Source organism: Rickettsia slovaca 13-B, from assembly GCF_000237845.1.
GTDB classification, from domain to species: domain Bacteria; phylum Pseudomonadota; class Alphaproteobacteria; order Rickettsiales; family Rickettsiaceae; genus Rickettsia; species Rickettsia rickettsii.
Window position 1 is genome coordinate 952045 of the sequence record NC_016639.1, and the last position, 57671, is coordinate 1009715.

A 57671-nucleotide genomic window follows, 5' to 3' on the forward strand; every position below is an offset into this window, starting at 1 on the left:
TTGCAAGCAACAAAAAATGCAATGCAAGATTGTAATCGTGTTTGGTTTGGTGGTAAGCTGGAAACAAAAACTTTAGAAGGATGGGGATATAATTATTATATAATCGATCAAGTTAACGATCACCCTGCTAGTACAATGATGGCATGCCCAAACGTAAAAGCAACCATACAAACGGTTAGTGTATTTTTAGGCGATGAAACATTTTTAAGATATAATAGCAAACTACCTATCGTAGTATATGCTCCAAAAGATGTTGAACTACATTACGTTATTTGGCATCAAAATGATACAATCAATTCTGCAAAGGAAGAACCAGAAAAAATAATCAAAAATTCTGTAAATCAGAAATTTTTACTAGATTGCTTCGTCGAAACTTGCAGTTTCTTCTTGCAATGACGAAGACTAACACAGTTAGCATACTAAATTACTCAAAATCTTCCTCTACAGCTTCAACTTCTTGCACTTCCGGTACAAAATGTTTAAGCATGGACTCAATGCCGTTTTTTAAGGTGATGGTGGAACTAGGACATCCAAGGCATGCACCACGAAGTGCTAATTTAACTACACCGTTTTCAAAGCCTTTATATATTATGTCGCCGCCGTCTTGTGCAACAGATGGACGCACCCTAGTTTCAATAATCTCTACGATTTGCTTCTCTATTTCCGAAAGCCCATCAAGGTTATGATTTACATTATCTGCTTTGGTGTTTTCTTCAAATACAGGAAAGCCTGAAACAAAATGATCCATAATAACCATTAAAATTTCAGGCTTTATAACTTGCCAATCACCTTCAGCTTGTTTAGTTACTGTTATAAAATCACTACCGAAAAACACCGATTTTACATTATTAATATAAAATAATGATTCTGCAAGTTTGCTTCTTCCTTTTACTTCAGCAAGCTCACTAAAAAATACCGGCTGATCACTACTTATTTCCTGCCCTGGGAAAAATGTTATTGCATCCGGATTTGGAGTATCTTCAGTTTGAATAAACATAATTAAAGCACACTAATAAATTTGTTGATTATTATAAATTGATAGTACTACTTTTACAATATATTTGTATTTAGGCATTTTTACATGGCGCTCAAAAGTATGTCATTCCTGCGGCAGCAGGAATCCAATACTACCTATCCACGTCATTGCGAGAAGGCATTTATGCCGACGAAACAATCTCATGCAATTTAAGAGAGATTGCCACGTCGCTACGCTCCTCGCAAGGCATTGTTGCAGGGACCGGTAAAGCACTCGGTGTCAAGCCACGGGATGACAGAGGTGAAATTGATCCACACAACAACGCCTCCTCGCAATGACAATTATAAATATTTTGCTAGATTCCCGCTTTAGCTAGAAATAACATAAGGCGGCAAATATCTAATTAATATATAAGCCGGTATAAAACAAAATCCTGCTACAATAAAGAAATAAGTCCAGCCTAAATAAGTAGCTGCATAGCCTGAAATACTACCAAACAATATAGTACTAATATAAGCAATAGAAGTAATTAAAGCAATTTGGGTTATACAATATTTAGCACTACAGCATCTTAATTGGTAAGAAAAAAACGGCGACATAGTTAAGCCCTTGGTAAATTCTTGAAAGAAGACCGCTATATACAAACTTGTAATATCTCGATTATAAAAATAGAGAAATAAAAAAGATAGGCTAGATAAAGCATGATATATTAATGCTCTTTTAAGCAAATAAGAATATTCATATTTTCGGCACAAAAACCCACCTATAAAACCTCCAAGGATTGTAGCACACATACCGAAAGCTTTATATCCAAGAGCTAAATCTTTCTTCGTATACCCAATATCGAGATAAAACATATTCGGCATAATTGACAGAAAATTATCTTGAAGACGATATAGAAGCATAAAACTAACAATTATTAGCCATTTAGGTTTCTTAACAAAATCATAAAAAGCATGCCAAAATCTATCAAAATCATTAATAATTATCTTATCTTTAAATTTAAGCGGATAGATTATAATTAATAGTAATGACGGTATACATAAAATTGCCATAACACGATAAACATCTTGCCAGGATATGATAGTAGATAAATATAACGCTCCTGAACCTGCTATAAGTATACCTATTCTAAAGCCTGTAGTACAAGCTGCCTCACTTATGCCCCAATTTTTATTTGTAATCAGTAACATCTGTGATGATTGAAGTAACATATCATAAATGGACGAAAAAAATGCCACAGCTACTAAGCATAAAGCAAATGGTATAAAATGAGTGTTAGGGTTAAAATTTGTTAGAACATATACACAAAAAATACAACTAACCAAAGCAATAATTAAACAACATTTATATCCCCGCTTACTTAAAGGAGCAAAACTTACTTTTTCAAGCAAAGGACCCCATAAAAATTTAAATATATGAATAAAATTCACTAAACTAAAAAGCCCGATAGTGATTTTATCAAAACCGGATTCTCGAAGCCAAAAAGAAAGAGTTGAACCGGTAAGTAAATAAATTAAACCTCCAGGAAAAGAAATTATTAATATAAAGAAAATATTAGATATATATTGAAATCGTGAAAAATTTAAACTTATGAATTTATCCTCCTTTAAAATATACGGTTGTCATTCCTGCAAAGGCATCATCGCCCGCATGGATATCTAATCGTCATTGCGAGCAGCCATAAGGTTACGTGACAATCTCATGAAATAATAATAAACTCTTGAGATTGCTTCGTCAATTACTTACGTAATTTCCTCGCAATGATATAAATGACGTAAATCTAAACTACGATACTTTCTTTCTTTTATTACCGTAGCTGTTACCATCAAAGGTTCTTTTACGGCTACTATCAAAAGCATTAAACTTTTTACCGTCACCGCCGGCTCTTTTACCGAATAATCTTTTACGATTATTTTTATCACTTCTAAACTCACTACGTGGCGTAGATTCTCCTTTATTTACTAAACGATCGATTGCACGCCATCTAATAACATCATCAGGAGAAATAAAAGACAACGCATGTCCGGTAGCCCCTGCTCTACCCGTTCTACCTATCCTATGTAAATAATCTTCAGGACACATAGGTAAATCATAATTAATAACATGCTGTGTATGAGGAATATCAAGCCCACGAGCCGCTACATCAGTTGCTACCATTATTCTATGGTTTGACTTACGAAATGATAAAATTACTCTTTCACGTTGACGCTGACTTAAATCACCGTGTATAGCTTCTGCTGTATGATTTTCATATTTCAACATTTTAGCTAATTGATCGGCAGAGCGTTTAGTCTTCACAAAAATAATGACTGATCCTTCCCTATTACCAAGTTGTTTAGTTAATGCACTAAATTTTTCTTTATCAGAAACATGCATTGATTCCTGTTTTATTTCTGCAGCTGCTTTATTAGTAGCACCTACCATAATACGTACCGGATTGTTTAGATATTTTTGAGAAACAGCAATAATATGTTTTGGCATAGTAGCGGAAAACATTAAAACTTGTCTTTTTTCCGGTAAAAATTTATTGATTTCTTCTAATTGTTCTTTCATCCCCATATCAAGCATTCTATCCATTTCGTCAAGTACGGTTATGCCTATACGATCAATTTTTAGACTTCCCCTATTTAAGTGATCGATAATACGCCCCGGCGTACCGATAATCACTTTTGGATTCTTTTTTAATTGCATAAATTGTTTAGGCATCGGTTCACCGCCTATCAAAACTGCACTATTAATTTTATAGGATGTAGTTACTTTATTTAAAGTACTGTGTATTTGCGTTGCTAATTCTCTAGTCGGAACAAGAATTAAAGCAGTAGTTTTATTTTTAATAAATGAATCAATTAACGGCAATAAATAAGCAAGAGTTTTGCCTGAACCTGTTTGGCTAGAAGCGAGTATGTCCGATCCCGCCATTGCAACCGGAATCGATTGCTTTTGTATTTCAGTCGGCTCAGTTATATTCATTGTCTCGAGAGCAATAATTAATTCTTCAGATAAATTAAAATTTTTCATTATATAATCCAATATAGTTTTAAATCAAAATATGCACATTATTGATTAGACCTCTTAACATAACTCATTTCTTAAAGATATATGAGACATCGACGCTGCTCTCTCATCCTTACATACTTAACTATGTACGCTGCGTAGAGTAGCAGTTCTTATTCCCTGTATAAGATAAGTTATGCAAGAGGTCTATTGTATAAAAAATAAGTTATAGTAAATTAAAATAACGACTTATATAATTATCCTGAATCAAAAAATATGCTTAAGCTAGATTACAAAACACCCACTAAATATATAAAACGATAATGAATAATGAAACTATTTTAGAATCTTATTCAAGCCAGAATAATATTATTAGATTTAGGGCATTTTCATGCCCTTTAGTAAAAATAATTTATTACACTTAAAATTATATAGGTTATTATAAGACAAAAACAAAATATTTACTATTTTGATAAAGATGACTAGGCTACCCTAAATTATAAACAATTTTGGATAGCTGCTTTTGGTATTATAAATTTATTTAATTCTGAGGTTAACAGCATAGGCTTTTCCTTGCTTTTCTTCAAGATCAAAAATTACATCTTGTCCTTCTTCAAGGCTATGTAAACCTGCTGCGTCTACGGCTGATTTGTGTACAAACACATCTTTGCCGCCATTGTCCTGTTCAATAAATCCAAAATTCTTGGTAGAATTATACCACTTAACTTTACCTACTATATTTGTAGCCATAAAAACCTTTATTAGATAGAAATTACTTATTTGAACTTAACACACGCTTATAATAACTAAAACTTAAATTTTACCTTAAGCCTTACTTAAATATAAGAGCCGATAAAAATTCATTATGCAAAACTACCTTACCTTGCGGCATTTGTCAATAAACATGTCAATAACATGCAAGAGAAAGTATTACTTCCTGAAACTAATCTATCATATTATTACTATTTTGTCACTATTTAAGTTAATTATCTAATAAATTAATGAGTAAACTAACGATTTTAAATGTGTTTAATAACTTTTTCATATCAGACTAATATATTAACGATAAAAGTACTTGCTTTTTCGTATTTTTTTTATTAATCTGTCCACTTAGCAAATGCAACCTTAATATCCACAGCTGCCCGCGTGATGGAATGGTAGACATAACGGACTTAAAATCCGTGGAGCGTAAGCTCTTGCCGGTTCAAGTCCGGCCGCGGGTACCATTCGCCATTTTTAGACAAATTCACCAATGTATCAAACAGCGAACGTAGCATAAAATCAAGCTTTTCAGGTTTCAATATTAAGTTCCCAAATATTAAATTTACTAAACGTCTTTTTTCGCTCACGCTGGAACTTTTAAATATCTTATAGGCACTTGAGGCTGTTGATATCAAGGAAACCTGTAGCGATAACCGAAATTAATGCGTAGCTGTGACCCTAATGTATTAATTCACATCGCAACTAGATATTATGAGTGAAACTGATTTAGAGATTGCCACAAAACACTAACCACCAAGCCAATGCTATTTAATATGTTTACTTTAGCTGAACATTTGTATAAGACAATTGTCGAAATCAAGCAAATTACAATAGACGAATAGCATCACTGCTTCGCTTATTTTAGACTAAAGAAATCTAGCAAACAGAATAGATTGAAAAGGCAATAAGTAAAAGCTTTGCAGCGTTTTTTACTTAATAATACATACGCTTTAATAAATGTTGTTTATTATATTGTGCTTTAGAATTTGTAGGATCAAGTTCAATTGCTTTATTATAAGACTCAAGAACTAAATTGTATTTACCTAGTAAATAGAAAAAGCCGTATTTTTGAGTAAAATAGATTTATTAAATATATAATTATTGACTTATTCCCCCCTATAAATTACTTCTCTCACATGATAATTAAACTCTATCATTAATATATAAGCTAATTTTAAAGAGTTAACATATAAAGAAGAAATTTTAACCTCTGAGTCTTATATTGATGAAGAGGAAGAAAAGAAATTAAAAGTTCAAAATGCATAGTTTTGACTAGTTTTTTAACTTTCTGTTATTTCTTTTTTAACTATATAGACGAAAAAGCAGCAGAATATAAACTACAGCAAGAAGCAGAAGCAAAAAAGTTAGATAAAGCTGAATGATGCAAGCTATAATATTTCAGCAATTCTCAAATAATCTTGAGGGGCAAGATTTTCAGCGCGATAATTATCATTGATTTTCAACTGAGTTAATACTTCATGCATATTAGGTACAAGATTTTTCAGTGATGATTTGATCATTTTCCGTCGTCCTGCAAAAGCAAGCTTTGTTATTTGCTCAACTTTATTTATCAGAGCAATAGACGGCGGATTTTCTAAAGGTATTAGTTTAACTATCGCAGAATATACTTTAGGAGGTGGATAGAAAGCAGTTGGCGCTACGTCAAAGCACTTTTCCACTTTAGCTATTAACTGACATATTACCGATAACCTGCCATATGCTTTAGTTGAGGGTATAGCACAAATACGTTCTACTACTTCCTTTTGTAACATTAGCGTCATACTAGTAATTAGCCGTGCTTCTTTCAGCCATCTAATCACTAACTCAGTACCTATATGGTACGGTAAATTAGAGATTATAGTTACTTTATAGTCAATTGATTTAGACTCGCCTATATCGTTCGCTCTCCTATTAGTTATAGGCTTCGCTTCTCGCTTCTTGTATGCAAATCCAACTGAATTGACTATATCACAGCTTAAATCGGTTAAATTTATTTTAAGAGCATCTTGTTTAATAATATTTAGATTAGGATAATATTCTTTAATCTCATTAAGGAGCGGGAGGCATCTCTCATCTGTTTCTATAACAGTTAAGGATTCAGGATTTTTCTGCAATATTGACCTAGTTAACCCTCCTGTGCCGGGCCCTATTTCTAATACTCGGCTATTTTCTGCCAGGTTACTTGCACGTACGATTTTATCACATAGACTACTGTCAAAAATAAAATTTTGTCCGTGCTTTTTAAGAGGATTAACTTGATGTAAAGCTGCGTGTTTTGCAATTGAAGGGAGCATAGGGTATGTCATTCCCGTGAAAGCGGGAATCCAGTAAAACATATAAAAACTTGTTTTTATATGTTTGTTTTTATCAAATATAATTCTGTATTAATAATCAAGGTTATTTTTCTGGATTCCCGCCTACGCGGGAATGACATAGAATAACACACACTAAGACGGCAGCATTATTTTTATAGCTGCTTTCTTACGCATATTTTCAAACATTTTTTGTGCTTTTTGCGAAATCTTTTTATTGGTTAGGAAATTTACTACATAATTATTTTCATCTTCATTAACATTTAAGATTTTTTTGCTGCACACTAATGTTATTTCAAATTTGTTATTTACTTCAAAAACATTACTTGCTTTATCAGGAGTTAAGTCCTTTACAATAGTTTGTTTTACGCCTTCTATCTTGCTAAGCTTATCGGTAATAATTTGCATAGTAGCAAAATTATCATAAAGCGATTTTTTAACATCCGCACATTTTTTTAGTCGATTTTTCAAATTATTCATCTGCGTAAACGCTTTATTGCCACCATCTTTAGATGTAAATACTTGCATTGAAATTTCTACGTCTTTTTGATCGCTAGATAAAATTGCAACATCTATTTCTTTATTACTTACTTGTACCGATCTTGATAGACTTGATAAAATATTCATTTTAATCAACTCGGATTTAATTTGGGAAATAAAACTATCAGGATTAACCGATCTGCTTTTTAGATACTGAAGAAGAGAACCGTGAGGCATTTTATTACGATCTTCAATAGACTTAATAGCGTTCTCTATCTCTTCTTGCGGAATTTCTCTATCTCCTGCATATTGAAAAAGCAAAGATTCGTCAATTAAGCTCTTAAGTGCTAAGTCACTTAGCTGCTTATCTTGAGCAGGCGTTAGACTTTCAACATTATTTAGTGCCATAATCATTTTTTTTCTAGCACGGAACTCATTAAGAGTAATAGGTTCATCATTTACGGATGCTACTATATTCGGTAATGATGCTTGTGCTACATTAAAAGTAAAAAAAACGGTAATGATTAATAATAATTTTCTCATGTGATACTCTGAATAAGTGACCAGTAAGTAGACGAAGTTTTATTTGGAAAAGAGCAAGGAGTCTATAAGTCAAGGAGCGGAGCGTACATTTAGTACGTGAGCACCGCAGAACTTATAAGACGACATAGCCAATTTTTCAAATAAAACGAGTATACTCACATGTTTAAAACTTTTAAACCGATAGAAATAGTCGGCGAAGAGGTAGTCTTTTTGATTCCTCTACTTCCATCGGCTAGATAATCGGAATAAATCTTTGCAGTAATTCTAACACAATCTTTAGCATATGTCATCCTAATAGTTCGCGTAAGTAAATTTGGAGATCGTCTAGAGAGATCAATGCGTGCACCAAAGCCTATAGTCCAATTTTCCGCTAGCTGATAATTTATGTCTCCATAAAATTGTCGTACTCTATTATTTGAAACCTTTATACTTTCTACGGAATAATATTTGTTAAGATTGGTAAGCTGAATAAAACTACTTAGAAAGTTAATCTTATCATAGTTAAAATTTCCTCCCACTTCATCCCTAATAGGTCTGAAATATCTATCTTTCCGAAAGCTATAAAACACTTCTAAATTATTAGAAAGATTACCTAGTATCTGCCCTACATTTTCCTTATCATCAGCTGGCAAATTTATACTATATCTTGTATTACGGGAGTGTCCTAAAAATAATTTTAAATAATTTTCTTCTTTAGCAATACTAGTATTTAAGCCGTAACTTAATCTATTACCGAAATCATGGCAATCAATACCGCTATAACGGTTGGATAAAAAGATATTTTTTTCGGATAATTCATATTTAGCAGGATCAATTATAACAAATTTTTTATCTTTCTTAGATAGTTTACGTCCCATAGTAAAAGAAACTACCGGCTCAATAAGTAAATTTATCGTTTTTGTTATATTGCCTACTAACGGATAACGCCATAAAGTTTGCAATTCCGGTATATTCCTTTGAAATGCTTTACTTTCTCTCGGCTTATCTACATAAGCCCGCCTAGCAAGATAAAAATCGCCTCTATCTTTAGCAGCAAAATCAAAAATTTGTCCTGAAGCAGTCAGCACATTATGCATAAAGGATAGTTGCAAAGAGGTTCTAGCAACTTGTTTTCCTATTCTTTCTTTGTACATTAACGTATTATTTTCAACAACGATATGGCTGTTGTCATTATCATTCAAATTTATCACGTTTTTTGTATTGATTTTTGGTAATACTAGAGGATCGGTATATTTACGATCATTACTACCTAAGCCTTGAAAACTTAATCCTTCCGCCGAAAAATAATCAGCCTCATGAATTTTATTTAAGAATATTTTAGAAGTTAAATATGAAGCGTAGTTATTATAATAATTTTTTAAATAAGCTTTATCCGATGTACGCTCCACCCTGAAACCGTAATCATAAACTTTATCGGTACTAATAAAATTACCGCTTGCTATATAATGATAAGAAGAAACTTTTTTATTTTTCACTACACTTCCATCTTTTTCTAGAAAATATGGTAATTTACCGTAACTAACTTGAAAATTCATATTATCGGTATCATTCAGGCGATAACGTGCTTCTAGCTCATAAGTTTGATATTTACTAAAAATTCTTGGAGTGAGAGTAAAATCGATATTAGGTTTTGCACGTAGATATAGGGGGATGCCAAACCCTTTATTTTTGACGTCAGGTACCAATAATCCAGAAGTCGCAGGGGCCGTATGAGTCGGATGGAAAAAATACGGTAAGTAACAAATCGGTACACCGTATACTTCAAAAAACACGTTTTTATAAACTACTCTATGCTCTGCGGAATGAATATAAGTATCCTTAGCAGCAATTTGCCAAATAGGGTTTCTATTACAAGTAACATCACAAGGGGTAAACTCGGCATGGTGCAGCTTAAGATTATTTTCATCTATTCTTTCGGCAAGTTTAGCAATTAAAAGATTATTATCACCGGAAAGCAAAATGAATTCCGATATGATACCTTTCTTAAATTCATCTTTTAAAACCGCTTTGTCTCCCTCTATTATCCGATTTTGTTTATCCTTAATTCGGATATTACCTTCTGCCCTTAAAATATCGTTTTCTATATCATAAAGTAAATTATCTGCTGTTAATAAATACTCATCCGTGATAATTCTTATATTACCTTTAGCATATATCAAATCCTGATTTTCATTATACTCTACGAAGTCAGCTATAATATTGCTTATTTTAATATTTTGACCATTCTTAGAAAGAGCGGCAAAACTTACCAAAGAAAATATTATGATAATAAGCAAACATATTATTCGCAGTAGCATTTATATTAATAAATATATTTTAATAGTAAAAAATAATAGCAAGCTATTAGCAATATATCAAATAATAAAAAATTTTGCTTGCTCTTTTGTAGTACAAGGTTATTCTATGGAGATGATAATCATCATTGCGAGGAGATGCATAGCATCGACGTGGCCATCTCATGAAGTAGGATAAACTCCTGAGATTGCTTCGTCAAAACTTATAGTTTCTCCTCGTAATGACGAATAATGTGTGTTACCCTCAGCGCAAAAAACCAAGTACTAATAAAATGCTAGACAATTTCATTGCGCATCAAGCAACCAAAGAGTTTTCAGTTAGTGAGATTTCTAATAAAATCAAAGAGCTATTAGAAAATAATTTTGGCTATATTAAGGTAAAAGGCGAAATTTCAGGCTTAAAAATAGCAAACTCAGGTCATGCTTATTTTAACTTAAAAGAAAATACCGCCATTTTAGCCTGTACTTGCTGGCGTCCTATTCTTGCTAAAATCAAATTTCCTTTAAATGACGGCATGGAAGTAGTAATTAGCGGTAAACTCTCAAGTTATGCAGGTAATTCACGTTATCAATTATCGGTAGATAATTTGCAACCCACAGGACTTGGAGCTATGCTGCAAATTCTAAATGAGCGTAAAGCAAGACTCGAGAAAGAAGGCTTATTTAATAAAATACGTATTCCTATACCCTTTTTACCTGATAAAATAGGCGTTATCACTTCAATAACCGGTGCTGTTATTAAAGATATTATTCATCGTATTCGCGAACGTTTTCCGACTCGGATAATAATATGGCCGGTTAGCGTACAAGGCGAAAATTCTGGCAATGAAATTGCTGAAGCAATTGAAGGATTTAACAATTTAGAAGAGGTAAACAAACCACGTGTTATAATCGTTGCTAGAGGTGGCGGTTCTATAGAAGATCTTTGGTCATTTAACGATGAGATATTAGTACGTGCTGCTTATAACTCAAAAATTCCTATTATTTCCGCAGTAGGTCATGAAGTGGATTATACTTTAATAGATTTAGCAGCCGATAAAAGAGCTCCAACACCGACTGCTGCCGCAGAATTTGCTGTACCGGTACGCTCTATTTTAAATAATACGCTACAATCTTATGAAAAAATATTATTGAATAATACTAGCCGGTTAATTAAATATCACGAACAAAATATAGTAAATTACAATAAAATACACAGATATCTCTCTCACTATATAAATAATAGGCAGCAATTACTGGACGAAACCGGTTTTAATTTACTAGATGCTTTACCGTGCTTTATTGAACTACAAGAAACAAAGATAAAATCTTTTTCTAAAGAAAGAGTTAACCCTGCTAAAATAATCAATTACAAAACATTAGAATTAACACATCAAACAGCTTATCTATCAAAATCGGCAAATAATACTTTGAAAAACTTTGAGTATAAATTAGAATTAAATAGTACGTTACTTGCAAGCCTTGATTATCACAACGTATTAAAACGAGGTTTTGCTATAGTTAAAGGAGAAACGGGTAATTTTTTATCTTCTAAAATTACTGCTGCGAATGAAAAAATTTTTAATATTAAATTTTCTGACGGTGAAATTAAAGTAGTTCGTGCTTAAAGGCTTTGGTTTTTATACTTCTCATTTCTAAAAATTTGTATGCTTTAAGCATAGGCACGAACGAACAACAAGCAATTTTAGAATGCGAAGGGACAGCTGATAAAAAAACTTTGATAAATGCATGGTATGTAAATGAGCCTTATCAATACTTAATTGCTGCTTCAAACGGTCATACTACCGTTTCCGGTATGGATATAGAATTAATGAACGCTATTGCTGCAAAAATAGTTATCAATATTGAGTACAATCAAGATAGCTGGTATCAAGTTAGATATTCAAAGCGGCAATGCCGACATGACAGCAGGAGCTACTTATACTACTGAGAGGAGTTGCAATGGTTATTATTCACAAAATTGAGCCTCTAAGTTTTTGGAGACCGTTTTTTGCTTTCATTACAGCTAATTGCGATACAATATTACGAGATTTTATTATGAAAGAAAATTCAATTAAGAGGACACCAAGAGGAGTTAGTATTGCAATCACTGTATTTATGGGGTATAGTTTTTAGCATATTATTAGATATGTACAGTAGTAATCCAAATTATCATACAATAAAATATTCAATGAGTATAGTAATTGCCAGAGCATTTATTACTAGTCTCTTAGTTTATCATTTTGGTTTTCTTGAGTGGCAATTCCGTAATACAAAATTAGAAGATATAGCAAAACAAACATGAAGATAGCTACTTGGAATATTAATTCCATAAAAACAAGACTTAATTTATTGCGTAATTTTTTATCTAAAGAAAATCCGGATATTTTATTATTGCAAGAAATAAAATGCGAAACCGCAAAATTTCCTTTTGATGCATTATCCGATCTACCTTATAATTCTTATGTTCACGGACAAAAATCATATAACGGCGTTGCTATAATTTCAAAATTTCCTGCCGATGAAATAATTAAGGATTTTCCGAATAATTACTGCAGTGATCAAGCAAGATTCTTAGAAATAAAATTATCATTACCTATAGGGTTTTGTAATATAATCTCGCTCTATGCTCCTAACGGTTCATTTGTCGGTAGCGATAAATTTGTAGCAAAACTAGCATTTTATGATAATTTTATCAATTATCTATCAACTAAAAAATCTTTTGACGAAAAAACTATCATAGGCGGTGATTTTAATATTGCACCGTTCGATATAGACGTATATTCACCTAAGCTACTGGCTGAAACTACTTGTTTTACTGAGGTTGAACAAAAAAAATTACGCACTATTCTAAATTCCGGATTTGAGGATTTATACAGATTAATGCATCCGAGTAAACAAGAATTTTCATGGTGGGATTATAGAGCCGGATGTTTTGAACAAAATAAAGGTATGAGGATTGATATGATTCTTGGTTGTAATAATACTATTGACTATTTAGAAAATTGCTATATGGATTATAATTTAAGGACTCAAGAAAAACCTTCAGATCATATACCGGTAATTGCGAGTTTTAAGGGATAGTCAATGTGGAATGTTGCTATCTTAGGATGCCGTATGTCATTCCCGCGTAGGCGGGAGTCCAAAAAAATAGCTTTAATATTGATATAGGAGTTACATAATTTGATAAAATAACCATATAAAAACAAGTTTTTATATGATTTTAATGGATTTCCGCCTACGCAGGAATGACATAGACCACTTTTTAAAAATAAATATATGTCTCCAAAATTCATGACATTTTACGAAAAATATATGACGATTGTCGGTACAATCGGCAATTTTATGTTCTATGTACAGGCTCATAAGATTTTCACCTGCCAATCTTCGGCTTCTGTTTCTATGCCCGCCTTTACTATAAGTGCTATTGCTCTTTGTAGTTGGCTTATATACGGCATATTAATAAAAAATACACCTATTATAATAGCAAATATAGTAGGTTTTATCGGGGCATTATTAGTTCTCTTAACCATAATAATATATTAAATAATGACTAAGCAAATCATTACTTTAGTTGGCCGTCCGAATGTAGGCAAATCAACGCTTTTCAATAGATTAAGCATACGTAAAAAAGCTATCGTTCACGATTTGCCAGGCGTCACTAGAGATAGAAAATATACAGACGGCAAAATCGGCTCTTTTGAATTTTTGTTAATTGATACCCCAGGACTTGACGAGAATCCTAATAGTATGGGAGAGAGGTTAATTGAGCAGACTACTAAAGCAATTTTAGAGGCAGATTTAATTTGCTTTATGGTTGACGGTAGAAGCGGAATATTACCTGATGATAAGCTACTTAGTAGTTTTGTTAGAAAATATAATAAGCCTGCTATATTGGTAGTTAATAAATGCGAGAAAGCTTTTGATTTTGATAAAGAGTACTACAAATTAGGGTTTGATAGTATGATAGCTATCTCTGCCGAGCATGGCACAGGCTTAATTGATTTATATGACGAAATTATTGCCAAGTTACCTGAAGAAGAATCAATCAAGACAAATATAACCGATCCAATTAAAGGAGATTGTTTGCAGATAGTAGTTAGTGGCAGACCTAACGCCGGAAAATCTACTTTTATAAACGCTCTTATTAATGATGAAAGATTATTAACCGGTCCTGAAGCCGGCATTACTCGTGAATCAATTGAAATTGATTGGCAATATAAAAATAATCATATTAAATTGATTGATACGGCAGGACTCCGCAAGAAATCTACTATTACAGAGTCTTTAGAAAAATTATCGGCATCGGATACTATTAACAGTATTAAATTTGCTAATACCGTAATCTTAATGATTGATGCTTTAGCTCCTTTAAAACAACAAGATTTAAATATTGCAAGCCATGTGGTAAATGAAGGAAGAAGTCTAGTTATAGTAGTGAATAAATGGGATTTAGTTAAAGAATCCGAAAAAGAAGCATTTCAGGAAGAATTTTATTATCAGATAAATACTCATCTGCCTCAAGTTAAAGGTATCCCCGTTCTATTCATTTCAGCAATAAATAAACAAAATATTGAACAAGTGCTAGATGCTTGTCTTAAAATTTATAAAATTTGGAATAAGAAAATAACTACTAGCAAATTAAATGAATGGCTTAATTTTACTACGGAAGCACATCTGCTGCCTTTACAAAAAGGAGGCAGAAGAGTGCGTGTAAAATATATGACTCAAATAAAAACCCGCCCCCCTACTTTCAAGCTATTCTCCAATAATCCGGAAAAAATTACCGATAGCTATACTAGGTATTTAGTAAACAATATGCGTGAGGCTTTTGACATGCCGGGCGTTCCTATTAGATTCATTTACGTAAAAACTAAAAACCCGTATGTGTAGTTTAAAATTAATTAATAACAGTTTAGTTATTAGCACCGAAAAATCTGAATTAGATATATTACTAGATAATATTACTGATTCTAATTGTCATCATGAATTTATTAAGTAATGATAAGACTAAAGGTAATGAAATATGGTAACTTATATACTTTAACCAAGCTGTAAATTAGATAAGTTCGCTATTCCAACTACACTTATTTTTTCTGTTTTTTTATATGTATTATTCCCGGCGGTAACAATATATAAATGTTCTAACTGCAAATCGGCAAGAACGGTATGCATTGATTTAGTAATACTAGGAGCATCAGCATTTTTTACTTCAAAGCCGTATTTCTTACCATTCTTAATAATTAATAAATCTAATTCTGCTCCTGTTTGCGTTCGCCAAAAAAAATACTCTGCATCCGTTTTAAATTTACGTATTAACTCCTCTATTACAAACCCTTCAAATGAAAGACCGCGTTTTGGATGAACATACCAATCATGTTCGTGAATCCCTAATAATGCATGTAGTATTCCGCTATCTCGTATATAGACTTTTGGTGCTTTCACTTGACGTTTTGAGATATTTTCATACCAAGGTTTTAATAGCCGAATCATAAAAGTTTGCTCTAATATTTCAGTATAACGTTTTATAGTCATATCCGTTAAACCGAGCGACCTTCCAAGCTCGCTATAATTTAATAATTGCCCATGATTATGAGCAAGCATCATCCATAACTGCCTCATTACATGTGCATTAAGAGATATTCCTAAACTAGGCAAATCACGCTCGATAAAACTAGTGATGTAGCTATTACGCCATCTAAGACTTTGGACATAATTTTTTGCTAAATATGATTTAGGAAAACCACCTCTTAACCATAACTCCCTAAAATCATTTATCTCTATTAAATTGAACGGAGTAAGCTCCGTATATTCAATACGGCCGGCTAATGATTCTGAAGATTGTCGCAATAATTCTCCAGAAGCACTACCTAATATTAAAAATTTTTTGTTTGAATAGTCAGCAAGAACTCTTAAATAAGGAAAAATTTCAGGTTGTCTTTGAATTTCATCAATTACTATTAAACCGTTTAAAGGCTCAAGAGTTGTTTTAAGATTCTTAAATTGATCTAAGTGAGCTGGATCCTCAAGGTCAAAAAAGTAGCTCTTTTCATCTTCTTTAAGCTGTTTAATATAAGCGTGAGCTAAAGTAGTTTTACCACATTGCCTTGGACCGAGCATGGCACAAATAGGGAATATCTCAAGGGCACCTGTGATATGTGTTAAATAATAATTTCTGTCTATCATCCTTGTAATTTCATAATGACACTTTGAATTTACAATATAATTTTAATCAAATAATAGCAAGATGTTTCTAGGTCCTATACCGGATTTTCCTATCTCTCTTTGTCTTTCTTCTAATACCTTACTTGTATGCGGTCCTACCGCTTCTTTATCTTTACTAAATTTACTTTTTCCTAAATTAACTATAGTTTCTGCTACTATACTCCTAGCACTTTTGGATCTGATAATAATTTTAACGCCAGCAATAATAATTTTACCGTATTCATGTTTGCTAAATTTATCGGCAATTTGAATTAATTCAGGTGCATGTTTACTTACCGGCTATCTTTACTAATTTTTCACCGTCTAATTTTAATTTTTGCCCCTTAGGTGTTTTATTTCACAACTCATCTACAACCGGTCCTAAACTACTTACATGTTTTGTTAATAGTTCAGGAAGGTCTTTTTCAATTATTTTTCTTATTTCCGGATTATGGTTTTTAATTTGTATCAAAGGACTAATCAATTCCTTTACCTCTTTTACCTTTTCTTCTTTTGATTTCTCTTCCTTTGGAAGTGGCTTAATTAACTGAAATTTTTGTATTATATCAGCAACTTTATCGCTATCGGGAAGAGCGAGGCTTGCAAGTTTAGTAATTGACGGCAGAGCATCTTTTAAAAAAGACGTAGATGTATCTAATGCCTTATGTATAAACTCCGGATCTTTCCCTTGTGATTCTATTCTTTCCGTTACTTTAGGATGTTTTAAAACATCTAATATATCCTGTTTATTACTATCTAAATATCGCGGTAATTTTTTTCTAAAACAGGAGATAAATTATCAATAATTTTTTTGGCATTTTCAACTAACTCTACTATTTGAGGTTTTTTGCCTTTTAATAACTCTTTTTTAGTTTCAGTATCTAACCCTTCCATATTTAGGTTAATTTTAGTCCAACGCTGATTTGCTTTAAGCTGACTATAAGCTTTTATAGCTGAAGGAGTACTTTCAATTAATTTTTCGCTAGAATTTACAAGTAGTGCTACTGTATTTGCAATTAATTCAGGTTTAGCGATTTTTTGTGCTTTAAATGTCATGTATATTTTTAATATAGCACCTTGAGATGACGCGTTTTTTTGTTTAATATTCTTATATATTTCTTGTACTTTTGGGTTTAAATCGCTTTCTAGTGCTTTAGATATTAAATCTACTCCTAGTGTAGATAATTCTCTGATAAATTTAGGACTTATTTTGTCTAATACATTTATTTTTTCTGTTTCAGAAGTTTGAAAGTTTTTTGTTATTTTGCTAAGCCTCTTATTTAAAATAGGCGTGAGAAGAGATATGGGATAACTTTAGACTGTAAAAGAGTTTCTTTTGAACTATTGGATATAGTTTCGGAATGTAAAACAGAAGCACATTTTTTTATAAGCGATGCTGCATCTGCTATCATCTTGCAACCAGCGTCAATAGAACCTACACTAGTGGTAGCACTTCTCGCTTTTCTGAGGTTATTAAGCTCCAATGCAAGATCAGGTAAAACTTGAGAAGCCTCCCAGGTAAACTGCAATGCACTAGGAACATTCCCGACTGCTTGGATAACACTTTGTATTATACCTAAATTATCTTTATTAAGATCTAGATATCGTTTATTTAACTCATCATATTTTTTGTTACCTGTGTCAGCTCCAAGAGCTAAATATCCAACTTGAACCCACGAAAGATTTTTATATTCTTCATCAAACTGTTGCCTTATATTATCAATGGATTCCTGCTCTTGCTCTTGGCTTTTAGACATTTAAATACCTTTATATAATTTAAAGGTTTATAAAATTTTACTTTTTAATTTTTGTTAATTTTAAAAGTCATGGTTATCTTGCAATGGTTTTTTACTATAATTTTTCATTTACCGGTAAATCCATACTAACCTCTCCACACAATAAAACAATATTCTCCATTACCTGAGGATCTATATCCGGGTTGTTATACTCTTTATTTTTCTGAAGCCAGTTGTAATAGTAAGGGTCAGGCCATAATTCCATGATTTTCGGTAAAGATTTTTGCTGTATAGTACCGACATTATACTCACGTTTTAAAACTTCAGCCGGCATTCACCCTACATCACCGATAAAATATATTTCTGAGAAATGCAAAATCGATTTAATATTATTATCGGGATCTATATGGATTTATAATATTCACGTTGTACATCATTAAGCAATTTCGCTACTATAAATGGTTTATCGAGATGTCTTTCTATACTTACTAAAGCTATATTTTCTAAGTTTTCGGGATATTAAACAATTTTATCTAAAGCCGTTAATTTTTCAAACTCTTCCTCTCCTATTTTTTCTTTTAGGTCTCTTTTATATTTTTGTTCTTTATCTGAAGGCAATACTAATTTATCATTTTTACAATCAACCAAAAAAGGAGTAGTAATAGGATATTTAATAAATAAATCTTTTAGTTTCATAATAAAAAATTTCTTAATATATAAGGCTAATTTTTTATATGTCAAATAATATCCTCTAGACTATCTAGGTCATGCTTTACCAATCGTAACAACTTCGCTTCAGGGCTTAGATTTTTCACGGCCCATTTTTTAATCCAAGGTTCGGCGAGCTGCCACATATTAACATTACCGTCTAACTGTCTGCCTATCCCTTCCACCATTATTAAAGTCTTTTGCAATAACAACAACTCCGGTTGTACTTCCATGCCGAAATCTTCCGTGATTTTAAATAAATGTGCAAGCAGCTTACCTATGGAAATATTTTTTATGGGCGTCCCTACTATAGGCTCGGTAACTGCTCTACAACTTTGAGCGAATAAAGCTAAATCGGTATTTGATGGGATATAGCCGGCTCTTAAATGTACTTTAGCAACTAATTTATAATCACGCCTTAAAAAGCCAAATAGACTTTCGGCAACGGCTAAACGATCTTTTTCTTTAAGTCTGCCCATAATACCGAAATCAAGTAAAATTATTTTACCTTGCTTATTCACTAAAATATTCCCTGCATGTAAATCAGCATGAAAAAATCCGTCTCTATAGGCTTGATTGAAAAACATTACGGCAAAATCTTGAGATATTTTTGCAGGCTCTAACCCCATTTCCTTTAGTAGCAAAGTATCATATATAGAAGTGCCGTCTAACCACTCGGTGGTTAGTATATTTTCTGATGTTAAATCCCAATATATTTTAGGGATTATCACGTTAATATCATTTCGCATATTATCCGTAAGCTCAGAAGCTGCTGCCGCCTCTAAACGTAAATCAAGCTCAAATTTCATAGTTTCATGAAATTTATCGACTACTTTAATCGGTTTGAGCCTTTTTGCTTTAGAAAATTTTGAGATAATTTTTGCAAGAAAATATAGCAGCTTAATATCTCTGTTATATTTTTTATGAATACCCGGACGCAAAATTTTTACCGCAACATATTCACCGGTTATAAGTTGTGCTTTATGTACCTGCGAAATTGATGCGGCAGCGATGGGGGTATCGTCGAGGTGTAAGAAAGGGAGGGCGTCATGGCTCACAGTCATAGACTGCGTGGCAATCTTTTGTTTGCTTGCTGAGATTGCTTCGTCGACATAAATGTCTCCTCGCAATGACGTTATCAACCTTCTCGCCACCCCACCATCAAACGGAGGTAGCTTATCTTGCAGTAACCTTAAATAACCTGCTATCTCTGCTCCTACTAAATCGGCTCTTGTCGCAAGAGTTTGTCCAAATTTTATATAAATAGGTCCAAGATCACTTAAACAATCTATTAAGCGTTTGCCGTAATCTTCCCGTGATTTTTTTATTAACGAGACCGGAGCAAAAAATAAGGCTAATATATAACCGATAAACCTGCAATATTTAGGGCTTCCTGAATCAATTAAGATTTGCTTTTTACTGATGATACGAAAAATACGTATTAAATTAAAAAAATTACTTATCATCTATTATATACTCCGAAGTAAAATAAAGAATAGTATACGAAGATCAACTTCAAAAAGAGCAAGGAGTTCACAAGTCGAGGAGCGGAGCGTATACTTAATACGTAAGTACCGCAGATCTTGTAGAACGACGTAGCCAATTTTTGAAGTTCATCGAGTATACGCACTGTGGATAGCAACTATTCCGCCACTTAGATTTTTATAACCGACTTCCTCAAAACCGGCGTCTTTAATCATTATTCTAAACTCGTCTTGTGAGGGGAATAAATCTATACTTTCGACCAAATATTCATATGCCTCTTTATTACCCGCTATCATTTGACCAATACTCGGTATAATATTAAATGAGTAGAATTTATAGAAATCTTTTATGTACCCTTCCTTTACTTTTGAAAACTCAAGACATATAAACTTACCCATTGGCTTTAAAACCCTACATGCTTCCTTTAAAGCCTTATTTATATCAGGTACGTTTCTAATACCGAATGCTATAGTATAATAATCAAAACTATCATCCGGAAACGGTAGTTCTTCAGCACTTGCTACAGTAAATTTAAGATTTTGAAATAAATTCAGATCTATTGCTTTTTTCTTAGCTTGCTTTAACATTTCTTCATTAATATCACTTAAAGTTAAAGAGATATTATTAACTCTATCTCTTGCTTTTTTAGCAAGTTTTAAAGCAATATCACCGCTACCGCTAGCAACATCTAATATATGAGAGTTAAGATTTGGAATTTGCCTAATAAATTCATCTTTCCATAAGCGATGTAATCCCAAACTCATTAAGTCATTCATTAAATCATACTTATCAGCGACATTAGAAAAAACGTTATTTACTAAACCTTGTTTTTTAGTGTAGTCTACTTTTTTAAAGCCAAAATTTGTTTGGTTCATAGTTTTTTATTATAAATATTAGTATCAAATGCCGGAACTTCCTGAAGTAGAAACTCTTAAAAACTCTCTAAAAGATAAGCTAATCGGGCTTATTATAGAAAATGTAGAGTTAAAAAGAGATAATTTACGTTATAAGCTATCCCCGCTTTTAGCTACAGAAATCTTAAATACTAATATACTGGATGTTAGGCGTCGTGCAAAATATTTAATTATAGATTTTAATAATGATTATTCTTTAATAGTTCATCTAGGCATGAGCGGCAGATTTACTCTGCAATCTGCTAATTATAAAACTCAAAAACACGATCATGTGATTTTTGATTTAAGTAACGGCGAAAAGTTAATTTTCAACGATACTAGACGATTCGGTATGATTTATAGTTTTAAGACTGATCTCTTAGAAAAAGAATTTTTTAATGATTTAGGCATAGAGCCTTTTTCTGATTTATTGACGTTAGAATATCTGAAAGATAAGCTACAAACTAAAAAAATACCAATAAAAAACTTGATTATGGATAATAGAGTTATAGTCGGAGTCGGTAATATCTATGCTTCCGAAAGTCTGCATTTAGCTAGAATTCATCCGGATAAATCAGGTAACGATTTAAGGGATGATGAAATAGAAAATTTAATTAAAGCGATTAGAGATGTGTTAACTAAAGCTATAACTGCCGGCGGTACTACTCTTAAAGATTTTGTAAACGGCGATAACAAACCTGGTTATTTTACTAAGCAACTTAAGGTTTACGGTAGAGAGGGACAAAGTTGTTTAAGCTGCTCTAGCACTATTATCAAGATAAAGCATTCAGGCAGAAGTACTTTTTATTGTAAAACTTGCCAATATAGTTAATTCACTTGACATATTTTTTAAAACTATTTATAAAGCTCTTTATTATTTAATTCAATTAATAGTTGTAAAATATATGAAAGTAGACTCCTTACATAACCTATCTTATAAAGAGGAATTTGAAGGAGACATGAAACGCAGCACCGCAGCATACAAAAAGGTAAGTGAGGATGCGAGTATTGGATCGACGTATATCGCAGATACTTCAGAAGTTGGGAGTCAAATAAGTGGTGAGCCTGTACAGCGTATAAAAATACCTGAGCACAGGCAAATCCTGAAATTTAACGTACCAAATCTTGAAGTATCAAAGGTATACAAATTACCTTTAGAAGGAGGTTATGCAAGGAGTCTAATAAAACCGGTGATTATGGCAGGAGGTAACGGTAAAAGACTATACTATTATTACTTCCAAAAAATATGAATCAATCACTAAAGAACAAGCAGCAGAAATAGATGTAGAAATAGCATTAATTACCGAGCCTTTACAAAAAAATACTGCCATTTGTGCCATTATTACGGCATTATCGGCTACAGCACTAGGATTTGATATTGTAGTGTTACTACCTTCAAACCATCATATAGCGGATGATATAAATTATCTTAATACTATAAATAAAGCTTTACATTATGTTAATGAATGCGGCATTTGCACTATATTCCTATAAATGTTATAAGTGCCAAGTATGGCTATATAAACACAGGATTATCAATTGCAGAAAATGTTTATCTAGTTGATCATTTAATTGAACAACCTATATTAGAGCAAGCAAACAAACATTTTCAAAGTAATGAATATTTTTGGAATTCAGGAATTTGTGTATACGATGTTAACTTCTTCTTAAACTTAGCAATGAACCTTCAACCTGATTTATTCTGTATTACAGAAAAAGCATTTAATACTGCCGTAAAAAATGAGAATAGTTTGGCCATAGACAATGAGGCTTATAATGAAATCGCAGCAATTTCTATAGACAATACCATAATGGAATATATTTCGGGAATGGTCATGATAAAAGCCGATTTTGCTTGGAACGATCTTGGTACTTGGCATTCCTTATTACAGGTAAAACACCGGAATATAAACGATAATTATTGCGAGGGAAACGTAGTAACAAGCAATACTACAAACTCTTTCATTAGTTCTAATAATAAATTAAGGTCTTGACAATTTCATAATTATCGATACTATGAAAACGGTCTTTTGGTTGCCGATAAATCAAAAATGAATGATCTAGAGAAAGCTAAAATCCTATTTACTGCTCTTTTTAACGGAAAATCTGATTCATCACCGAATTATGAAATATATGAAAAAGCTTTTCTAAATAATATTTTATCTTCTGAAGAAATAAAATTAGAAACTATGAAGGGAAATAACGAAGCTTGTTATATTCTTGCTAAAACTTACGAAATAATTAATCGTAACACCCCCAAGATGAATATAACTCTATGTTATTAACATTGATTGGAAGTAAATTAGGAAATACAGAATGTACACAGCTTGTTTATGCATATCCTAAAAATATACAAACTTTGAATCTACTGTTAACAATTTTATTCAAGACTATATAGGACAGCTTAACATCACTTTTGATGATGCTATATTATCAGCTGCTTACTCCGATACTTTAAATACTTCAATGTTAGGAGACTCAAATTATAATAATATGTATAACCTTGGTTGAACACTGCTAATATTCAAGGCTATTGACATAGCGTTATTGCTTATATATCCTATTTTTATGAGTTTAAAACTCATCATTCAAATATAGCTAATCTTATAAACTTCAAAAATCTGTAAGTTATAGGAACAACTTAGTAATAAAGCGGTTCATTTTAGTTGAGTTACAACATGGAAAATACTACAGAAGAACAAACAATAATATCTGAAGTCAAAAATGATGAAGACATAGATGAAGAAGAGAAAAGGTTAAAAGCAGAAGATTCACGAAAGCAACTTAAAGCAATACTAATAACATTTGGTATTATTTTGACCGGTTTTTTAACTTTTACTTATTTCTTTTTTAATTACATCGAAGAAAAAGCGGAAGAATACAGACAACAGCAACAACAAGAAATTCAAAAGACTAATAAGAGTTGAATATTAGATTACCACACTTCTCCTTTAATTATGATCTTGTTGTATGGCTGCGATATAATTCCAGCAAGGTATTGTTGCGTGGATACCATCCCGTCATTGCGAGCGACTGAAAGGAGCGTGACAATCCAGAAAAAATAACAAAAAAATGCTGTAAATCAGCATTTTTTACTGAATTGCTGCGTCAATTACTTACGTAATTTCCTCGCAATGACGGAAAAAACAATCCACGCAGGCAATGCCCGCTCATAATGACTATTTTTATGCTGCCTTAAGTTTAGATTGCTTGAAATTAGTTTTATCAAAATCATAGATAAAATCTTTGATAATAGGCACTATAAACTGTTTAAATTTACTTCCGCTAAATACCCCGTAATGCCCTGCCCCTTTTTGTAAATGGTATCTTTGCATTGATTCAGGTATATTTGAACAAAGTTTTAAAGCAGCTTTTGTTTGCCCTACCACTGCAATATCATCTAATTCCCCTTCAATACCGAGTAAAGCACATTTAGTAATATGTTTTAAATCGATCGGACGCTTCTCAGAAACTAATTTACCTGTTGCTAACGAAAATTGTTAGAATACTTCATCTATAGTTTGTAAGTAAAACTCTGCCGGCATATCCATACCTGCTAAATACTCATAATAAAATTTAATAGTATTATCGGCTTTTTTATAGTCAGAATTTAATAAACTTTGCCATAATTCTAAATGTGAATCTATATGACGAAATAAGTTTAAACCCATAAAGACGGCAAGTTGGAGGAAACCGGAATATACTTTTCTACCATGTCCGGGATAGTTTGGCGGCACCTGCATTGTAACCATTTGGCAGAACCATTCTAAACTTTTACTTTGAGCGAATTCATTAACTGCCGTGGGATTTTTTCTAGCATCTATAGGGCCGCCCATCAAAATCATCGAACTCGGCACATTTGGACTATTACTCTCCGACATTAAGCTAATGGCGGCAAGCAATGGAACAGTAGGTTGGCAAACTGCCATAGTATGAACATTCGGTCCTATAAAATTGATAAACTCCATTACGTAATCAATATAATCATCCATATCAAAATGCCCTGCTTCAAGCGGCACATAACTGGCTTCCGTCCAATCTGTAATATAAATACCGGTATACAGTAATAATTCTTGTACTGTTGTTCTAAGTAAAGTAGCGTGATGTCCCGCCATGGCCATGGGTGCTACTATTAATAATTGAGGTAATTCTTTTTTAAAACCTATTTTCTGAAAATGCCTTAGTTCACAAAAAGACTTTTTTAGTATAACTTTTTCATTAATGTTATAGGTTTTATCATCAATAATTGTTTCAAGGATTATTAAATTCGGGTTTTTCATATTTTCTAGTCATGCGTTCACAAAGCGTTAAATAAGCATGCATAATTCTTGCAAAACCGTTATCTCATGTTAATATGCTTCTTTTAGAATTTTTATACCTAAATGCATTGGAGCAATTTGTGCTCTAAGCCCCTCTAACATATAATATGTATAATTAGTACTTAAATCACAGTTAATCATAATTTATCCACAAATTTAAAAATAATTAATATAAATTTAGTTTAACACTAAAAATTCTCAGTACATTAATTTTAGGACTCACTGCTTAAATTTTTATAAATGCGTGATAATAATGGTCTATATATAAATATGTTTATTTTTTCTTCTTATTTTGCTTAGGAATTTTATTTACGTGGTATTAATATTAAACCAAGTACTATCATTTACTTTCTGTTTTTTATAGACTGTATCAATATTATTTATATAATTTTCAAAATCTTTATTCTCTTCTGCTAACCTATTAGCCATATTCCAATCTATTTCCGGTCTTTCTCTAGCAGGAATTGATATTTTACTATCTTCAGGATTTTCTATATCTACTAAAATAAATCCTATACCATGCCTAGTATCATTTTATCTACTTTCAATTAAATCAGCAGCAACTAAATAACCATAATGTGCACATGAGGAATTTGATAAAGCCTGAAAAAAAGATTCTCGTAAATTACTACGATTGATAATTTTTTTTGCTTCAAAAGACCAAAACCTTGCTTGTTTTCATGCATAATATTTAGCACAATCTTTAATTAGTAAACTCCACTTTTCATTAAGAACTTCCATACCTACCCAATCTGGGGTAACCATTTATTATTACCTTTAGTGCCTTGTTTATTTGAAGAAAAATTATGCTTAATAGGCATATTATGAATCTTCAATTTGTTTTGAAGATATAATGCCAGTGCATCACATACTTGCACTGCGGTTATTTTATCTTCTTTATTTGCATTTATTTTAGGTTCTGTGGCTTGTTCATTATTGACATAGTAATCAGGGTTTTGCGAATAATAAAACTTTAGCTTAGGTTTTAGCTCTATTCTAATATTAGGTTCTTGTCTTCGTTCAGCAGAAAGCTTACTACTGCTAATTTCACCTGCATCAATTCCTATAATCTCCTTATCTTTTTCTTCTTGAGTCTTGCTTAGTCAATGTGATTTTCTACAAACCATTCAGCTATACCATAAGAGGTAAATTTCTGATCTTCATGTGCTTTTAAAAAACCAATGATGGTATTTTTGCGATTAAATTCCATATCAAATATACTAATAATTGAAATACTATAAAATATACATATTATTTTAAAAATTTCAACTTTAAATTATCAAACTTGCTGTTTTTATAAAGTATTATTTATATATTTTTCAAATTTAGAAAATAATGTTTTGAAGTTATGAGTAGTAACATTTGCTACTTCTTTTGATGTTATATTTTTGAGTTCGGCAACTTTTTCAGCGACATACCTAACAAATGCCGGTTCATTTTGTTTGCCTCGCATAGGCGTAGGAGCTAAGTAAGGAGTGTCGGTTTCTATTAATAACCTATCAAGCGGTATATATTTGACTATTTCTTGTAAATCAGTAGCATTCTTGAAAGTTATAATCCCTGACATTGAAATATATAAACCGATATCTAGCATTTTTGCCGCTAGATTTTTTGAAGAGGTAAAGCAATGTATTAAACCTGGAAATGTGCTGTTACGCATTTCTGAGGTTAAAATGTCAATAGTATCTTCGTCTGCTTCTCTTGTATGAACAATAACAGGCAGGCGTGTACTAGACGCCGCATGTATATGTGCTACAAACAAATCTTTTTGTAATTTTTGATCGTAAGGCTGATGATAATAATCAAGCCCCGTTTCACCGATTCCGATAATTTTCGGATGCTGGGTTAGCATAATAATTGCCTCAGCATCTGAGTTCGGAAAGACGTAGTCTTGACATAGCAATCTTGTCCAAGCTTCCTGAGATTGCCACAGCACTTGCAGTGCTTCGCAATGACTAATAAAAGAATTCACTTCACACGGATGCACCCCAACACTCGCAAAAACATTTGCATATTTTTCAGCTATCTCTAAAATAATAGGTAAATCTTCAATTTTAGTGCAGATAGTTTGCATATACTGCACATTATTTTCTAATGCTCTTTGAATGACAGAATCTAAAAGCACTGCGTCATACCATGGTTTGACTACGGTATCTAGAAAACAACTAATATTAGTTGTTTTAATACCCTCACTAGATCCCGCGATCGCGTCGCGGGATGACAAGTTACTACGTAAATTAAGATGACAATGTGAATCTATTAACATATTATACTCTTAGTAGGTGTGTCATACTGCGGTCTCGCCACGGTATGACACACTATTCAAATTTTGGAAATATTATGGTAGGTTCTAAAATATTGCTACCCGCTGTTAAAGTATAATCACGTATTAAATGCTTAAATAGACGTTCTTCTTTATTTACCCCTAACTGATCAAGCATTTTATTTGCTGAACTCGGTATAAAAGGCAGAAGCATTATCGCAATATAGCGTAAAACTTCTAGTAAAGCGTATAACACTTCTAACGTTTTATCTGGATCGGTTTTTTTCAAATTCCAGGGTGCTTCGCTATCAATATAGATATTTGCCTCTTCGGCCAAATTAATAATATTTTCAAGAATTTTATTAATCTCTGTTTTGTCCATCAATAAAATATTCTGCTCGACAAATTTACTTGCGGTTTTTAAAATCGGTAGCTCATATATTTTATCTATAACACCTTGCGTAAGCAAAGGCACTTTGGCGTCATTATTCTTATAAACAAAAGATGTAGTACGCTGTAATAAATTACCTATTTTGTTTGACAACTCGCTATTAATACGGGTAATTAAATTACTACGAGCAAAATTGCCGTCCGCACCAAAAGTTACTTCACGCATCAGAAAATACCTAACTTGATCAACACCGAATTCATCAATTAACTTAATCGGATCAATGGTATTACCAAGAGATTTAGAGATTTTCTGCCCCTCATTCGTCCACCAGCCATGAGCCATAATTGTTTTCGGCAGCGGAACTTCTGCAGCCATTAAGAAAGCAGGCCAATAGACGGCATGAAAACGCAAGATATCTTTACCGACTACATGTAAATCAGCCGGCCAAAACTTATTGTAATTACTTTGTTCGTCAAGATAACCGAGTGCTGAAATATAATTAGCCAGTGCATCAAGCCAAACATAAATTACATGTTTTTCATTATTTGGCACTTTTATTCCCCAGTTAAAAGTAGTACGCGATACCGATAAATCTTTTAAACCCGATTTAACAAAGCTAATTACTTCGTTACGCCTTGATATAGGTCTGATAAAATCAGGGTTTGCTTCATAAAACTCAAGCAATTTATCCTGCCATTTTGAAAGATTAAAGAAATAGCTAGGCTCTTTAACCCATTCAACTGGAGCACCCGTCGGTGCTAAACCGTCCCTCGTAAGTTCCGACTCATCAAAAAAAGCCTCATCTCGCACTGCATACCACCCTTCATAAAAACCTTCATAAATAGTGCCGTTATCTAGTAATTTCTGCCAAAAAACAGCTACAGCTTCTTTATGTCTGTGTTCCGTTGTTCTGATAAAATCATCATTGGAAATATGCATAGCAGTCATCAGATGACGAAAACTCTCGGATGTTTGATCGGTAAATTTTTGTGGGTCAATATTTTTATTAATAGCTGCTTTTTCTACTTTCTGCCCATGTTCGTCAGTACCTGTTAAAAACATTACATCGAAACCTCGAAGTCGCATGAAACGAGCAATTACGTCACTTGCAACGCTAGTATAAGCATGACCGATATGGGGAATATCGTTAACGTAATATATAGGGGTAGTAATGTAGTAAGTATTGTTCATAAATGCTTTTTTATTAACTCATGTACTTCAAGTGGACTTAAATCTGAAGCTTTAATTGTTTTTATTCTCTCAGGAAATCTATTACTTAATTCTTTAAAGCAATAATAGATTTTTTTATAAAAATCTATACCTCTTATGTCAAATTTATTGTTCATATTTCGTGAATTGACTCTCTTAATAGCAGTATCCAGCTCTACGTCAATAAAAAACGTAATATCCGGCATAAGAGAAGGCATTAAAGTTTTGTGCAGATTATAAACTAAATCTATGCCGTTTTCTAGCTCTAATCCTTGATAACATACAGTTGAGTCAATAAACCTATCACATATTACAATATGTCCCTCTTGTAGAGCTGGTATAATTTTCCGTGCCATATGATCATAACGTGCTGCCATAGCTTGTAATAGCTCGGACATGGGTAGTAATTCTTCATGTACTAGAATTTCACGCATTTTTTCGGCTACAATAGTACCACCGACTTCACGAGTTAAAATAACGGGAGTATTTTGAGATTGTAAATATTCATAGAGCATTTGAGATTGAGTAGATTTGCCTATCCCTTCCCCTCCCTCAAATGTAATAAACTTTCCTTGTTTCAAATTATTCATTCATTACAATTACTTTAAGCTATAACTTTATAATCATATCTCTTAAAAAAATATTTACAAGGAAGATTACATACTGATATACTCCTACAAAACGCAGCGCTGTTATACGAAGATCAACTTGGGAAAGAGTAATCGGTCTGTAAGCCGAGGAGCAGAGCGTATATTAAACGTTTAGCATCCGAGGACTTACAAAGACATTGTCACCAATGTTCCAAATTCATCGAGTATAATCCATTATAAATTTTAAATTATTAATATATGAATAATGCATTAAGTAAAAGGGATTTTTCGATCCTAATCGGTAATGCAATGGATCATTTCGATACTGCACTTTATGGGTTTCTTGCTCCGCTACTTGCTGGTATTTTTTTTCCGAATCATGATAAAGTCGTTGCTTTAATACTTACCTATAGTGTTCTTGCTGCGTCTTTATTTACACGTCCCATAGGCTCTTATTTTTTTGGCGTAATTGCTAAAAAATACGGCGGTGTTTTTGCTTTATCTTACTCTTTAATCGGCGTTGCTTTAACAACTAGCCTAATCGGTTTAATACCTTCACATGCTCAAATAGGCTGGCTTGCACCGCTATTATTAGTGTTGCTTAGAACGTTGCAAGGAGTATATTCCGAGGGTGAATGTGCCATTGCTAAATTATTTATTTTAGAGAATAAAGAAGAAAAAAAAGCGTTTAAAGCTTCTTACCTTTATCAAACATCTACTATGGTCGGTATTATTCTTGCTTCATTTATCAGTACTATAGTTTTAAATGTAGAGTATAATACATATTGGCGTTTATGTTTTATATTTGGCGGACTTACAGCACTGATAGGTTATTTTTTAAGAAAGCGCGAGGATATTGTAGTCAAGCCCTCATTTTCATCCCGCGGCTTGACCACGGGATCCAATAAAAAAGATAAAATTACTTTACGTAATTTTTGGATACTGTGGTCAAGCCACGGGATGACACCTGGGTCCTCTCCTCGCAATGACGTAGTATCATCACTATTACAAGACTTAACTACAATTTGGAACTGTAAACTAAGTATCTTACGCATTAGTTTTGCCATAGGTTTCTCATATATGACTTATATAGTACCTTTCGTCTTTTTGAATAGTTTTATTCCGCTTATCACTGATATATCACTCGAAATAATGATGAAATTTAATACTGAGTTTCTGATTTTTGATATGATTATGATTCCGATAATAGGGCATCTAACACAAAAGCTACATTACCTTAAAATACTAAACGGTACTCTTATTTTAATGAGTTTAAGCATAATTCCTTTATGGCTCTGCTTGAATAATGCATCTATATGGTATGTTAATTTTGTACGTATTTGGATTATAATACTCGGTGTCGGGTTCTTGGCACCTTTGAACTGCTGGCTAAATGATTTATTTAAAACTGCCGATAAATATATGTTAGTCGGTATCGGCAGTAGTATAGGTGCTTCATTAATCGGACGTCTTACTCCGTCAATCTGCCTAATGCTATGGTATGTAACCGGCAACTCTTTATCAATTGCGGTTTATATAACCGCAATATCGATGGTCACTTTATGGGCTGTTAGAGGAGTTGTTGCACCGGTCAATGTCATTCCTGCGAAAGCAGGAATCCAGTAAAACATATAAAAATTAAATTCTTATATGTTTTTTACTAAAAATGTAATACTTACAGCAATATTAATGTTATTTTTATGGATTCCTGCTTTCGCAGGAATGACATCAAGAACATTATCTAATCCCTAACAAGACTGTTATTAGGAAAAGAATTTAATAAAACACCATACTCAAAACTAATCCGATATAATTATTAGCTCTGAATCTTGTCATACAATTGGCAGGATTTTCAATATCAAGAGTTGCTACTTGTAATATCAGTAAAATTAAAGCAGCTAAAATAGGTAAATAGTCGATATTATGGTTAGCCATTTTTGTTGCTAGAATAAATAACAATATAAAACCTATATAACATATATAAAGCCAAAGCTTAGAATGCTTGTTCTCTAAATATATACTTAACGATTTCACGCCTATTTTCTTATCATCTCTTATATCCATATATCCGTAAATCGTATCATAACCGATGGCCCAAAAACAGCATGCTAAATACATAATAATCGCTGCTATATCAAGTGTATCCTGAACTGCCGCATAAGCTATTAAGGCCCCTAGCTTAAATGTAAATCCCAAAAAGATTTGCGGGAAATAAGTAATACGTTTCATTAACGGGTATAGGCTAATCATTATTACCGCAAAAAAACCTATATATATAGCTGTTTTGTTTAAAAGTAGCAAAATACAAAGTGAGATAACGCTAAGAATAAAGAGTATCAAAATAGCATAAGAAACAGATAAAGCCTTGCTAGCTAAAGGTCGCCCTTTAGTCCTTGCGACATGCTTATCAAATTTTCTATCAAATATATCGTTAATAATACACCCGCTACTTCTAGCTGTTATACTACCTAAAATAAATAACGGTAATAAATGTATTAACTCCGTTCTTGAGGGGTTTGCAAGCAGTAACCCAAATAAAGCAGGAAAAAAAACCAGCAAATAAGCTACCAGCTTATCTGCACGCATTAATTTTAAGGTAAGCAAAAGTTTGTCTAGAATTAGCATATTAAACTTTAAATTTAAATAAATATGGATATTATAGATAATTTAAGATAAAATACGCCACGAAATAAAGCTACTAGATTTTTATGGCTAAAAAATTAAAACATGATTCATTAGTAAAAATAATAATGAACGACCCGGTAGCAGCACAAGAATTTTTGGAATATTATTTACCCGATGATTTTAATAGTAGATTTATCAAAAATAACGGTAGAACAAGAAAGCTACATTGAGGAATCTTTAAATAAGAAATATAATAATATAACATATAAAATTAGCACCAATAATAAAGAAGAAGCATTTGTTTATGTATTAGTAGAGGCCCAATCAACAATTGATTATTGGACGGCTTTGCGGTTATGGAAATATACACTATTATTATGTGAAAGACATAAGCAAGGAAAGGATAAATTACCGCTAGTCTATAATTTAGTTATTTACAACGGTAAAGAAATTTATAATGCTCCAAGAAATCTGTGGAGTTTATTTACTGATAGTGTGATGGCAAAGAAATTAATGGCGGAAGATTATCAATTAGTAGATTTGCAAGCTATGACAGATGATGAAATCGTCAAGAAAAAACATTTAGGTATGCTAGAATATATGATGCAGCATATCCAATATGCAGGATATGATAAAACTATGGGAGAAGTTTTTAACAGAGTTTAAGCATATTATAATATTGGATAAAGAAAAAGGTTATATTTACCTAAGATCGTTCTTATGGTATACTAACGCAAAATTATCAAAACAAAAACAACCGGAATTATTAGAAGTATTGGATACACATCTATTACCGCAAGATAAGGATACTATATAATAATATTCTTGAATCAACTACAAAATCTATGAAAGAATTTCCAAAAAATTATAATTTTACCGAAAATGAAAAAAAGTGGCAGCAAATTTGGCAAGAGAAACAAATTTATGCTTATAATCCAAACGTTGCAAAAGAAGAAACCTATGTAATCGATACTCCGCCTCCGACAGTTTCAGGGCAGTTACATATCGGTCATGTTTATAGCTATACGCAAACCGACTTTATTGTACGTTTTCAGCGTATGATGGGTAAAAATATCTTTTATCCTATGGGTTTTGACGATAACGGGCTACCGACCGAGAGACTTGTTGAAAAGCAGAAACAGATCAAAGCTTATAATATAGATCGATCTGAATTTATAAAAATTTGCGAAGAGGTAGTAGAAAGTGAAGAAGAAAAGTTTAGAAGTCTATTTAACCAAATAGCTTTATCGGTTGATTGGAGTTTAGAGTACCAAACTATTAGTCCGTTATCACGAAAAATATCACAAATGTCTTTTCTTGATTTAGTACAAAAAGAAGAAATTTATCGTACTAATCAACCGATTTTATGGGATCCAGTAGATGGTACAGCTCTTGCCCAAGCCGATATTGAGGATAAGGAAAAAACCTCTTTAATGAATTATATTACGTTTAAAACCGAGCAAGGAGACCCGCTTACTATAGCCACTACCAGACCTGAGTTATTACCGGCTTGCGTAGCCGTATTTTATCACCCTGACGATGGACGTTATAAGCATCTAGCAGGTAAATCAGCTATAACCCCACTTTTTAATGAGCAAGTTCCACTGCTTGCTGACCCTTTAGTACGACAAGATAAAGGTACGGGACTGGTAATGTGCTGTACGTTTGGTGATCAAACGGATATTACTTGGTGGAAGACGCATAATCTACCTTTAAAAACTATTATCACTAAAAAAGGTACAATAGACTTCCAACATGAAACTTCTATAGATGGGTTGAAAATTAAAGAAGCTCGAACAAAAATAATAGATATTTTAAAAGAACAAGAGTTGCTTATTAAACAAGAAGACATCACTCATACCGTTAAATGTGCCGAGAGGTCAGGTGCTCCTCTTGAGATACTAACTGTACCGCAATGGTTCGTTAAAACTATATCACATAAAGAAGAATTGCTTAAAAGAGCGAATGAGTTAAATTGGCATCCTAAAAATATGAAGATTCGTTTAGAGAATTGGATTAATGCCATTAGTTGGGATTGGTGTATAAGTAGGCAGCGTTATTTTGGTGTGCCTTTCCCTGTTTGGTACTCTAAAAGAGTAGGTGAGGAAGGAAAAATCTTATATGCCGATGTTACGCAGCTACCTATCGATCCGTTAAAAGATTTACCTATGGGTTATAGTAAAGAAGAAGTAGAACCTGATTATGACGTAATGGATACTTGGGCAACAAGTTCCGTTTCGCCTCAACTTTCTACTCATGGGATTTCTGACGATTTCGCTGTTAATAAAGATAGGCACGATAAATTATTTCCGATGGATTTAAGACCTCAAGCACATGAAATTATCAGAACTTGGGCGTTCTATACTATTTTAAAAGCTCATTTACACCAAAATACTTTGCCGTGGAAAAACATCATGGTAAGCGGTTGGTGTTTAGCTGAAGATCGAAGTAAAATGTCAAAATCTAAGGGCAATGTTTTAGTTCCTGAAAAACTGTTAGAACAATATGGTTCCGACGTGATACGTTATTGGTCGGCAAATTCAAAGCTAGGTGCTGATACCGCCTATTCTGAAGACGTTATGAAAAACGGTAAAAGGCTTGTTAACAAGCTATGGAATGCCGCTAAATTTGTTTTTATACATCTTGATAAACTGAAAGGTGAAGATAAAAAAGCGAGTTTACTCGATATTAAAGAAAAAATCATTAACGAGTTTGATAAATGGATGGTTAATAAGCTAGTGGAATTAGTTAAGCTAGCTACAAATGAGTTACAAAACTACGAATATGCAAATGCTATGCATCTGACGGAAAAATTCTTTTGGGTGGTATTGTGTGATAATTATTTAGAAATAAGCAAAACAAGAAGCTATGATGAGGAACACAAAAATCCACAAGGACAATATAGTAGCATATTAACTTTATATCATGTTATGCAAACGTTACTGAAACTATTTGCACCTTTCATGCCGCATATTACCGAAGAATTATACCAAATATTATATAGTGAAAATTCTATTCATGTTAAAGGTAGCTGGGTTAATTACAGTGACTTAAATTATGAAATCAATGCAAAAGGAGCAGAAGGGCTGCTTGAAATACTAGATATCGTCAGAAAATTCAAAGCTGAGAAGAATCTATCTATAAAAACTCCAATAAAATTGCTTGAAGTTAGCGGCATAGTATTATCTGCAGAATTAGCAGAAGATTTAAAAAACGTCACATCGGCAGAAGAAATACAATTTGAGATGAAAGATGATAAAATTAAAGTCAATATTATCCTTTAAAAATATTATAGGTTTAATATTAATTATATTTGCCGGGATATTTTTTTATGCTTATATATTAGAACATGACTGGCGATATGTAACCTTAAGTGATGAACAAGTAAAAAAATACAGGATTAGCGAGAAAAAAGCTATTGCCCTTTATCAGTTAATGAAAGACACTCATGAGCTACTTGGTAAGAATAATATTAATTATTGGATAGACGGCGGCACTCTGCTTGGAGCCGTTAGACATCAAGGCATAATTCCTTTTGACGATGATTTAGATATCGGCATTATGCATGAAGACGAAATACGTTTGCAACAAATATTACCGCAATTTGAGCAACTCGGTTATACTGTTTCCTATAAGAGAGCTTATAATATATGCAAAAAAGCTTGTTTAGATATTTTCATTTTTCATAAAGAACAAAACAAATTTATATATACTAATTTAGCGGTTCGAAATAAGTATCCAAATGATTTTTTTTATGATTATGAGCTATATCCTTTAAAAAAATATAAATTTGGTAGTATAGAAGTATATGGGCCATCTGAATATAAAGAGAATTTGAATAGACAATATCTAGAATGGGATAAATATGCAATAATATACAGCCCTCATAGCTTACATTTACCTTTTTTATCGAATATCGAGAAAAAAACTAAATTTATATTAACGCCGGAATTGTTAAAACCGGCTCAGCCTTTTAGTCCTTTAGAGGATAGAATAAACTTTTAAACAAATTGAGATAAAAAAGTCATAACCGGTTGTTTTATATAGATTAAAAAATATTATATCAGCAGGGGAAATGTAATTTAAGATTCAAGATGATAAAATTAAAGTCAATATTATCCTTTAAAAATATTTTACGCTTAATCCTTACTATTTTCGTCGGTATATTGTGTTATGCTTATCTACTAGAACATAATTGGCGATATGTAACCTTAAGTGATGAACAAGTAAAAAAATACAGGATTAGCGAGAAAAAAGCTATTGCCCTTTATCAGTTAATGAAAGACACTCATGAGCTACTTGGTAAGAATAATATTAATTATTGGATAGACGGCGGCACTCTGCTTGGAGCCGTTAGACATCAAGGCATAATTCCTTTTGACGATGATTTAGATATCGGCATTATGCATGAAGACGAAATACGTTTGCAACAAATATTACCGCAATTTGAACAATTAGGATATCGTGTTAAACATAATAAAATTTATGTAATTTGCGGAGAAAGATGCTTAGATATTTTCGTATTTCATAAAGAAAATGATAAATTTGTTCATTTTAATCAAAGTATGCGTAATAAATATCCAAATGATTTTTTTTATGATTATGAGCTATATCCTTTAAAAAAATATAAATTTGGTAGTATAGAAGTATATGGGCCATCTGAATATAAAGAGAATTTGAATAGACAATATCTAGAATGGGATAAATATGCAATAATATACAGCCCTCATAGCTTACATTTACCTTTTTTATCGAATATCGAGAAAAAAACTAAATTTATATTAACGCCGGAATTGTTAAAACCGGCTCAGCCACTCGGACCGCTAGAAGATAAAGTGAATATAGTCAATTCAGCTACATTTAGTGGTATGTGCGAGGATACAGCTTATCATTAAATGTCGAATTGGTAATGACTATTTCGATATAAGCAACGAAATAGTCATATGATTTACATTTGCCTAGATTACCTTTTTTGCAAAAATTCATATCAAACAAGTTGAGATAAGAAAGTAATAGCCGGTACTATCCATAAACCCGGTTTATCAAAGCAAGAGTCCGAAATAGCTTGTTTATTTTGAATTACTTGAAAACTAAACTCAGGGTTAAGTAATTCATGAAAATATTTTAAGCTTGAAGAAACGGTTGAGTCACTTACTTTTGCTTCCACTAAAATCCACGGTTGGTTATCTTTTGTTATTACTAAATCGACTTCACGTTTTTGTTTATCACGCAGATAGTATAAACCAAAATCACCAAGCCCTGTTTCGTTCCAAAAATATACGGCTTTTAAAAGGTGAGAAGCTACAAGATTTTCAAATCTCGTTCCTATATCTTTTATTTGCGATCAATCCCAAAGGTAAATTTGGGGCTCTTTTATCAAACTTTTTACAACATTTTTAGACCAAGGTTTGATAGCAAAACAATAATAATGCTTTTCTAGCAAAGAGAGCCATCTTCTTATTGTTTGGTCTGAAACTCTAACTTTGTTAGCAAGGTTTGTATAGCTTATAAATGAGCCTGCTTGCTCATTTATAATGCTAGCAAGTAATTCTAACGCACAAATATTGTTGATATCTTCAGTATTTCTTACATCTTCTCTAAATAATTGCTCGAATCTTTGATTTACTCCATATTCTATGAAATTTAGCAGTTGCTTTTAAATAACTTTCTGCAAATCCTCCAAAATTTATTAAAGCTTCACATTCATCTATAGTGATATTTTTGGGGCTTTTTATATAATCAATGTCATTATCAAAATTTTTAGCTATTTCAGATACCGATAACGGATGCACGGTTAAACTTATATAACGTCCCATTAGGCTATCACCGCCTTTTTTATATATATTTAATTTGGCACTACCTGTTATAATAAATTCAATATTTTCTCCGAATTTATCATAAAATCCTTTTACAAGATTTTTCCAATCTTTATATTTATGAATTTCATCTAATATTAAGCACGGTTTCTTATCGGATATAGTAGAAAGTAGATTTTTAAAAAGTTCGGTGTGTTTGTTTAAGATTTTATTTCTATCTTCTAGATAATCCCAATTTAGGTAAATTGAATTAGGATTAGGCTTAATTACTTGTTTTGATATTGTAGTTTTTCCTACTTGCCTTGCTCCGCTTATAAATACAAGCTTACCGTAATTTGTTAGATATTCTTCAACTTGCTTTTTATATAACCTATCCATTATAATATTTCTATAAGTTTATAAAAATATTATAGGCTAATATCGAAATAGTCTTACTTGTAGTATTGAAATTGAGCATTGCCTAGAAAAAGTTGTTTTATAGTTTAGCCTTCCGATGTCATTCCCACGAAAGCGGGAATGCTTTGTTGCGTGGACCAGTTTCCTAATTGTCATCCCGCGACTTGATCGCGGGATCCAGTTTAAAACATTAAAATTTTAGTATTTTAAGTTGTGTTTTTGGATATCGTGGTCAAGCCACGGCATAACACCGAACGGGTTTTTCGGTCCACACAACAAGCCCTGCGCAGACATGACATAAAACGAGCCATGCAACAACACCTGCAGTAACTCACAATGACTATATCAACCTTTTCTAGGCAATGCCAAAATAATTAGTGCAAATTATGCGGTACTTTAGTATTATTTAACATTAAACTTTGCTTCATTCTATGCCTTATTTATTACCCACTATTATAACTACGCTACTTATTTTATTAGCGCTAATAATTTGGTTTTATGTAAAAACTCAAACCTTAAGGACACAGCTACAATTTTTATCAGAGCAGAATCTAGAAATTAGCAATAACAACCAATTATTAAATCAAGAAAAGATAGGATATTTACAGAAAATTGAACAATTGCAGTGTAAAATAGAATATCAAGCACAGACTATTAAGGATTCAGAAAAAATAAGAGAAGAGTCATTTTCATCGGCTAAAGCTGCGTTATTTGATTTAGGTCAAGATTTGTCTAAACAATTAATAGCGATACATAAAATGGAAAACACGGCGGCAAGAGAGCTAGCCGAGAAAAATATCGCTACTGCTTCAGGAAAATTTAATAGTGAGTTTGAACGGTTAATTACGATGGTGGGAGCATTAAATAAAGATATAGAGCAATCAAAAGGTACAGTTGATTTGATAAAACAGTCTCTGCTTTCTCCGATCGGGGCGGGGCTACTTGCTGAGATTACCCTTGAGAATATCCTAAAATCTTCGGGCTTACGTCCTAATTTAGATTTCATTATGCAATACGGTCTAACTACATTAGATAGCGGAAAGCTAAGACCTGATGCGCTCATTTTTCTTCCTTCCGGTAATTTAATGGTTATTGATTCTAAAGCTTCAAAGTTTCTTGTAGACGAGCAAGATAATAACATGAGTCTTAATAAAACTATGAATTACCATTTAAAATCTTTGGCGAATAAAGAATATGCCGCAAATATTTTAACTAATCTAAACAAAAAGGATCAGAGCTTTAACAATGTTATTACTTTAATGTTTTTGCCGACTGAACAAGCGGTGGAGAAAGTTATTGCAGCCGACCCTGAATTTTTACAAAAAGCTTGGGGCTGTAATATCTTTCCGGTAGGACCTAGCGGACTTATGAATATGCTATCATTTGCAAAATTTCAAATTACCGATCATCGCCGCTCAGAAAATTATAAGGTAATCATTGAAGAAGTGAGAAAGCTATTAAGCTCCATCGGTACTATGGCAGATTATTCTCAAAAGATCGGTAATAACCTGCATAATATGGTTACTAATTACGATAAATTTGCTGCCTCGTTTAATCGTAATTTTATGTCAAGAGTAAAGAATATTCAAAAACTCGGTATTGATTCAGGGAATAAAGCCATGCCGGCTACCTTAGAGCGTTATCAAATCGTTTCCTCTAAATCTGAGATTATTGAAGTGGAAGCAGAAAATCCACCACAAATAGCAGAAAAATTATAAATAAATTTTTCTCGTAATAGGTAATTTAAATGTTAAAAAAACTTTCCATAATGTGTATAGCCATATTGTTACTATGTGTAAGCATATAAGATTAAAGCTCCTAAAAAAGAAAACAAACATGCTATAAGAGTGAGTTTTATTAATATGTGGCCGGGCTTTACAATAGACGAGCTACCGATGATAAAAGAAATCATTGAAGAAAACGGACGAACAATTGTTATAGATCATAACAATTATGACCTTATTATTGATAGTGTTTTTGGTCAAAGAACTATTAGTAATAAAGATAGTATAAAGATATTTTTTACCGGTGAATCGGTTAGACCAAAGCTAGAAAATTATGATATATCTATAGGTTTTGATTATATAGATCATCCAAATTATATAAGAATACCTTTATATTATATGTATTGTACTAATGACATCAGTACTTGAATATAAACGCTCAAAATACAATCCGAACAAAACGTATTTTGCTTGTTTCTTAGTCTCTAACGGTATAGAAGATCCTGAGAACGACGGCTGCATAGCAAGAAATCGATTTTTTCATAAATTGTCGCTGTATTAGTAAGCGGCAGTAAGTATTTAAATACTGAATCTACAATTATACCAAAAGACAAAACTCGTGAATGGTTATCTAAATGTAAATTTGTTATTGCTTTTGAAAATAAAACATCTGAGGGGTATGTTACTGCAAAACCTTTTCAAGCTTATTTAGCAGGAGCAGTACCTATTATATATTATGCAGATAAAAGTTATATAAAAGATGTAAACCCTAATTCAGTAATATTTGCTAAAGATTATTCAGAAGAAGATTTATATAATTATATTATTTCTGTTGATAAAGATGATGAAAAATATTATAAGATATATAATAATAAGATTGTACCGGCTTCAGAAAATAATTACATCGCAGTAAAAGAAAAATTAAGAAAAAAATTACCTTTATTAAATACAAATTAAAAACTATTTTTATAATATCAATTATAATTATTTGTTTATCATTGCTTTTTATATTTTTAAAAACTTATCAAATAGGTTCTTGCTCCACTTGAAGAAACGGTTATAATTTATCTATAACAGATTCAGGGGGAAAAAGATTTACCGGATTAGATGTAAAAAATAACCCTGCTCTTTTATCCCTTAATAACGGTTATACTGTACTTTGTCCTTCGGAAAATATAAATTATTATTCCGATAGCAAAATATTAAATCATACTTTAACGGCAGGTGAACTCGGTTGTTATTGTAACCATAGAGAAATTTGGCTTAAAATGGTTAAAGACAATATACCTTATGCCCTAATAATAGAAGATGATGCTATACTAAATGACGATTTCCGTAATAAATTTTTAACAATGCTTAAGCATTTACCTACCGACTGGGATTTAATTTATTTGTCCTTGTCACATTCTAAAAACAAAATATTTTATAATATTTACAATAATCCGTATTTAAAGAAGATAGGTCATGGTGGTTACTTTAATACAACTACAGGTTATTTGATACACTTAAAAGCTGCTCAAAAACTTCTTGAATATAGCAAAAACTTTACTTTAGAGATTGATAATGTACCAAGCTTTTATGCATAGCGAAGTGCAGTCCTATGTCACCTCGCCTTTTTTAATATATGCAACACTTAATTCTGAAGATTCAATTATATTTGAAATGGGAAGAGCACATTAAATAACGTAAATTTTACAACCTTAATCGAGGTTTTGTGGACATTTCTAAAAAGATTTAATTTTGGCTATTTTTTGCTGCAAAATAGCAAATCAATTAGCAGTGTCCACAAAACCTCTAAGCATGGTACTTCTTCTGTAGGATCAATATCAATAACTGTATCATCGTTTGTGCCTGAGGTAACCTTATTAAGCCAAGTAAGGGTAGTAGCGGTTTTCTCGGCAATATTCTTGCCTGCACTACTAATTGCCTTGCCGACATTGAAATCCGATATAACAGTTGTTAAAACATCTATTAAAGTTGCAAGACTTAAGAATTTTAAATCTTTAATAGACTCAAACATTATTAAAGGTACTATCGCTAGGGTCAATCTTGCCGTATCATTATAGTAAAACTTTTGAAAAACCACATCATTAGTTAATGTTTTGTTGGTGATATTTTCTATAACTTTATTGCCATAATATGTTGATACTAATATAAAGAAGCAAGACGCATGAATTTAACAGAAGTTGATGCATAAAACATTGGATCTTCATAAAATTCTAATGCTGGATTACGAAAATAAAAACAGATATAATCCAAAATCAGTGTGGCTATTGCCGAACATATAGCAGTACTCTTCCATCCATGATAGATACTAATGTCTGATTCAATATTGTTAAAATCTATATCTTGATTGGTAAGTTTATTATATATTGCCTGAAGTTTTATTTGCGTATTCTTATCTGTTTTGGAATGTTTATATAGTAACTGAAAATATGGTTTAATTTCTTCAGCTGTAAATTGCTTATGCTCAATTAAAGCCGGTACAATTTTATCATGCAAAAATTTAATTAATTTATTTTACATAAAATTTGTAACATCGCAAGGTTAGTGGTCGGTAAAGCACATAATTCATACCAAGGATCCTTTTCGTCAATTACATATGAACGTAAAGCAATTACACCCACTATAAGAGAAACATAAGTAATTGCTATTTTACCTGAATGATTACTAACTAAAGCTGATTTTTCGGTTAACCAAGAAGCAATTTTGTGATCTTCATTATACTTATCACTAGCTTTTTCTATTCTAGTAAGACTTTGCTCTAATGAATTAAGATAATTTGCAAAATTTAAATGAGCTTTTTTTATTATATTAAACTCGTTTTCATACGAGGAAGGCGCATTTAAAGTATTTGTAAGTAATATTGCTTTAGCTATATAGCGATATAAAAAATATTCTCTCGTCAGAGGATATGCCATAGCATCGATTTCTTTGGCTGCTTTAATCAAGTGTTCAGATTGATCTAAATTATTTTTTAAAAACACTTGGACTTTAGTAACTAGGGTACTAAAATCTAATGAATTTATATCCCCTATATCATCTAGCATAGCATCAATGATATTCTTGTTTTCTACCCCTATTAACTTCTGTAGAAAAATGATCTCGATTATTTAGCTCTTCAAAACAATGGCTCCATTGAGAATGATCAATATTATTATCTTGATACTTTCCGGTAGCAGCTACTTTACTTAACATTGTTTCTAAAGATTGAGTATAAATTAAACTTTGATCTAGTGTCAGTAGATCTTTAAAATTTTTATCACAGAACCATATTTTCCATACCTCACCTAAATTAAAACTAGCAAGTGCTGTAGTAGTTTTCCATAATCTTACGCCTAAATTTGATATATCATTATAATATTGTATTATTACTTCTAGTTTATTACTCATAATTTTAATTAAATAAATATTAAAAAATATAAACATCTCTTAATATTTATTCAAATCTTTTATATATAATCATTTATAATCTTTAATTATTTTAACATTAAAGTCACACACGAGCAACCCCAGTTTATGATAAGAGAGAAGAGGATTGGGTTATAAAAGTTTTTAACCAAAAAAACAATAGTTGTGGACATAACATATCCTTTTTTATCTTCTATTGGCAACAGGATCTGATTAATGATATAAAAAATATCAGTACCTGAATCGTTTATATTATAATGAGAATACTAGTAACAGGAGCTAACGGCTTTATTGGATCATATATTACAGCTGAATTATTAAAGAATAATTATAAAGTAATATGCTGTGTTAGAGATGTTGAATCGACCAGGAAAAATTCCCTACTGCAGAAGTGATATACTGTGATAATGCTATCAAAGCTTTGCTACCATTTAAAGAGAATAGAGGATTAATTTTTCTTGATCCGCCTTTTGAAGTAAAAAATGAGTTTCAAAAATTACTTGAAGCACTTAAAAAAATTAAGTTACGAGTTCTTAATAATACTGTCTTAATTTTTACCATAATTACAAAAATATCGGATTTAAAGAAACTATGATTATTGAATATGAGCTTTTAAATAGTGATAAAAATATGGTAAAGTGTGGGTTAATGTTAATTAACCCTCCAAATATTAGAGGAGAATTAGAGAAATTAACAGAATATTTAAGTGGCACTCTTAATTTGAAATTTACATACATTTATCTTTAATGTCTTTTAAAAAATATATCTTTTTACTGTTTATAGTTTTTCTTGTTCAAGGTTGTAGCAGTATTAAAAAATCTAGTGATACTACGTTACTTGCTACTACTTCATCTCAATTAAAACAAAAATATAAAATCAGCCATGCGGATTTAGTAGTACAGTATGATTTAACAAACAAAAATAGCAAATGTATATATGCAAAAAACTTAGGTCTAATAATTAATAACCCTAAACAAAATAAGATTTTTTTACACAAATTACATAATAAAAACCTGGCAGAATTTAATAAAGCAGCCGAAATAAAAATAGCTAATATAAAGGCAGTTGTAACGAAACTACATTCAAAATATAAGTTTCTCTCTAAACCGGAAGCTAGCTATTTTGCAAAAAAACAAACTCATAGGAATAATATCTCAGAATTAACCAAGCTTGATAAAATAATTAGTACAATACCACTTATGATGCCGGAATATGAGCCGAAAATTACTAGCCATTACGGAACTAGGACAAGTCCTCATAAAAAGAAAAGAAAAAAGAAATGTTTCCATAGCGGTATTGATTTACAAGCTAAAAAAGCAGCACCGATATATGCAGCAGCAAGCGGAATTGTTATAAAAGCCGCTAGAGTACCTGATTACGGGAATTTTGTTGAGATTAAACATGGACGCAAATTTGTTACGAAATATGCTCATTTAAAAGAAATGTCAGTCAAGGAAGGAAATAAAATTAAGCGTGGTCAATTTATCGGTATACAAGGAAGCACTGGTAATGCAACGGGTGAACATTTGCATTTTGAAATTCTGTTAGATAATAAAGCAATCAATCCGTTTGACTTTATTTTTAACTACCATAAATGTTAAACTATGATCAAACTTTTATATCCTGAATTTTGGCAGAAGCGAAATATTATAGCTTATTTGCTTTTGCCTATAAGCGTGATATATCAATTTTTAGGCTATTTACGAGCTAGTTTAGCACGTCCTATTATGTTGCCTGCTAAAGTTATTTGTGTCGGTAATTGTAGCGTAGGAGGTACGGGTAAGACGCAGATAGTAATGTATCTAGCCAAATTACTAAAAGCTAGAAATGTAAGTTTTGTAATAGTAACTAAGGCTTATGGTAGTAACCTTAAAAGTGCAACTACCATACATCAAGGACATACAGCATTAGAGGTAGGAGATGAGGGGGTAATACTTGCAAAGTACGGAGCAGTTATTGCTACTAAAAATATTAAAGAGATTGTGCCGTTACTTAACGAGCTTAAACCTGATATAATAATAGTTGATGATTTCCTACAAAATCCTTATTTTCATAAAGACTTTACTATAGTCTCAGTAGATAGCCAAAGGCTTTTCGGCAACGGTTTTCTAATTCCTGCCGGTCCTTTAAGACAATATCCAAATAAAGCCCTTGATGCAGCTGATTTAATTTTTTTAGTCAGTAGCCACCAAGATAAAATACCGAATATTTTAACTCCTTATGTCAATAAGTTAATAAATGCTCAAATAGTTCCTTCAAATAATATAGATAAAACTAAAAATTATTTTGCTTTTAGCGGTATCGGTAATCCTGAGCGTTTCTTTGCGACTTTAAAAAATTACGGATTAAATATAACCGGTTACAAAATTTTTCCTGATCATTATAATTATTTACAAGCAGATTTAGAAAATTTATATTCATTAGCTAAAGAGCATAATGCTACCTTAGTTACTACAAGAAAAGATCATGTTAAGTTTAATGATTTAAATAATAATATTGTCTGTCTAGATGTAGAATTATCTATAAACCATCCTGATTTATTAAATGAAAAAATTTTTAAAAAAGCTTAGATATTTAATTGAGTATTTTATCGTTGTTATATTCCTGAAAGTAATAGGAATATTCGGTGTAGATAAAGCGGCGGATATTTGTAGTTTTATAGCAAGAAAAGTCGGTATATTATTTGCTGTTAATAAAATTGCTAGACGAAATATTAAAGTAGTATTCGGCGATATGTGTGATGTTGAAAACATCATAGATCAAACTTGGGATAATTTTGGTAGGTTTATCGGTGAATTTACATATGTTAGCAAGATGGATGAAGCCGAGTTAGAGCGTAGAATCGCAATAATCGGCATAGAAAATATTAAAAAACTTGAAGGACAACCTTTTTTATTATTTAGCGGTCACTTTGCCAATTGGGATATTAGTATTAAGATTCTTCATAAATTTTATCCGAAAGTTGCCGTAATTTATCGTAAAGCAAATAACCCGTATGTTAACAAGTTGGTTAATGAAAGTCGTGCCGGTGATAAATTAAGACTTATACCGAAAGGTCCTGAAGGTAGCAGAGCTTTAGTCAGGGCTATCAAGGAGAGTGAATCTATTGTTATGCTTGTTGATCAAAAAATGAACGATGGAATTGAAGTGCCTTTTTTAGGGCATCCTGCTATGACTGCAAGCGCCATCGCTAAAATTGCTTTGCAGTATAAATATCCAATTATACCTTGCCAAATCATTAGAACTAAAGGCAGTTATTTTAAAGTAATAGTTCACCCGCAATTAAAGTTTGAGCAAACCGGCGATAATAAAGCCGATTGCTATAATATTATGCTTAATATTAATCAAATGCTAGGAGAATGGGTTAAGCAAAATCCTGCTCAATGGTTTTGGTTTCACAATAGATGGAAGAAATGAAACGTCATTGCGAGCAGCCGTAGGCTGCGTGGCAATCTCGTCCAATATCCTGAGATTGCTTCGTCAATTGCTATGCAATTTCCTCGCAATGACAAAAAAATGAGCCACGGTATGACATTTTAAGAAAGCATAGTCCGTAATTTCTCAAGTACTTCTTGAGCGTGATTTTTAGCATTTACTGACCGCCAAATATGCTTAACTATGCCTTCCTTATCAAGTAAAAACGTAGCTCTATCAATACCCATATATTTTTTACCGAACATTGACTTTTCTATCCATACCCCTAATTGTTCGCATAAATTTGAATTTGCATCAGAGGCTAAATCAAATCCTAAACTATATTTTTCTTTAAATTTATCATGAGAGTCAAGCTTATCTTTGGATACTCCGATAATTACCGTATTAAGTTTATCGAATTCCGGTTTTAGCTTGTTAAAATCTTGTGCTTCAATAGTACATCCAGGTGTATCGTCTTTCGGATAAAAATATAATATTACGAATTTTCCTTTTAAATCCGATAGTTTAATTACGTTATCTTGACCTATGTGTAAAGATAAATCAGGAAGTTTTTTTCCTAGTTCTAATGTCATAACACCCTCAAATTTATTTGATACAATAACTATATAGTCAATATGTACTTTTTAAAATTGCTTTTTATAATTATATTATTTATGATACCGGTATATAATACTTAAGTTTAATTTTTATTAACTATTTCAATAAAGAGGTTTTATAAGAACTATAAGTGAAGCACTTGAAGAATTACATTAAAATCTTAAGGACTCTGCTAAAATTATTACTGTCGATTTTAATAAAAAATGTCATGAAGTAGCAGATAAATTATCCGTCAAAATTAATGATAATGATTTAGAGGAATATGCTAAGGATAGTAAAGACCATTCTTTAGAAACTATAAAAGCGCAATATAAAAATTTAACGAAAGAGTTACAGGATTATCAGAAAATTAAAGATGATAAAGTGGAAGAATATAGACAGACTCTTGTGAAAAACTTGATGATTTAAGTAAGAAAGTTGAACAATATAATAATAAACATAAATAATTGGAGAATATAATGAAAAAATTTTTAATAACATTAGGTGCTACCGCTACTTTATTATTAACACCTAGTATTTTTGCAGATTTGCCTACCAAGGATGAAACAAAAGCAAATGAAGTGCAAACTGCAGAAGTCGCTACAAGCAGTACAAAAACAATTACCGAAAACTTACAGGAATTAAAAGACAATTTAACAAACCTAGCACAAACGGGAGCCGATAAATTTAATCAGACCTTAAGCAATACTTATGATCAGATAGCCCAAAGCGTTACAGAGATAAAAAAGAATGTGAAAGATCAGAAAGATAAAAAAGGTGAAGAACTGCAAAAATCTATAGATGCTGTAAAAGCAAAAATGGAAGCTTATAAAAAAGCAGGCAGCAAGAAGCAAGAAAAAATACGTCAGCACCTAGTGGATAAATTAGAAGAGCTAAATAAAAATATTAACGAATATAATAACGATAAAGAAAAAGCAAATTCGTAATTTTTTAATGTCATTGCGAGGAGATGCGTAGCATCGACGCGGCAATCTCATTAAGTAGGATCAACTTCTGAGATTGCTTCGTCGAAACTTATAGTTTCTCCTCGCAATGACTGCAGACAATATACCCTTAAAAACCGGTATTATTTATGACTATTACCAAAGCAAAAATTGCAGCTATGTTAAGCTCTAAATTGGGTTTTTCAAATAATTTATGCGAGGAAATAGTTCATACGGTTTTTTCTAATATTTTAGAAATAGCAAAAGAGCAAAAATTAACTTTAAAGAATTTTGGTAGCTTTGAGGTGAAACAAAAAAATCCACGTCCCGGAATAAATTTTCATACCAAAGCACCGGTAATTATAGAATCAAAAAAGCATTTACGTTTTGTCCCTTCTTCTAAATTAAAAGCTTTAATTAATGAATCTACTCGATGAACTTCGTTATAATTTGTTGGCTTGTTGTATGTCTCGGAAAATGCTTTTTATGTCATTCCCGCGAAAGCAGGAATCCAGTAAAACCTATAAAAAACTTGTTTTTTTAGGTTTATTGTGTCAATAATGTGTATCAATATTAAGGTTATTTTTGGGACTCCCGCCTACGCGGGAATGACATAAAACGAGCCATGCAACAAAATCTGTATTCGGAGTATATGACAAACAATAAGCTAACAAAAAAATATTATTCTGCTAGTGAAGTGATTAAGCATTTAAATATTGCTTTACATCAATTAAGATATCTAGAGACAAAAAACCCTGATTTATCTAATTATAAAATAAATAATAGAAAATATTATACTGCTAATGATATTGATCTACTCCAAAAATCTTTAAATAAAGATATTACATCTCTTTCTACCGCTAGAATCGATATATTACTTACCAATTTCCATAATTTGTCTCTTCAAATAAAAAAAATTCTTGCCGATTCCTCGATGACGTGCGTATAGTACTTGTCATATCACGTTTTAAAGAAAAGAAAGGAACATATTATGACAATAAGACAAATGGTAAAGCCAGTAATTATAGGTATATCTGGTCCTGAATTAACCGATGCCGAAAGAGAATTATTTGAAGAGCATAATCCTTTAGGTGTAGTTTTATTCCGTCGTAATATTAGAAAGAATGATAACGGTGCGCAGGCTAAAGAAGCCCTTATTAAGCTTATTGCAGATATAAAAGAAGTATTAGGGGAAAATACTATCATCTCTATAGATCAAGAAGGCGGTAGGGTACAAAGGCTTATAGCACCGACTTTTTATGACGCTCCGGCTGCTCAAACTTTTACTGATCCCCAAGCATGTAAACAAAATTATAGTGATATTGCGAAAGAGCTGCGAGAAGTAGGCATTAATCTAGATTTTGCACCGGTAGCGGATTTGCTCCACGAAGGAGCAGACAAGATAGTCGGCGATAGAAGTTTCGGCGGGGAGCCGGAAGTAGTCGTGCCTTTATGTTTAGCTGCTATAGACGGATTACAAGAAGAGAAAGTCGGGGCTTGTATAAAACATATTCCGGGCCATGGTAGAGCTACGGTGGATAGCCATAAAAAATTACCGATTGTCGATGTTGATATAGAAGAGTTAGCAAAAACAGACTTTAAAGTATTTAAGGAGCTCGCGAAGCACGATAATATTAAACTTGCTATGACGGCACATATAATTTATAAAGCTCTTGATCCTGAGAATCCTGCCACCCTATCAAAAAAAGTGATAGACTATATTAAAAATAATATCGGCTTTAAAGGGCTTATTATTTCCGATGCAATAGATATGAAAGCTTTAAGCGGTAGTATGGCAGATGTGACCAAAGAAGTTTTAGATGCAGGCGTAGATATAGTGCTTGAATGTACCGGAGAATTTAACAAAATGTCTGAAGTTCTATGTAGTGTTTCGGAAAGTTCTATAGATAAATTTTCTGACTTGTTTATTGCGTAATGCTATTATTCATTTAATGTCATACCGCGGCTCGACCGCGGTATCTTAGGACACAGTCTGTGATGTAAGATCCCGTGGTCATAAAGCCACGGGATGACAACAGAACTGCACAACGGCAGGTATTTAGCCGTAAAATGGCTATTAAGGAACTTATCCAATTAATCTAAGTTAAAATTAATTAAACAATTATATTGAAAAAATTTATTTTTACTATTAATCTGTTTTTTAATTTTTAGTTAAAGAATTAATTTTATAAATTACTTGAATAGTGTTATGAACAGTCTTGTGGATTTAAGTTCTAAAAGCTATAGGTAATATTTACTAAGAATAGAGATATAGAGAATTTTAGGTAGCAGGAGGGGATTTGATTTGTGATATTATTAATCTGCTTAAAGAAGATTTAAATAAAGCAGATATAGAAAATGAGATATATATGCGTCTTAAAGACCCTTATTCTGTTTTAAAAAAGATGAAAAGGAAAGAAGTGCCGATTGATGCATTGAAAGACTTAATTGCATGTAGGATTATAGTTAAATCTAAAGCTCTATGCTATAATGCTTTGGACATAGTTAAGAGTTCTCCGCATTTAGATTGGTTATACACCAAAGATTATATCAATAGACCAAAAAGTAACGGCTATCAGTCTCTTCATAATATAATGCAGCTTTTACACTCTAAACGTAATTTTGAAATACAGATAAGAAGTGAAAGTATGCATAAAGATGCCGAGCTTGGTAGAGCAGCTCATTTAAATTATAAAGAAGAACAAGACCGTCATTTGCAAAAAGTTTTTGACGTTACTAATGACACGATACTTTCTAAAGCACGTCAAATGGTGAAACAATTTGAAGGATTTGAAGAGCAAATTGTAGAATATGAAAAAGAAATTATGCGTATTTGGCATACTAAATACGACGAAATGCTAAAATGGGCAAATACTGCTGAAGTGCTAATATTTAACAAAGATTAGTGGGATAATTAGTTCGTCATCCCGTGACTTGGACCACGGGATCCAGTGCTTGGTGTCATACTACGAGCTTGTAGCGGTATCCATCTAAAAAAATCAAAAATGTATACTTATTAAGTTATTTTTTTTGGATCCCGCGGTCAAGCCACGGGATGACACTGATAAGGCATAACGCCAATGTGGTAAAAATATAACATGTGGTAAAAATATAACATTTATTAAAACTTTATAAAAAAACTATAGCGATGCTTGTAATTATATACAATATATAGTATGCTCAGCTCGTAGTTTAGAAACTATTGAAACAAAATATTAGGTTATTTCCTTATCAAATGTGGGATATCTTGACTCACGTTTGATTGTTTTAATACTAGGTACTAAATTTTAACTTAAATATAGGACAAAAATTATGGCTCAAAAACCAAATTTTCTAAAAAAATTAATTTCCGCAGGGTTGGTAACTGCTTCTACAGCTACCATAGTAGCCAGTTTTGCAGGTTCAGCTATGGGTGCTGCTATACAGCAGAATAGAACAACAAACGGAGTTGCTACAACTGTTGATGGTGCGGGATTTGACCAAACTGCAGTTCCTGCAAATGTTGCAGTTGCTCTAAATGCAGTTATTACTGCTAATGCTCATAAGGGTATTAATTTAAATACTCCAGCCGGTAGTTTTAACGGTTTGTTTTTAGATACTGCAAACAATTTAGCAGTGACAGTGAGTGAAGATACTACCTTAGGGTTCATCACTAATGTTGTTAATAACGCTAACTTCTTTAACCTTACGCTTAATGCCGGTAAAACTCTTACTATAACAGGTCAAGGTATTACTAATGCACAAGCTGCTGCTACAAAAAATGCTCAAAATGTTGTTGTACAATGTAATAATGGTGCTGCTATTGGCAATAATGATCTTAAAGGTGTAGGAAGCATAGACTTCGGTGCTGCGGCTTCTACATTAGTATTTAATTTAGCAAATCCTACAACTCAAAAAGCTCCTCTTATACTTGGAGATAATGCTTTAATAGTTAATGGTGCTAACGGTACATTAAATGTTACTAATGGATTTATTCAAGTTTCAAGTAAAAGTTTTGCTACTGTTAATGCAATTAATATCGGTGACGGTCAAGGTATCATGTTCAATACTGATGCTAATAATGCTAATGCTTTAAATTTACAAGCAGGTGGTACTACTATTAATTTTAATGGAACAGACGGTACGGGTAGATTAGTATTATTAAGTAAGAATGCTGCTGCTACCGACTTTAACGTTACAGGAAGTTTAGGCGGTAATCTAAAAGGTATTATCGAATTTAACACTGTTGCAGTAGACGGTCAACTTAAAGCTAATGCAGGCCCTGCTAATGCAGTAATAGGTACTAATAATGGCGCAGGTAGAGCTGCAGGATTTGTTGTTAGCGTAGATAATGGTAAGGTAGCAACAATCGATGGACAAGTTTATGCTAAAGACATGGTTATACAAAGTGCTAATGCAGCTGGACAAGTAAATTTTAGACACATAGTTGACGTTGGTACAGACGGTACTACTGCCTTTAAAACAGCAGCTTCTAAAGTTGCAATAACCCAAAACTCAAACTTTGGTAATACTGATTTCGGTAATCTTGCAGCACAGATTACAGTTCCTAATACTATGACCCTTACCGGTAATTTTACAGGTGATGCTAGCAATCCCGGTAACACTGCAGGTGTGATAACTTTTGATGCTAACGGTACTTTAGCAAGTGCTAGTGCAGATGCAAATGTTGCGGTGACAAATAATATTACAGCAATTGAAGCATCAGGTGCCGGAGTTGTCCAATTATCAGGAACACATGCTGCCGAGTTACGTTTAGGAAATGCCGGTTCTATCTTTAAACTTGCTGACGGTACAGTTATAAACGGTAAAGTTAACCAAACTGCTCTTGTCGCCGGTGTTCTTGCAGCCGGTGCTATTACCTTAGACGGTAGTGCTACAATTACCGGCGATATAGGGAACGCTGGTGGTGCTGCTGCGTTACAAGGCATTACTTTAGCTAACGATGCTACAAAAACATTAACACTTGGTGGAGCAAATATTATCGGTGCTAATGGTGGAACGATTGATTTCCAAGCTAACGGTGGTACTATTAAATTAACAAGCACTCAAAATAATATTGTAGTTGATTTTGATTTAGCTATAACTACTGATCAAACAGGCGTTGTTGATGCGAGTAGCCTAACAAATGCTCAAACTTTAACTATTAACGGTAAAATCGGTACTATTGGAGCTAATAATAAAACTCTTGGACAATTTAATATTGGCTCAAGTAAAACAGCTTTAAGTAACGGTAATGTTGCTATTAACGAGTTAGTTATTGGAAATAACGGTGCAGTACAATTCGCTCATAATACTTATTTAATAACAAGAACTACAAATGCTGCCGGTCAAGGTAAAATAATATTTAATCCTGTTGTAAATAATAATACAACTCTTGCAGCCGGTACAAATTTAGGTAGTGCTACAAATCCACTTGCAGAAATTAATTTTGGATCTAAAGGGGTTAATGTTGATACTGTATTAAATGTTGGTGAAGGTGTAAATTTATATGCTACTAATATTACTACTACCGATGCTAACGTAGGTTCTTTCATCTTTAATGCCGGTGGAACAAATATAGTAAGCGGTACAGTCGGTGGACAGCAAGGTAATAAGTTTAATACTGTAGCATTAGATAACGGTACTACTGTTAAGTTCTTAGGTAATGCAACATTTAACGGTAACACTACAATTGCAGCTAATTCTACCTTACAAATCGGTGGTAACTATACTGCAGACTTTGTTGCATCTGCCGATGGTACCGGTATAGTAGAATTCGTTAACACCGGTCCTATTACCGTAACATTAAACAAACAAGCTGCACCTGTTAATGCTTTAAAACAAATAACGGTTTCTGGTCCCGGTAACGTAGTGATTAATGAGATAGGTAATGCAGGTAATTATCATGGTGCCGTGACTGATACGATTGCTTTTGAAAATTCAAGTGTAGGTGCAGTTGTATTCTTACCTAGAGGCATTCCATTCAATGATGCAGGCAACATAATTCCTTTAACAATTAAAAGTACCGTAGGTAATAAAACAGCTACAGGTTTTGATGTTCCTAGCGTGATTGTTTTAGGTGTTGATAGTGTCATCGCTGACGGTCAAGTAATCGGTGATCAAAATAATATCGTAGGTCTAGGTCTTGGAAGCGATAACGACATAATCGTTAATGCTACTACATTATATGCAGGTATCGGTACTATAAACAATAATCAAGGTACTGTCACACTTAGCGGTGGTATTCCTAATACCCCTGGTACAGTTTATGGCTTAGGCACAGGTATTAGCCCTTCAAAGTTCAAGCAAGTAACGTTTACTACAGACTATAACAACTTAGGTAATATTATTGCAACTAACGCAACAATTAATGACGGTGTAACTGTTACTACAGGCGGTATAGCCGGAACAAGTTTTAACGGTAAAATTACTCTTGGAAGTGTTAACGGTAACGGTAATGTAAGATTTGCTGACGGTATATTGTCTAATTCTACAAGTATGATTGGTACTACTAAAGCTAATAATGGTACTGTAACTTATTTAGGTAATGCATTAGTCGGTAATATAGGTGATTCAGATACTCCTGTAGCTTCTGTTAGATTTACAGGTAGTGATGGTAATGCAAGATTACAAGGAAATATTTATTCACAAGTCATAGACTTTGGTACTTATAACTTAGATATTTTAAATTCTAATGTAATTTTAGGCGGCGGTACTACTGCTATTAACGGTAAAATCAATCTTCTTACAAATACTTTAACATTTGCAAGTGGTACTTCAACATGGGGAAACAATACTTCTATTGAAACTACTTTAACATTAGCAAACGGTAATATAGGTCACATCGTTATCTTGGAAGGTGCACAAGTTAATGCAACAACCACAGGAACTACAACCATTAAAGTACAAGATAATGCCAATGCAAATTTCAGTGGTACACAAACTTATACTTTAATCCAAGGTGGTGCTAGATTTAACGGTACTTTAGGAGGTCCCAACTTTGCTGTAACCGGAAATAATCGTTTCGTAAATTACGGTTTAATACGTGCTGCTAACCAAGATTATGTAATAACACGTACTAACAATGCAGAAAACGTAGTTACTAATGATATCGCAAATAGTCCGTTTGGAGGTGCACCGGGTGTAGGTCAGAACGTTACAACATTTGTAAATGCAACTAATACTGCAGCATATAATAATCTTCTTTTAGCTAAAAATAGTGCTAATTCTGCTAACTTTGTTGGAGCTATCGTTACCGATACAAGTGCGGCCATAACTAATGCACAATTAGAGGTAGCTAAAGATATCCAAGCTCAACTTGGTAACAGATTAGGTGCTCTTAGATATTTAGGTACTCCTGAAACTGCTGAAATGGCTGGACCTGAAGCTGGAGCAATACCGGCTGCGGTTGCTGCAGGTGACGAGGCTGTTGATAATGTAGCTTACGGTATATGGGCAAAACCTTTCTATACTGATGCACATCAAAGTAAGAAAGGTGGTTTAGCTGGTTATAAAGCTAAAACCACCGGTGTCGTAATCGGTTTAGATACGCTAGCTAACGATAACTTAATGATCGGTGCTGCTATCGGTATCACTAAAACTGATATAAAACACCAAGATTATAAGAAAGGTGATAAAACCGACGTTAACGGTTTCTCATTCTCTCTATATGGTGCCCAGCAGCTTGTTAAGAACTTCTTTGCTCAAGGTAGTGCAATATTTAGCTTAAACCAAGTGAAGAACAAAAGTCAGCGTTACTTCTTCGATGCTAACGGTAATATGAGCAAGCAAATTGCTGCCGGTCATTACGATAACATGACATTCGGTGGTAACTTAACAGTCGGTTATGATTACAATGCAATGCAAGGTGTGTTAGTAACTCCAATGGCAGGACTTAGCTACTTAAAGTCTTCTGACGAAAACTACAAAGAAACCGGTACAACAGTTGCAAACAAGCAAGTTAACAGCAAATTTAGCGATAGAACCGATTTAATAGTAGGTGCTAAAGTAGCCGGCAGTACTATGAACATAACTGATCTTGCGGTATATCCGGAAGTTCACGCTTTTGTGGTTCACAAAGTAACCGGTAGATTATCTAAAACTCAGTCTGTATTAGACGGACAAGTTACTCCGTGTATCAGCCAGCCTGACAGAACCGCTAAAACATCTTATAATTTAGGTTTAAGTGCAAGCATAAGATCTGATGCTAAGATGGAGTACGGAATCGGTTACGATGCTCAGATTTCAAGTAAATATACTGCACATCAAGGTACTCTAAAAGTCCGTGTAAACTTCTAATCGCTCCCGATTAGCCGGTTTATAAGTTCCTCAAGAAAAAAGCCCTCTTTGAAAAAAGGGGGCTTTGTTTGTTCTTTCTTCCCGCCTACATGCCTTGTTGCATGGCTCAAAACCTATTACATCCCCGCGTAGGCAGGGATCCAGAAAAAAGCGAGATAAATCGAGCTTTTAATTTTACAAACTTATTGTGTATAATCTTTAAATTACTGGAGTCCCGCTTTCGCGGGAAGGACATAAACGAGCCATACAACAACCCTCCGCCTATGCGAGAATGACATCACCTACTTTTCCACCCCGTGCAATACCTTCACTAACCTCAAATTTTA

55 protein-coding genes, 1 tRNA gene and 5 pseudogenes (1 of these 61 running past the window's edge) are annotated in these 57671 nt (G+C 32.6%); 33 read left to right on the top strand and 28 right to left on the bottom strand.

What is annotated here, in order from left to right:
• Positions 1-396 carry the 3' portion of a serine protease inhibitor ecotin gene (gene eco, locus RSL_RS08110; protein ID WP_231287790.1) on the top strand. 90 nt of this gene lie to the left of the window's left edge, so the window shows 396 of its 486 coding nt (coding positions 91-486); the start codon falls outside the window, past its left edge; its stop codon occupies positions 394-396.
• A gap of 28 nt (positions 397-424) precedes the next feature.
• On the opposite strand, the gene RSL_RS05265 is transcribed toward eco, so the two are convergent.
• The 4 genes from RSL_RS05265 to RSL_RS05280 all read right to left on the bottom strand — a co-directional run bounded on the left by RSL_RS05265 (position 425) and on the right by RSL_RS05280 (position 4723).
• Entirely contained in the window at positions 425-997 is a 573-nt protein-coding gene (locus tag RSL_RS05265; RefSeq protein ID WP_014273697.1) for a NifU family protein, read from the bottom strand.
• A gap of 347 nt (positions 998-1344) precedes the next feature.
• Positions 1345-2571 (bottom strand): MFS transporter, encoded by a 1227-nt coding sequence (locus tag RSL_RS05270; RefSeq protein WP_081463625.1) that lies wholly within the window; start codon positions 2569-2571, stop codon positions 1345-1347.
• A gap of 193 nt (positions 2572-2764) precedes the next feature.
• Entirely contained in the window at positions 2765-3997 is a 1233-nt protein-coding gene (locus RSL_RS05275) for a DEAD/DEAH box helicase (protein ID WP_014273700.1), read from the bottom strand.
• Positions 3998-4510: 513 nt separating this feature from the next.
• Positions 4511-4723, bottom strand: coding sequence for a cold-shock protein (locus RSL_RS05280; protein ID WP_004997759.1), 213 nt, complete (start codon positions 4721-4723; stop codon positions 4511-4513).
• A gap of 390 nt (positions 4724-5113) precedes the next feature.
• Here RSL_RS05280 and RSL_RS05285 point away from each other — a divergent pair.
• Positions 5114-5199 (top strand) — tRNA-Leu (locus tag RSL_RS05285).
• Positions 5200-5668: 469 nt separating this feature from the next.
• Here RSL_RS05285 and RSL_RS08900 read toward each other — a convergent pair.
• The 4 genes from RSL_RS08900 to RSL_RS05300 all read right to left on the bottom strand — a co-directional run bounded on the left by RSL_RS08900 (position 5669) and on the right by RSL_RS05300 (position 10367).
• Positions 5669-5818, bottom strand: a complete 150-nt coding sequence (locus tag RSL_RS08900; RefSeq protein ID WP_148258545.1) for a tetratricopeptide repeat protein — start codon at positions 5816-5818, stop codon at positions 5669-5671.
• Between the two features lie 305 nt (positions 5819-6123).
• Positions 6124-7029 (bottom strand): 16S rRNA (adenine(1518)-N(6)/adenine(1519)-N(6))-dimethyltransferase RsmA, encoded by a 906-nt coding sequence (gene rsmA, locus RSL_RS05290; protein WP_014273702.1) that lies wholly within the window; start codon positions 7027-7029, stop codon positions 6124-6126.
• A 153-nt stretch (positions 7030-7182) separates the two neighbouring features.
• The gene (locus tag RSL_RS05295) at positions 7183-8070 is read right to left on the bottom strand and encodes a SurA N-terminal domain-containing protein (protein ID WP_004997756.1); all 888 of its coding nucleotides are present in this window, start codon (positions 8068-8070) and stop codon (positions 7183-7185) included.
• Between the two features lie 155 nt (positions 8071-8225).
• A complete protein-coding gene (locus RSL_RS05300) occupies positions 8226-10367 on the bottom strand; it encodes an LPS-assembly protein LptD (protein WP_014273703.1) in 2142 nt (713 codons plus the stop codon).
• On the opposite strand from RSL_RS05300, the gene RSL_RS10710 reads away from it, so the two are divergent.
• The 7 genes from RSL_RS10710 to der all read left to right on the top strand — a co-directional run bounded on the left by RSL_RS10710 (position 10333) and on the right by der (position 15236).
• Positions 10333-10542: a hypothetical protein gene (locus tag RSL_RS10710; RefSeq protein WP_014273704.1), complete on the top strand. Its 210-nt coding sequence runs from the start codon at positions 10333-10335 to the stop codon at positions 10540-10542. The two genes, RSL_RS05300 and RSL_RS10710, sit on opposite strands and share 35 nt — an antisense overlap.
• A gap of 94 nt (positions 10543-10636) precedes the next feature.
• Positions 10637-11971 carry an exodeoxyribonuclease VII large subunit gene (gene xseA / locus RSL_RS05310; protein WP_014273705.1) on the top strand — a complete coding sequence of 445 codons (1335 nt, stop codon included), beginning with the start codon at positions 10637-10639 and terminating at the stop codon, positions 11969-11971.
• A 5-nt stretch (positions 11972-11976) separates the two neighbouring features.
• Positions 11977-12294, top strand: a complete 318-nt coding sequence (locus RSL_RS05315) for a hypothetical protein (protein WP_233417484.1) — start codon at positions 11977-11979, stop codon at positions 12292-12294.
• A 150-nt stretch (positions 12295-12444) separates the two neighbouring features.
• A complete protein-coding gene (locus RSL_RS08905) occupies positions 12445-12648 on the top strand; it encodes a hypothetical protein (RefSeq protein WP_041472103.1) in 204 nt (67 codons plus the stop codon).
• Positions 12645-13427, top strand: a complete 783-nt coding sequence (xth, locus tag RSL_RS05325) for an exodeoxyribonuclease III (RefSeq protein ID WP_012736964.1) — start codon at positions 12645-12647, stop codon at positions 13425-13427. The genes RSL_RS08905 and xth overlap by 4 nt, the downstream gene beginning before the upstream one ends.
• 195 nt (positions 13428-13622) lie before the next feature.
• Positions 13623-13889, top strand: coding sequence for an SWEET family sugar transporter (locus RSL_RS08125; RefSeq protein ID WP_010977607.1), 267 nt, complete (start codon positions 13623-13625; stop codon positions 13887-13889).
• 3 nt (positions 13890-13892) lie between these two features.
• On the top strand, positions 13893-15236 hold the full coding sequence (gene der, locus RSL_RS05335) for a ribosome biogenesis GTPase Der (RefSeq protein WP_014273707.1): 1344 nt from the start codon (positions 13893-13895) through the stop codon (positions 15234-15236).
• Between the two features lie 150 nt (positions 15237-15386).
• On the opposite strand, the gene RSL_RS05340 is transcribed toward der, so the two are convergent.
• The 7 genes from RSL_RS05340 to ubiE form a co-directional block, all read right to left on the bottom strand.
• Complete coding sequence (locus tag RSL_RS05340; protein WP_014273708.1) at positions 15387-16529, bottom strand: ATP-binding protein; 1143 nt, start codon at positions 16527-16529, stop codon at positions 15387-15389.
• A gap of 774 nt (positions 16530-17303) precedes the next feature.
• Complete coding sequence (locus RSL_RS05350; RefSeq protein ID WP_041472104.1) at positions 17304-17603, bottom strand: hypothetical protein; 300 nt, start codon at positions 17601-17603, stop codon at positions 17304-17306.
• Positions 17604-17827: 224 nt separating this feature from the next.
• Positions 17828-18304 (bottom strand): hypothetical protein, encoded by a 477-nt coding sequence (locus tag RSL_RS05355; protein ID WP_041472105.1) that lies wholly within the window; start codon positions 18302-18304, stop codon positions 17828-17830.
• Between the two features lie 94 nt (positions 18305-18398).
• Positions 18399-18617, bottom strand: coding sequence for a hypothetical protein (locus tag RSL_RS05360; protein ID WP_014273709.1), 219 nt, complete (start codon positions 18615-18617; stop codon positions 18399-18401).
• A gap of 185 nt (positions 18618-18802) precedes the next feature.
• Complete coding sequence (locus RSL_RS05365) at positions 18803-19024, bottom strand: hypothetical protein (protein ID WP_014419905.1); 222 nt, start codon at positions 19022-19024, stop codon at positions 18803-18805.
• Complete coding sequence (gene ubiB / locus RSL_RS05370) at positions 19021-20457, bottom strand: 2-polyprenylphenol 6-hydroxylase (RefSeq protein WP_014273710.1); 1437 nt, start codon at positions 20455-20457, stop codon at positions 19021-19023. The genes RSL_RS05365 and ubiB overlap by 4 nt, the downstream gene beginning before the upstream one ends.
• 147 nt (positions 20458-20604) lie before the next feature.
• Entirely contained in the window at positions 20605-21351 is a 747-nt protein-coding gene (gene ubiE / locus RSL_RS05375) for a bifunctional demethylmenaquinone methyltransferase/2-methoxy-6-polyprenyl-1,4-benzoquinol methylase UbiE (RefSeq protein ID WP_012151179.1), read from the bottom strand.
• A 28-nt stretch (positions 21352-21379) separates the two neighbouring features.
• Here ubiE and mutM point away from each other — a divergent pair, with 28 nt between their 5' ends.
• From mutM to RSL_RS05400, 5 genes and pseudogenes are all read left to right on the top strand, one after another.
• Positions 21380-22201, top strand: coding sequence for a bifunctional DNA-formamidopyrimidine glycosylase/DNA-(apurinic or apyrimidinic site) lyase (gene mutM, locus RSL_RS05380; RefSeq protein WP_012151180.1), 822 nt, complete (start codon positions 21380-21382; stop codon positions 22199-22201).
• A 73-nt stretch (positions 22202-22274) separates the two neighbouring features.
• Positions 22275-22863, top strand: a pseudogene (locus RSL_RS10720) (palindromic element RPE1 domain-containing protein).
• Entirely contained in the window at positions 22836-23363 is a 528-nt protein-coding gene (locus RSL_RS05390) for a sugar phosphate nucleotidyltransferase (RefSeq protein ID WP_014419909.1), read from the top strand. Before RSL_RS10720 ends, RSL_RS05390 begins: the two are co-directional and overlap by 28 nt.
• 57 nt (positions 23364-23420) lie before the next feature.
• Positions 23421-23654: a hypothetical protein gene (locus RSL_RS09600; RefSeq protein WP_014273711.1), complete on the top strand. Its 234-nt coding sequence runs from the start codon at positions 23421-23423 to the stop codon at positions 23652-23654.
• Positions 23655-24047: 393 nt separating this feature from the next.
• Positions 24048-24296 carry an RP671a family tick cell line-upregulated protein gene (locus tag RSL_RS05400; RefSeq protein WP_012736970.1) on the top strand — a complete coding sequence of 83 codons (249 nt, stop codon included), beginning with the start codon at positions 24048-24050 and terminating at the stop codon, positions 24294-24296.
• A 258-nt stretch (positions 24297-24554) separates the two neighbouring features.
• On the opposite strand, the pseudogene phaZ reads toward RSL_RS05400, so the two are convergent.
• The 4 genes and pseudogenes from phaZ to tmk all read right to left on the bottom strand — a co-directional run bounded on the left by phaZ (position 24555) and on the right by tmk (position 30141).
• Positions 24555-25829: pseudogene (gene phaZ, locus RSL_RS05405) on the bottom strand (polyhydroxyalkanoate depolymerase).
• Positions 25830-26982: 1153 nt separating this feature from the next.
• Complete coding sequence (locus RSL_RS05410; protein ID WP_014419913.1) at positions 26983-27954, bottom strand: TatD family hydrolase; 972 nt, start codon at positions 27952-27954, stop codon at positions 26983-26985.
• Between the two features lie 52 nt (positions 27955-28006).
• Positions 28007-29533 (bottom strand): methionine--tRNA ligase, encoded by a 1527-nt coding sequence (gene metG, locus RSL_RS05415; RefSeq protein ID WP_014273713.1) that lies wholly within the window; start codon positions 29531-29533, stop codon positions 28007-28009.
• Entirely contained in the window at positions 29530-30141 is a 612-nt protein-coding gene (tmk, locus tag RSL_RS05420) for a dTMP kinase (RefSeq protein WP_014273714.1), read from the bottom strand. Before tmk ends, metG begins: the two co-directional genes overlap by 4 nt.
• 258 nt (positions 30142-30399) lie before the next feature.
• On the opposite strand from tmk, the gene RSL_RS05425 reads away from it, so the two are divergent.
• The gene (locus RSL_RS05425) at positions 30400-31767 is read left to right on the top strand and encodes an MFS transporter (protein WP_014419914.1); all 1368 of its coding nucleotides are present in this window, start codon (positions 30400-30402) and stop codon (positions 31765-31767) included.
• Between the two features lie 150 nt (positions 31768-31917).
• Here the strand turns inward: RSL_RS05425 and ubiA are convergent, their stop codons facing one another.
• The gene (gene ubiA, locus RSL_RS05430; protein ID WP_014273716.1) at positions 31918-32766 is read right to left on the bottom strand and encodes a 4-hydroxybenzoate octaprenyltransferase; all 849 of its coding nucleotides are present in this window, start codon (positions 32764-32766) and stop codon (positions 31918-31920) included.
• Positions 32767-32849: 83 nt separating this feature from the next.
• On the opposite strand from ubiA, the pseudogene RSL_RS07125 reads away from it, so the two are divergent.
• The 4 genes and pseudogenes from RSL_RS07125 to RSL_RS05450 form a co-directional block, all read left to right on the top strand.
• Positions 32850-33580 (top strand): annotated as a pseudogene (locus RSL_RS07125) (Rpn family recombination-promoting nuclease/putative transposase); the annotation flags it as partial.
• 31 nt (positions 33581-33611) lie between these two features.
• Entirely contained in the window at positions 33612-36050 is a 2439-nt protein-coding gene (locus tag RSL_RS05440; protein WP_014273717.1) for a valine--tRNA ligase, read from the top strand.
• Positions 36019-36771 carry a LicD family protein gene (locus RSL_RS05445; RefSeq protein WP_014273718.1) on the top strand — a complete coding sequence of 251 codons (753 nt, stop codon included), beginning with the start codon at positions 36019-36021 and terminating at the stop codon, positions 36769-36771. The genes RSL_RS05440 and RSL_RS05445 overlap by 32 nt, the downstream gene beginning before the upstream one ends.
• A gap of 89 nt (positions 36772-36860) precedes the next feature.
• On the top strand, positions 36861-37661 hold the full coding sequence (locus tag RSL_RS05450; protein WP_014273719.1) for a LicD family protein: 801 nt from the start codon (positions 36861-36863) through the stop codon (positions 37659-37661).
• A 92-nt stretch (positions 37662-37753) separates the two neighbouring features.
• On the opposite strand, the gene RSL_RS10145 is transcribed toward RSL_RS05450, so the two are convergent.
• The 3 genes and pseudogenes from RSL_RS10145 to RSL_RS10155 form a co-directional block, all read right to left on the bottom strand.
• Positions 37754-37933 carry a hypothetical protein gene (locus RSL_RS10145; RefSeq protein ID WP_041472106.1) on the bottom strand — a complete coding sequence of 60 codons (180 nt, stop codon included), beginning with the start codon at positions 37931-37933 and terminating at the stop codon, positions 37754-37756.
• Positions 37934-37978: 45 nt separating this feature from the next.
• Positions 37979-38416: pseudogene (locus tag RSL_RS10930) on the bottom strand (DUF4143 domain-containing protein); the annotation flags it as partial.
• Positions 38364-38960 carry an ATP-binding protein gene (locus tag RSL_RS10155; RefSeq protein ID WP_231287678.1) on the bottom strand — a complete coding sequence of 199 codons (597 nt, stop codon included), beginning with the start codon at positions 38958-38960 and terminating at the stop codon, positions 38364-38366. The pseudogene RSL_RS10930 and the gene RSL_RS10155, both read right to left, overlap by 53 nt.
• A 449-nt stretch (positions 38961-39409) precedes the next feature.
• Here RSL_RS10155 and RSL_RS05465 point away from each other — a divergent pair, with 449 nt between their 5' ends.
• The 4 genes from RSL_RS05465 (at position 39410) to RSL_RS10165 (ending at position 42288) form a co-directional block, all read left to right on the top strand.
• Positions 39410-40696, top strand: a complete 1287-nt coding sequence (locus RSL_RS05465; RefSeq protein ID WP_014273721.1) for a DNA recombination protein RmuC — start codon at positions 39410-39412, stop codon at positions 40694-40696.
• Between the two features lie 144 nt (positions 40697-40840).
• Positions 40841-41131 (top strand): hypothetical protein, encoded by a 291-nt coding sequence (locus tag RSL_RS09100; RefSeq protein ID WP_014363219.1) that lies wholly within the window; start codon positions 40841-40843, stop codon positions 41129-41131.
• 219 nt (positions 41132-41350) lie between these two features.
• A complete protein-coding gene (locus tag RSL_RS10160; RefSeq protein ID WP_231287796.1) occupies positions 41351-41659 on the top strand; it encodes a glycosyltransferase family 10 domain-containing protein in 309 nt (102 codons plus the stop codon).
• 242 nt (positions 41660-41901) lie between these two features.
• Positions 41902-42288, top strand: a complete 387-nt coding sequence (locus RSL_RS10165; RefSeq protein WP_085065751.1) for a glycosyltransferase family 25 protein — start codon at positions 41902-41904, stop codon at positions 42286-42288.
• Between the two features lie 158 nt (positions 42289-42446).
• Here RSL_RS10165 and RSL_RS05480 read toward each other — a convergent pair whose 3' ends face one another.
• The 4 genes from RSL_RS05480 to RSL_RS05495 form a co-directional block, all read right to left on the bottom strand.
• Positions 42447-42788 carry a hypothetical protein gene (locus RSL_RS05480; protein ID WP_231287682.1) on the bottom strand — a complete coding sequence of 114 codons (342 nt, stop codon included), beginning with the start codon at positions 42786-42788 and terminating at the stop codon, positions 42447-42449.
• A 62-nt stretch (positions 42789-42850) separates the two neighbouring features.
• Positions 42851-43204 carry a hypothetical protein gene (locus tag RSL_RS05485; protein WP_148258532.1) on the bottom strand — a complete coding sequence of 118 codons (354 nt, stop codon included), beginning with the start codon at positions 43202-43204 and terminating at the stop codon, positions 42851-42853.
• A gap of 8 nt (positions 43205-43212) precedes the next feature.
• On the bottom strand, positions 43213-43752 hold the full coding sequence (locus RSL_RS05490) for a hypothetical protein (protein WP_041472108.1): 540 nt from the start codon (positions 43750-43752) through the stop codon (positions 43213-43215).
• Between the two features lie 4 nt (positions 43753-43756).
• A complete protein-coding gene (locus RSL_RS05495; RefSeq protein ID WP_148258533.1) occupies positions 43757-44095 on the bottom strand; it encodes a hypothetical protein in 339 nt (112 codons plus the stop codon).
• 281 nt (positions 44096-44376) lie between these two features.
• On the opposite strand from RSL_RS05495, the pseudogene rlmJ reads away from it, so the two are divergent.
• The 4 genes and pseudogenes from rlmJ to RSL_RS05515 all read left to right on the top strand — a co-directional run.
• Positions 44377-44860, top strand: a pseudogene (gene rlmJ / locus RSL_RS05500) (23S rRNA (adenine(2030)-N(6))-methyltransferase RlmJ); the annotation flags it as partial.
• Positions 44860-45714: a M23 family metallopeptidase gene (locus RSL_RS05505; RefSeq protein ID WP_014273723.1), complete on the top strand. Its 855-nt coding sequence runs from the start codon at positions 44860-44862 to the stop codon at positions 45712-45714. The pseudogene rlmJ and the gene RSL_RS05505, both read left to right, overlap by 1 nt.
• Before the next feature lie 3 nt (positions 45715-45717).
• A complete protein-coding gene (gene lpxK, locus RSL_RS05510; RefSeq protein ID WP_004997591.1) occupies positions 45718-46683 on the top strand; it encodes a tetraacyldisaccharide 4'-kinase in 966 nt (321 codons plus the stop codon).
• Entirely contained in the window at positions 46658-47530 is an 873-nt protein-coding gene (locus RSL_RS05515) for a lipid A biosynthesis lauroyl acyltransferase (protein WP_014273724.1), read from the top strand. Before lpxK ends, RSL_RS05515 begins: the two co-directional genes overlap by 26 nt.
• 119 nt (positions 47531-47649) lie before the next feature.
• Here RSL_RS05515 and bcp read toward each other — a convergent pair whose 3' ends face one another.
• Positions 47650-48120, bottom strand: a complete 471-nt coding sequence (bcp, locus tag RSL_RS05520; RefSeq protein ID WP_004997602.1) for a thioredoxin-dependent thiol peroxidase — start codon at positions 48118-48120, stop codon at positions 47650-47652.
• 483 nt (positions 48121-48603) lie between these two features.
• On the opposite strand from bcp, the gene RSL_RS05525 reads away from it, so the two are divergent.
• The 6 genes from RSL_RS05525 to ompB all read left to right on the top strand — a co-directional run bounded on the left by RSL_RS05525 (position 48604) and on the right by ompB (position 57345).
• Entirely contained in the window at positions 48604-49071 is a 468-nt protein-coding gene (locus RSL_RS05525) for a hypothetical protein (protein WP_014273725.1), read from the top strand.
• Between the two features lie 146 nt (positions 49072-49217).
• Positions 49218-49505: an HU family DNA-binding protein gene (locus RSL_RS05530; RefSeq protein WP_004997606.1), complete on the top strand. Its 288-nt coding sequence runs from the start codon at positions 49218-49220 to the stop codon at positions 49503-49505.
• A gap of 215 nt (positions 49506-49720) precedes the next feature.
• Positions 49721-50017: a MerR family transcriptional regulator gene (locus RSL_RS05535; RefSeq protein ID WP_014273726.1), complete on the top strand. Its 297-nt coding sequence runs from the start codon at positions 49721-49723 to the stop codon at positions 50015-50017.
• Between the two features lie 42 nt (positions 50018-50059).
• Entirely contained in the window at positions 50060-51004 is a 945-nt protein-coding gene (gene nagZ, locus RSL_RS05540) for a beta-N-acetylhexosaminidase (protein WP_014273727.1), read from the top strand.
• Between the two features lie 364 nt (positions 51005-51368).
• Entirely contained in the window at positions 51369-51974 is a 606-nt protein-coding gene (locus RSL_RS05545; RefSeq protein ID WP_014273728.1) for a RelA/SpoT-related domain-containing protein, read from the top strand.
• 406 nt (positions 51975-52380) lie between these two features.
• Positions 52381-57345: an outer membrane protein OmpB gene (gene ompB, locus RSL_RS05550; RefSeq protein WP_014273729.1), complete on the top strand. Its 4965-nt coding sequence runs from the start codon at positions 52381-52383 to the stop codon at positions 57343-57345.
• Positions 57346-57671 lie beyond the last annotated feature (326 nt).

Excerpts from the sequence above, each read along its gene's own strand:
- RSL_RS10710 (WP_014273704.1), top strand. The coding sequence starts at position 10,333 with ATGATAATAAGCAAACATATTATTCGCAGTAGCATTTATATTAATAAA.
- lpxK (WP_004997591.1), top strand. The coding sequence starts at position 45,718 with ATGATCAAACTTTTATATCCTGAATTTTGGCAGAAGCGAAATATTATA.
- RSL_RS05445 (WP_014273718.1), top strand. The coding sequence starts at position 36,019 with ATGATAAAATTAAAGTCAATATTATCCTTTAAAAATATTATAGGTTTA.
- RSL_RS05350 (WP_041472104.1), bottom strand. The coding sequence starts at position 17,603 with ATGACATTTAAAGCACAAAAAATCGCTAAACCTGAATTAATTGCAAAT.
- RSL_RS05355 (WP_041472105.1), bottom strand. The coding sequence starts at position 18,304 with ATGTCTAAAAGCCAAGAGCAAGAGCAGGAATCCATTGATAATATAAGG.
- ompB (WP_014273729.1), top strand. The coding sequence starts at position 52,381 with ATGGCTCAAAAACCAAATTTTCTAAAAAAATTAATTTCCGCAGGGTTG.
- RSL_RS05440 (WP_014273717.1), top strand. The coding sequence starts at position 33,612 with ATGAAAGAATTTCCAAAAAATTATAATTTTACCGAAAATGAAAAAAAG.
- RSL_RS09600 (WP_014273711.1), top strand. The coding sequence starts at position 23,421 with ATGAATGATCTAGAGAAAGCTAAAATCCTATTTACTGCTCTTTTTAAC.
- ubiA (WP_014273716.1), bottom strand. The coding sequence starts at position 32,766 with ATGCTAATTCTAGACAAACTTTTGCTTACCTTAAAATTAATGCGTGCA.
- RSL_RS05535 (WP_014273726.1), top strand. The coding sequence starts at position 49,721 with ATGACAAACAATAAGCTAACAAAAAAATATTATTCTGCTAGTGAAGTG.
- RSL_RS05495 (WP_148258533.1), bottom strand. The coding sequence starts at position 44,095 with ATGAGTAATAAACTAGAAGTAATAATACAATATTATAATGATATATCA.
- nagZ (WP_014273727.1), top strand. The coding sequence starts at position 50,060 with ATGACAATAAGACAAATGGTAAAGCCAGTAATTATAGGTATATCTGGT.
- RSL_RS05295 (WP_004997756.1), bottom strand. The coding sequence starts at position 8,070 with ATGAGAAAATTATTATTAATCATTACCGTTTTTTTTACTTTTAATGTA.
- xseA (WP_014273705.1), top strand. The coding sequence starts at position 10,637 with ATGCTAGACAATTTCATTGCGCATCAAGCAACCAAAGAGTTTTCAGTT.
- metG (WP_014273713.1), bottom strand. The coding sequence starts at position 29,533 with ATGAACAATACTTACTACATTACTACCCCTATATATTACGTTAACGAT.
- RSL_RS08125 (WP_010977607.1), top strand. The coding sequence starts at position 13,623 with ATGTCTCCAAAATTCATGACATTTTACGAAAAATATATGACGATTGTC.
- RSL_RS09100 (WP_014363219.1), top strand. The coding sequence starts at position 40,841 with ATGTGGCCGGGCTTTACAATAGACGAGCTACCGATGATAAAAGAAATC.
- RSL_RS05515 (WP_014273724.1), top strand. The coding sequence starts at position 46,658 with ATGAAAAAATTTTTAAAAAAGCTTAGATATTTAATTGAGTATTTTATC.
- RSL_RS05425 (WP_014419914.1), top strand. The coding sequence starts at position 30,400 with ATGAATAATGCATTAAGTAAAAGGGATTTTTCGATCCTAATCGGTAAT.
- RSL_RS05300 (WP_014273703.1), bottom strand. The coding sequence starts at position 10,367 with ATGCTACTGCGAATAATATGTTTGCTTATTATCATAATATTTTCTTTG.
- RSL_RS05390 (WP_014419909.1), top strand. The coding sequence starts at position 22,836 with ATGCGGCATTTGCACTATATTCCTATAAATGTTATAAGTGCCAAGTAT.
- RSL_RS05400 (WP_012736970.1), top strand. The coding sequence starts at position 24,048 with ATGGAAAATACTACAGAAGAACAAACAATAATATCTGAAGTCAAAAAT.
- bcp (WP_004997602.1), bottom strand. The coding sequence starts at position 48,120 with ATGACATTAGAACTAGGAAAAAAACTTCCTGATTTATCTTTACACATA.
- tmk (WP_014273714.1), bottom strand. The coding sequence starts at position 30,141 with ATGAATAATTTGAAACAAGGAAAGTTTATTACATTTGAGGGAGGGGAA.
- xth (WP_012736964.1), top strand. The coding sequence starts at position 12,645 with ATGAAGATAGCTACTTGGAATATTAATTCCATAAAAACAAGACTTAAT.
- RSL_RS05265 (WP_014273697.1), bottom strand. The coding sequence starts at position 997 with ATGTTTATTCAAACTGAAGATACTCCAAATCCGGATGCAATAACATTT.
- RSL_RS05505 (WP_014273723.1), top strand. The coding sequence starts at position 44,860 with ATGTCTTTTAAAAAATATATCTTTTTACTGTTTATAGTTTTTCTTGTT.
- RSL_RS05280 (WP_004997759.1), bottom strand. The coding sequence starts at position 4,723 with ATGGCTACAAATATAGTAGGTAAAGTTAAGTGGTATAATTCTACCAAG.
- der (WP_014273707.1), top strand. The coding sequence starts at position 13,893 with ATGACTAAGCAAATCATTACTTTAGTTGGCCGTCCGAATGTAGGCAAA.
- RSL_RS05525 (WP_014273725.1), top strand. The coding sequence starts at position 48,604 with ATGAAAAAATTTTTAATAACATTAGGTGCTACCGCTACTTTATTATTA.
- RSL_RS10155 (WP_231287678.1), bottom strand. The coding sequence starts at position 38,960 with ATGGATAGGTTATATAAAAAGCAAGTTGAAGAATATCTAACAAATTAC.
- RSL_RS05275 (WP_014273700.1), bottom strand. The coding sequence starts at position 3,997 with ATGAAAAATTTTAATTTATCTGAAGAATTAATTATTGCTCTCGAGACA.
- RSL_RS05490 (WP_041472108.1), bottom strand. The coding sequence starts at position 43,752 with ATGCTAGATGATATAGGGGATATAAATTCATTAGATTTTAGTACCCTA.
- ubiE (WP_012151179.1), bottom strand. The coding sequence starts at position 21,351 with ATGAACCAAACAAATTTTGGCTTTAAAAAAGTAGACTACACTAAAAAA.
- RSL_RS05465 (WP_014273721.1), top strand. The coding sequence starts at position 39,410 with ATGCCTTATTTATTACCCACTATTATAACTACGCTACTTATTTTATTA.
- RSL_RS05410 (WP_014419913.1), bottom strand. The coding sequence starts at position 27,954 with ATGTTAATAGATTCACATTGTCATCTTAATTTACGTAGTAACTTGTCA.
- mutM (WP_012151180.1), top strand. The coding sequence starts at position 21,380 with ATGCCGGAACTTCCTGAAGTAGAAACTCTTAAAAACTCTCTAAAAGAT.
- ubiB (WP_014273710.1), bottom strand. The coding sequence starts at position 20,457 with ATGATAAGTAATTTTTTTAATTTAATACGTATTTTTCGTATCATCAGT.
- RSL_RS05340 (WP_014273708.1), bottom strand. The coding sequence starts at position 16,529 with ATGATAGACAGAAATTATTATTTAACACATATCACAGGTGCCCTTGAG.
- RSL_RS05450 (WP_014273719.1), top strand. The coding sequence starts at position 36,861 with ATGATAAAATTAAAGTCAATATTATCCTTTAAAAATATTTTACGCTTA.
- RSL_RS05530 (WP_004997606.1), top strand. The coding sequence starts at position 49,218 with ATGACTATTACCAAAGCAAAAATTGCAGCTATGTTAAGCTCTAAATTG.
- rsmA (WP_014273702.1), bottom strand. The coding sequence starts at position 7,029 with ATGCTCCCTTCAATTGCAAAACACGCAGCTTTACATCAAGTTAATCCT.
- RSL_RS05360 (WP_014273709.1), bottom strand. The coding sequence starts at position 18,617 with ATGCCGGCTGAAGTTTTAAAACGTGAGTATAATGTCGGTACTATACAG.